The organism is Paraburkholderia sp. J63 (genome assembly GCF_905220245.1).
Lineage (GTDB): Bacteria > Pseudomonadota > Gammaproteobacteria > Burkholderiales > Burkholderiaceae > Paraburkholderia.
Genome location: NZ_CAJMZF010000048.1, coordinates 1 through 57,671 on the forward strand (window position 1 = coordinate 1; position 57,671 = coordinate 57,671).

A 57,671-nucleotide genomic window follows, 5' to 3' on the forward strand; every position below is an offset into this window, starting at 1 on the left:
GCCGGGGTTCTGGCGTTTACGCATGCGGAAAAGCGGACGAAATCACAACAAAAAACCAACGCCCGCAACAGAAACCAAAAAGCCGCCCTGGAAGCAACACAGGACGGCTTTTTCGCTGAAGCAGCGAGAAATCTACTTCTGGGCCAGGAATTTGGTTGCGAGGTGCACCCAGTACGAAGCACCGACGGGCAACAACTGATCGTTGAAGTCGTAGCTGGCGTTGTGCAGCATGCACGGACCCGCGCCGTGACCCGCCTCGCGGTGTCCTCCCTCTCCGTTGCCGAGGAACGCATAGCAGCCCGGTTTTTCCAGCAGCATGAACGAGAAGTCCTCGGCGCCCATGGTCGGCTCGACGCTATCGTCGACACGATCGGCGCCCACGACTTCCTTCATCACCTCAGCCGCGAACTGGGCCTCCGCGCTGCTGTTCACCGTCGGTGGATAGTTGCGATGGAAGGTCACGTCGACGGAGCACTCGTACGCATCCGCCGTGCTCTCGGCGATCTTGCGCAGACGCGTCTCGATCAAATCGAGCGTTTCGGTTGTGAAGGTACGCACCGTCCCCGCAATCCAGGCCGTATTCGGCACCACATTCACGGCATCGCCGGCATGGATCTGCGTAATCGACAGCACAGCCGTATCGAGCGGCTTCTTGTTGCGCGTGATGATGCTTTGCAGCCCATTGGCGATCTGTACCGCGGTAAAAACGGGATCGCGCCCGTTGTGCGGCAGCGCGGCATGCGAGCCTACGCCCTTGATCTCGATGCGAAATTCGTTGCTCGACGCCATGATCGGTCCTTCGGTCACGCCGAAGTATCCCGCCGGCATGCCGGGCCAGTTGTGAATGCCGAACACGGCGTCCACGGGAAAACGCGTGAACAGCCCGTCGTCGATCATGGCTTTCGCGCCCGCGCCGCCTTCCTCCGCGGGCTGGAAGATGAATACGATGGTGCCGTCGAACTGACCATGCCGCGCGAGATGCTGCGCCGCGCCGAGCAGCATCGCCGTATGGCCGTCGTGGCCGCACGCATGCATCTTCCCGTCGTTGTGCGAGCGATGATCGAACGTGTTCAGCTCCTGAATGGGCAGCGCATCCATATCGGCGCGCAGCCCCACCATTCGTGTGCCGTTGCCGCGTTTGAGCATGCCGACAACGCCCGTTTTTCCCAGCCCCCGATGCACTTCGAGACCCCATTCCGCGAGCTTCGCTGCAACCAGCTCGGCCGTTTGGGTCTCTTCGTAGCGCAGTTCCGGGTGGGCGTGGATCGTTCGTCGTAGGCCCTGAATTTCGCCTTGGGCGGCCTGGATTTCCGGGATCAGTTTCATGGCGGACAGTGCTCGGGAAGTGGGCGCCCGCGTTGTTTCAAGGCGGGCCTGGACGAACCATTCTACGCCGAACCTTTTTTTTCGCGGCAACCCCGCTGGCGCGCCCCGGCGGCGGCCGCCGGACATAATAAAATTACGATCTCGATATCACCTTCCTCCGACGGATTCCTCATGAATGCCCGAGCCGAATTTGCCCGTGCAGTCTGTCCCCACGACTGCCCCGACACCTGCGCGATGCGCGTAACCGTCGAGAACGGCCGGGCCATCAAGGTGAGCGGCGACCCCGATCATCCGCCGACGCAAGGCGTGCTCTGCACGAAGGTGACCCGTTACGCCGAGCGTGTGCACCATCCGAAGCGCCTCACGCAGCCGATGAAGCGCGTCGGCCGCAAGGGGGAAGGGCGCTTCGAGCCGATCAACTGGGACGAGGCCTGCGCGATGGCGGCCGCGCGCCTGGGCGAGATCGCGCAGCGCGCGCCCGAAGCGATCCTGCCGTATAGCTATGCCGGCACGATGGGCCTCGTGCAAGGCGACAGCATCGCGCAGCGCTTTTTCCACAAGCTCGGCGCGTCGCGGCTCGACCGCGCGATCTGCGCAGCGGCGGGCGCAGCGGGCCTGCGCTACACCTATGGATCGAGCCTCGGCATGCTCACCGAGTATTTCGCCGAAAGCGAAGTGATCCTGATCTGGGGCGCGAATCCGATCGCCTCGAATCTGCACTTCTGGACGCGTGCGCAAGAGGCCAAGCGCAACGGCGCGAAGCTGATTGCGATCGACCCATATCGCTCGCTCACGGCGGAGAAGTGCCACCAGCACATCGCGCTGAAGCCGGGCACCGACGGCGCGCTCGCGCTCGGCATGATGCACGTGCTGATCGCCGAAGACCGCCTCGATCACGCGTACATCGCGGCCCACACGCATGGCTTCGAGCCTCTGAAGGCGCGCGCGCTCACCTATACGCCCGCGCGCGTCGCACAGATTTGCGGCATCGAGGAGCAAACCATCGTCGATCTCGCGCGCCTCTACGGCTCCACGCGCAAGGTGTCGATTCGCATGAACTACGGCTTGCAGCGCGTGCGCGGCGGCGGCAATGCGGTGCGCGCCATCGCGTGCCTGCCGGCGCTGACGGGCGCCTGGCGCGAGCGTGCCGGCGGCGTGCTGCTTTCGTCGTCGGGCTGGGCGCCGGTCGACGGCAACGCGCTCCAGCGTCCCGACCTGATCCCTGGCTGGCCGAAGCATCAGCCGCGCATCGTCAACATGAATCAGGTCGGCGACGCGCTCACGCACGCGGGCGACGCCACGTTCGGTCCGAAGATCGAGGCGATCGTCGTGTACAACTCGAATCCGGTGGCCGTTGCGCCGGAGTCGGCGAAGGTCGCGGCGGGCTTCGCGCGCGAGGATCTCTTCACGATCGTTTTGGAGCAGTTCCAGACCGATACCGCCGATTACGCCGATCTGCTGCTGCCCGCCACGACCCAGCTCGAGCACCTCGACGTGCACAAGTCCTATGGCCATACGCACGTGATGGCCAATCTGCCGGCCATCGCGCCGGTGGGAGAGGCGCGTCCGAACACCGAGATCTTCCGCTCGATCGCGCGCGCGATGGGCCTCACCGAGCCGGCGCTCTTCGAGAGCGACGAGGAAGTGGCCGCGCGCGCGTTCGACTGGAGCGATCCCGCATTCGCCGGCGCCGATTGGGCGAAGCTCAAGCAGGACGGCTGGCTCAAGCTCAATATCGCCGACGCGCCATTCGCCAACGGCGGTTTTCGCACGCCCACGGGCAAGTGCGAGTTCTACAGCGAAGCGCTCGCGAAGGCCGGCCTCGAACCGCTGCCAGACTATCTGCCGCCGTACGAATCGGCCGATGGCGCGCCCGAGCTGGCCGCGCGCTATCCGCTCGCGATGATTTCGCCGCCCGCGCGCAATTTCCTGAACAGTACCTTCGTGAATGTCGAGAGCCTGCGGGCAACCGAAGGCGAGCCGCATCTCGACCTCCATCCCGCCGATGCCGCGCGTCGAGCCATCGCCGATGGCGATCAGGTGCGCATCTTCAACGACCGCGGATCGATGCAAGCGCGGGCACGTGTCTCCGACCGGGCGCGCGAAGGCCTCGTGGTGGGTCTGTCGATCTGGTGGAAGAAGCTCGCGCCGGACGGCCGCAACGCGAACGAAGTGACGAGCCAGGCGCTCACCGATCTGGGCGGCTCGGCGACGTTTTACGACTGCCTCGTCGAAGTCGAGCGCGCGTAAACCCCTAAAAACACGACCTGAAACGCGCGCTCTGCAGTTCGAGTGCCCTTTCTAACTCGCTGATTCGCGGAAGAAAAACGCTGATCGCATGCTACGATCGTCGTTTTAGCACGACCATTCGAAAATATTCAGGAGGAGACGCCGCATGGATAAAGTCTGGCTGAAATCGTACCCACCCGGCGTTCCCGCGGAAATCGACGTGAGCCAATATGCGTCCATCACGGCGCTGCTCGCGGAGAGCTTCGACGCGAATCGCTCGAAGCCCGCGTTTGCGTGCATGGGCAAGTCCATCACGTACGGACAGCTCGACGAACTCTCGAAGCGGCTGGCCGCCTGGTTCCAGTCGCGCGGCATCGCGCCCGGCGCGCGCATCGCGATCATGATGCCGAACGTGCTGCAGTACCCGGTCGCGCTCGCCGCGATCCTGCGCGCGGGCTATGTCGTCGTGAACGTGAATCCGCTTTACACGCCGCGCGAGCTCGAACATCAGCTCAAGGACAGCGGCGCCGAAGCCATCGTCATCCTCGAGAATTTTGCGGCCACGCTGCAGGCGGTCGTCGCGCAGACGCGCGTGAAGCACATCGTGGTGGCGTCGATGGGCGACCTGCTCGGCGCCGCGAAGGGCTTCATCGTGAATTACGTCGTGCGCCGCGTGAAGAAGATGGTGCCCGCGTGGAGCCTGCCGGGCCACGTCGGCTTCAACGACGTGCTTTCGGCCGGTGCGCGCCTGAGCTTCAAGCCCGTCGAGCAGAAGCCCGAAGACGTCGCGTCCCTCCAGTACACGGGCGGCACGACCGGCGTGTCGAAAGGCGCGACGCTCCTGCATCGCAACCTCGTCGCGAACGTGCTGCAGTCGTCTGCCTGGACCCAGCCCGCGATCGCGCGCCTGCCCGCCGGCACCCAGCCGGTGACGGTCGCGGCGCTGCCGCTCTATCACGTGTTCGCGCTCACGGTCTGCGGCCTGCTCACGATGCGCACGGGCGGCCTCGCCATCCTGATCCCGAACCCGCGCGACATTGCCGGCATGATCAAGGAGCTGCGCGGCTATTCGATCACGACCTTCCCCGCGGTCAACACGCTCTACAACGCGATCCTCAATCACGCCGATTTCGACAAGCTCGACTTCTCGCATCTGCTGGTGGCGAACGGCGGCGGCATGGCCGTGCAGGAAGCCGTGGCCAAGCGCTGGTACGAACGCACGCATACGCCGATCGTCGAGGGCTACGGTCTTTCGGAGACCTCACCATGCGTGACCTGCAATCCGACCAACGCGACCGAGTACACGGGCACGATCGGGCTGCCGCTGCCGTCGACGGAAATCTCGATTCGCGATGACGACGGCAACGAGCTCGGCATCGGCGAAGCGGGCGAGATCTGCATTCGCGGTCCGCAGGTGATGGCGGGCTACTGGCAGCGTCCCGAAGAAACGGCGAAGGTCATGACCGCGGACGGCTTCTTCAAGTCCGGCGACGTGGGCGTGATGAACGAGCGCGGCTACGTGAAGCTCGTCGATCGCAAGAAGGACATGATTCTCGTCTCGGGCTTCAACGTCTATCCGAACGAGATCGAAGATGTGGTCGCGAAGCTGCCGGGGGTGTTCGAAGTGGCGGCCGTGGGCGTGCCCGATCCGCATTCGGGCGAGGCGGTGAAGCTCTATATCGTGAAGAAGGATCCGGCGCTCACCGACAAGGACGTGTTCGAATACTGCAAGACGCAACTGACCGGTTATAAACGGCCAAAGGTCATCGAGTTCCGCAACGACTTGCCCAAGAGCAACGTCGGCAAGATCCTGCGCCGCGAGCTGCGCGACGCGCGCGCAGCGTAATTCCCCGCGATCCTTCCGGTTGTCCCGCACGTAACGAAGGCCCGCCCGCAAGGGTGGGCCTTTCGTTTTGGCGCGTGGAGCAAGTCGCGGGGCGCGCGCCAAAGAAAAAAGGCGCCCGCAGGCGCCTTCGAGATTGAAACGGCTGTTCTTCTTAGAACTTGTGACGGATACCGATGCGTGCCGTGAACTGGTTGTCGTTGCTCGACGGCGTGAGGCCGTTGATTGCCGCAACGGCTTGCTGGCCGGTCGAATCCGTACCCGAAGCGTGCTGAAACACGCCGATGATGTAGACGTCCGTGCGCTTGGACAGGAAGTAGTCCGCGCCCAGCGAGTATTGGTAGTACTTCGCGCCATCCTTGTCGGCACCGTTCGCGAGCGTGACGCTGTTGCCGTCCGTGTAGTCGAACGCGAGACCAGCCAGCAGAGCCGGCGTGAACTGGTACTTGAAGTTCACTTCGGCGTTGTTGAACGAGGCGTTTGCGCCGCGCTGGTAGAGCGTCACGCCGTTTGCGCCGAGGTTGCGGAAGCTGATGTTCGAATACGTCAGGCCGATCGTTGCTGCGCCGAACGTGTACGCGCCGCCCGCACCGATGACCTGGTACGTGTTCGCGTTCGTGAAGTCCGAGTAGACCGGCGTCGTAACGGCCGAAGCGGTCGACGTTGCGGTGTTGTTGCCGAACAGGCCGCCCGCGTTCGACGGCGTGCGTGCGTTCAGGTAGCCGACACCGAGAACGAGCGGGCCGTTGTTGTAGCCTGCGCCCAACGACCAGATCTGGTTCTGCGAGAAGTTGCCCGCGACGCCGCCGAAGCTGTACGTGCCGCCGAACGTCAGGCCAGCGTAGTTGGCGCTCGTGAACTTGATGGTGTTGTTGGTGCGGTACGCGTTGTTGAAGTTGTCGAGGTCGCCCGGGTGAGCGGCGATGTAGCCACCCCACTGGTCGCCTGCTTCGAGCGGACCGACGTAGTCGACGACGGAGTCGTACTGGCGGCCCAGCGTGACCGTGCCGAATTGCGCGCTGGAGAGGCCGACATAAGCCTGGCGGCCGAACATCAGGCCACCCTGGCCGAGCTTGCCGCTGTTCACGTCGAAGCCGTTTTCGAGCACGAAGACCGCTTTCAGGCCACCGCCCAGGTCTTCAGCACCGCGCAGACCGAAGCGGCTGCCCTGCAACACACCGCTCGAGAGGTTGTACAGGTGCTTGCCGCCCGAGTTCGTGTTGATGTTGAAACCTTCATCGATGATGCCGTACAGCGTGACGCTGCTCTGGGCGTGAGCAACGCCCGCAAACGCGCCCAGCGCAGCGAGCGCGAGAAGCGACTTCTTCATTGAATGATCTCCAGTGTTTTGCGACTTTTATGCGTCTTGTAGCGAGGCCGATTTATTGTCTGGCGATGGCCTGGCTGTCCAACTTCGCGAGAAGTTGCCCGTAATGTAACAAACCGTTTATGTGCGACAAAGGAAAAGCCGGGCGGCACGTAAGTACCTGTTTCGTTTACACAACATGGTCTAAAATATGCGCCTGAAATCGGCGCAGCCCCGGATTGACGGCACGATGCGAGTTCCTGTAGTGATTTAGAACGGCCGGTCGGTCGGGTTTTGCGCGGTCTGTTTTGCAGTCGGTATGGAGGGAGGTTGGATGACGTTTGACGATTTGATTACCGAGTTCGATCGGGGCCTGCGTTCGATGACCGGGGTGTCGCGCATGTCGCGGCCCATGCCGCAGCCTTCTGCCACTTCCGACACTTCTGTCGCCGCTGCGGATCTTTCGGCTGCTGCCGGGGATGAGGCTGCGTCGCCCGAATCGTTCGCGGCGCCTGACACCGCGGTCCCCGCGCAGCAGGCTGGCGAATTGACGCCTGCCGAGCGTGCGCACGCGGCCGGTCTCATGCGCGTGAATCACGTGGGCGAGGTGTGTGCCCAGGCGCTTTATCAGGCGCAAAAGCTGTCGGCGCGATCGCCCACGCTCAAGGCGGCGTTCGAGCAGGCCGCGCGCGAAGAAGAGGACCACCTCGCGTGGACAGCGCGCCGCCTCGAAGCGCTCGACTCGCGCCCGAGCCTGCTCAATCCGCTCTGGTATGCGGGGGCGCTCGCCATTGGCCTCGCCGCGGGGCGTCTTGGCGACAAGATCAGCCTCGGCTTCATGGCCGAGACCGAGCGCCAGGTCGAGCATCATCTGGACAGCCATCTCGATGCGCTGCCGCCCGCCGACATCGAGTCGCGCGCGATCGTCGAGCAGATGCGCACCGACGAAATCGCCCATGCGAAATCGGCTACCGAGCTGGGCGGCGTTGAATTGCCGCTGCCGGTGCGCTCGCTGATGCGCGCCGCCTCGAAAATCATGACCCGCACCGCGTACTACATTTGATTTACCGTCGCGGACCGGCGCATTTAACCGGTCCGCGCGAGTCTTATCTTTCACAGCTTTCAACCGCCCCAATTAATTCCCGCCAAGTCCCCGCAACACCTTGGTTTTACCCGCGCATTTCACGTATCACCTTCACAACCTCCGTTAGTTCTTTCATTCATAACGGTTTTTGGTTTTCTCGCGACTTGAACAAGTGCCGCTAAGTCCTTGTTCTAGCGGATAAATTTCGTCAAAAAACGTACGGGCTACCTTGACCCTCGTGGGGCGTTCCTCTAAAGTGGGAGACAGTGTGAGAAAGTGTATTTTTGTGTGATTTCAGGCGGGTATTCGGGTAAATTTTCTGAGATTTAGACGGGCGGCCACGGGCGCCGCGCGAGGGGGAGCAAATTGTTCCAGGGGGCGTCGGCGCTCACACTCGATGCGAAAGGGCGGATGTCGATTCCGTCACGCTATCGGGACGCGCTGCAACAACAGGCAGAAGGCCGGGTGACGATCACCAAGCACCCGGACGGCTGCCTGTTGCTATTTCCGCGCCCCGAATGGGAAGTGTTCCGCGCGAAAGTCGCGGCATTGCCGATGGACGCGCACTGGTGGCGCCGCATTTTTCTCGGCAACGCCTCCGATGTCGATCTCGATAGCGCGGGCCGTGTGCTCGTCTCGCCTGAATTACGTCTGGCAGCAGGAATGGAAAAGGAAGTCATGCTGCTTGGCATGGGTAGTCATTTTGAGTTGTGGGATGCGCAGACCTACGCCGCCAAGGAACAGGCGGCGATGGCGCAGGGCATGCCCGACGCTTTGAAGAATTTCACGTTCTGATCGCGGTTTAAAACCTATGGCATCTGCGATGGGACAGGGATTGCAGCATCGCACGGTGCTGCTCGATGAGGCGGTCAACGCGCTGGTCACGCGCGCGGATGGCATTTATGTGGATGGCACGTTCGGGCGCGGCGGGCACAGTCGCGCGATCCTCGGCCGGCTTTCCGAAGCCGGGCGTCTGATCGCGTTCGACAAGGATCCGCTTGCGATCGCCACCGCTGAACAGGTGGGCGACGCGCGGTTTTCGATCGTGCACGAGAGTTTTGCTTCACTGCGCGACGCCATGGCGGCGCGCGGGGTAGGGCGTGTGTCGGGTGTGTTGCTGGACCTCGGCGTGTCGTCGCCGCAAATCGACGACCCGGAGCGCGGTTTCAGCTTTCGCGCCAATGGTCCGCTCGACATGCGGATGGACCCGACGCGCGGCGAGTCCGCTGCCGACTGGCTCGCGCGGGCCACGTTGCAGGAACTGACGGAGGTGATTCGAGATTATGGGGAAGAACGGTTTGCTTTTCAGATTGCAAAGGCGCTTGTTGCTCGCCGGGCAGAGTCCGACCGTCTCGGGCCTCTCGACAGCACGGGCGAGCTTGCCCAAATCGTGGCTAACGCCGTCAAAACCCGTGAGAAGGGTAAGGACCCGGCAACCCGCACCTTTCAGGCTATACGGATTCACGTCAATCAAGAGCTTGCGGAGCTGCAAGTCGTACTAGAAGCAGCATTGTCGTTGCTGGAGCAGGGGGGCCGGCTCGTGGTCATCAGCTTTCATTCGCTGGAAGACCGGATCGTGAAGCGGTTCATGCAGGCGAATTCAACCGCGCCCGCGGTCGACCGTCGTCTGCCGATCCGCGCCGTCGACCTGCCCAGCCCGCCCTTGAAGCTGCTCGGGCGCGTGTTCGCGAGCGACGAGGAAGTCGCCGCCAATCCGCGCGCCCGCTCCGCCGTGATGCGCATTGCGGAGCGCGTCACGCCATGAACCGTCTGAATATTTTCCTGCTGATCGTCGTCATGGGGTGCGCGCTGTCGGTCGTCAACGCCACCAATCAGCAGCGTCAGATGTTTTTCCAGTTGCAACGCGCGCAGTCGCAGGAGCGCCAGCTTCAGCAGGACTACGCACAGCTTCAATATCAGCAGAGCGCGCTGTCGCGGACGTCGCGCGTCGAACAGATCGCTACCGATTCGCTCAAGATGCAGGCCGTGACGACCGGACGCACGCAATACCTGACTCTCGCGCCGGGCGCCACCAGCGCCGCCGATGCGCCCGTGCCCACGTCCGCGCCGGCTCAGGGCGCGGCCGCCGCTGCTGCTGCGAAAAGCCGCCGTGGGGGTACGCGATGAAAAAAGGCAATAACCGCAAGAGCGTCGCCTTTACGCCGAATCCCATTCTCTCGGTGCGCTTGCCGATGTGGCGCTCGAAGTTCGTCGTCTTCATGCTGTTCATGGCGTTCGTCGCGCTCGCCGCGCGGGCATTCTGGATTCAGGGGCCGGGCAACGCGTTCTATCAGAAGCAGGGCGAGAGCCGCTATCAGCGCACGCTCGAGCTGCCCGCCACGCGCGGCAAGATTCTCGACCGCAACGGCCTCGTGCTCGCGACGAGCCTGCCCGTGCGCGCGATCTGGGCGATTCCCGAAGACGTGCCCGACGATCTCGGCGCCGACAAGCTCACGCAGCTCGGCACGCTGCTGGACATGTCCACCAAGGAACTGCGCACCAAGCTCTCCGAAGACAAGACCTTCGTCTACGTGAAGCGCCAGGTGCCGCTCGACGTCGCGCAAAAAGTCGCGGCGCTCGACATTCCCGGGATCTATCAGCGCAACGAATACAAGCGCTTCTATCCCGAAGGGCAGGTCACCGCTCACCTGATCGGCTTTACCAATGTGGAAGACGAGGGTCAGGAAGGCGTGGAGCTCTCCGACCAGAAGATCCTCGCGGGCGTGCCCGGGATTCGCCACGTCATCAAGGACCGCATGGGCCACATCGTCGAGGACGTCGACGAAACGGTCGTGCCGCACAACGGACAGGACGTCGAACTGTCGATCGACAGCCAGATCCAGTACATCGCCTATTCGAACCTGAAGGCCGCGGTGGAGAAGTTCAAGGCCAAGGCAGGAGCTGCGATGGTGGTGGACGTGCGCACGGGCGAAGTGCTCGCGCTCGTGAACTATCCGACCTACAACCCGAACGACCGCTCGCACCTCACGGGCGAGCAGCTGCGCAACCGTATCCTGACCGACGTGTTCGAGCCGGGCTCGATCATGAAGCCGTTCACGATCTCGCTGGCGCTCGATTTGCATCGCGTCTCGCCGACTACACTGGTGGATACGGGCGGGGGCCACTTTACGCTCGACGGCGCGACCATCACCGACGACGCTGCGTTCGGGGTGCTCACCGTGGGCGGCGTGATCCAGAAGTCGAGCAACATCGGCGCGACCAAGATCGCCATGACGCTCAAGCCCGAAGAAATGTGGAACATGTATACCAGCATCGGTCTCGGGCAGGCGCCGAAGGTCGGGTTCCCCGGCGCGGCGGCGGGCCGTCTGCGTCCGTGGAAAAGCTGGCGCCGCATCGAGCAGGCGACCATGTCGTATGGCTATGGCCTCTCGGTCTCGCTGTTCCAGCTCGCGCGCGCCTACACGGCCATCGCGCACGACGGCCAGATCCTGCCGGTCACGATCTTCCGCCACCCCGGCGACAACCAGCCCGTGGTCGGTACGCAGGTCTTTTCGCCCACCACGGCGCGCGAAGTGCGCACGATGCTCGAAAGCGTGGTGTCGAAGGACGGCACCTCGCCCGACGCGGCGGTGCCGGGCTACCGCGTGGGCGGCAAGTCGGGGACGGCGTACAAGCACGGCCCGCACGGCTATGACCACTCGAAGTACCGCGCGTCGTTTGTCGGCATGGCGCCGATGCCGAATCCGCGCATCGTGGTCGCGGTGACGGTCGACGAGCCAACGGCCGGCAGCCACTTCGGCGGCGCGGTGTCGGGTCCGGTGTTCTCGGGCATCGTCGGCGACACGCTGCGCACGCTCAACGTGCCGCCCGACATGCCGGTCAAGCAGCTCGTCGTCTCGGACGACAGCGCTTCGGCGGCGGCCGCCGCCAACGCGCCGGCCGCGCCTGCTGCGCCCTCCACTGCGGCGAAGCGTCTCGCGGGACCCGTGGGCAAGAGCCCCGTCGCCGCGCGTCACATGACCGTCGCCGACAACGCGAAAAACCGTCCCGGAGTCGTCCGATGAGCGCCACGCGCACCCAGCATCCCGCGCACCGGCAGATCGCGGACGCGCTCGCGTGGCTGCGCGCGCGCGTCGCGCCCGAAGCCGATCTGCACGCCGACACGCGCTCGCTCAAAGCGGGCGATGTTTTTCTCGCCTACGCCGTGGAAGGCGCCGATAACCGCTCGCATATCGAAAGCGCGCTCGCGCGCGGCGCGGCGGCGGTCGTGTATCAGCCGGAAGGCTATGCGGGCCCGTTCGACGTGGCGCAGGCCCAAAACGCGCAGAACGTGCTGGCCGTGCCGCAGCTCGACGTGCTCGCCGGTGAAATCGCGAGCGGCTGGTACGGCAACCCGAGCGATGCGATGCTCGTGGTCGGCGTGACCGGCACGAACGGCAAGACCTCGTGCAGCCAGTGGGTCGCCTCGGCGCTCACGGCGATCGGCCAGAAGTGCGCGATCGTCGGCACGCTCGGCAGCGGTTTTCCGGGCCAGCTCGTGCATACCGGTTTCACGACGCCGGACGCGCCGCAGCTCCAGCGCTCGCTCGCCCAGCTGCGCCGGGAGGGCGCGCAGGCCGTGGCGATGGAAGTGTCGTCGCACGCGCTGCACCAGGGGCGCGTGAACGGGACTTCGTTCAATATCGCGGTCTTCACGAATCTCACGCAGGACCACCTCGACTACCACCGCACCTTCGAAGCCTACGAGGCCGCGAAGGCGCGGCTGTTCGCGTGGCCGGGCCTGCACGCGGCGGTGATCAACGCCGACGACGCAGCGGGCCGGCGCCTCCTGGCCGCCACGCGCGGCAAGCTGCGCACGATCGCCTATGGCGTAGCGACGCCCGCCGCCGACCTGCCCGCCGCCGATGCGTGGCTGCGCGCGAACGACGTGCGCGCGACTGCCACGGGCACGGCGTTCCATCTGGAAACGTCGGACTGGGGCGAGGCCAACGTCGAAGTGCAGACGCTCGGTCTGTTCAACGTGAGCAACCTGCTGGGCGTGCTCGGCGCGTTGCTGGCGGCGAACGTGCCGCTCGTCGCGGCGCTTAACGAACTCGCGAAGCTGCAGCCCGTGAACGGCCGCATGGAGCGCCTGGGCGGCCGCACCGATCACGACGAGCCGCTCGTCGTGATCGACTACGCGCACACGCCCGATGCGCTCGAAAAGACCCTCGACGCGCTGCGCCCGATCGCAGCGGCGCGCGGCGGCCAGCTCGTCTGCATGTTCGGCTGCGGCGGCGACCGCGATGCCACCAAGCGTCCGCTGATGGGCGCGATCGCCGAGCGCCTAGCCGACCAGGTCGTCGTCACGAGCGACAACCCGCGCGGCGAATCGCCCGCGGCGATCATCGACCAGATCGCGGGCGGCATGCGCGAGCCCGCGAAGGCGCGCCGCATCGAGGACCGCGCGAGCGCGATCCTGCAGGCGGTGCGCGGCGCGGCAAAGGAAGACGTCGTCGTGCTGGCCGGCAAGGGGCACGAGGCCACTCAGGAAATCATGGGCAAGAAGCGCGCGTTCTCGGATCAGGACCACGCGCGGCTTGCTCTCGCAGCCCGGCCGACCTCGGATCGGCATGGGCGCGGAGGCGGTGAATGACCATGCTTACCCTGCGCGAAGCAGCGGCGCTGATTCCCGGCGCGAGCGTGCTCGGCGACGAGAACGCCTCCTTCGAGCGCATCGCAACCGACAGCCGTACGGCCGGTCCCGGCGATCTTTTTGTCGCGCTCAAGGGCGACCGTTTCGACGCGCACGACTTCCTCTCCGAAGTGGCGGGGCGCCACGTGAGCGCGGCGCTCGTGTCGCGCAGCCCCGGCGACTGGCGCATGCCGGCGCTGCGCGTGGACGACACGCGCACGGCGCTCGGCGCGCTCGCGCTCGGCTGGCGCCGCCGCTTCACGATGCCGCTCGTCGCGGTCACGGGCAGCAACGGCAAGACCACGGTCAAGGAGATGATCGCGTCGATCTTCGCGGCGGCCGTGGGCGAAGACGCGCGGCTCGCGACGGCGGGCAACCTGAACAACGACATCGGCGTGCCGCTCACGCTGCTGCGCCTTGGCGCCGCGCACAAGCTGGCCGTGGTCGAGCTCGGCATGAATCATCCGGGCGAGACGGAATTGCTCGCGAAGTTCGCGGAACCCACCGTCGCGGTGGTGAACAACGCGCAGCGCGAGCATCAGGAATTCATGGCGACGGTGGAAGCCGTCGCGCTCGAGCATGCGAGCGCGATTCACGCGCTCGAGCCCGAAGGCACCGCGGTGTTTCCCGCCGATGACGCCTACGCGGGTATCTGGCGCGTCGCGGCGACGGGCTCGCGGGTGCTCGATTTCGCGCTGCATACCGACGAGCGCGCGGTGGAAGCGGCGGTGACGGGCAAGCAGGTGCCCAGCGCGGGCAAGGACGCCGGCGCCAATCGCCTCGCGATCGCCACGCCCGAAGGCCATCTCGAAGTCGAGCTCCAGGTGCTCGGCGCACACAACGCGCACAACGCGCTCGCGGCCACGGCGGCGGCGCTCGCGGCCGGCGTTTCGCTCGACGCGATCCGCCGCGGCCTCGAAGCGTTCCAGCCGGTCAAGGGCCGCTTGCAGGTCAAACGCGCGGCGCTTGGGGAACTTGCGGGCGCGCTCGTGATCGATGACACCTACAACGCGAATCCCGATTCCGTGCGCGCGGCCGTGGACGTGCTGGCCTCGCACGCATCGCCGCGCGTGCTGGTGCTCGGCGACATGGGCGAAGTCGGCGAAGACGGTCCCGCGTTCCACCGCGAAGTGGGCGCCTACGCGAAGGAGCGCGGCATCGACGCGCTCTACACCCTCGGCGACGCCGCGCGCGACACCGCGGCGGCATTCGGCGCAGGTGCATTGCACGCCGCCGATGCGAGCGAGCTGGTTCGCGCGCTCGCCAGCGCCGGTTACGGCGCAACGGCAACGATCCTCGTGAAAGGCTCGCGCTTCATGCAGATGGAGCGCGTGGTGGCCGCTCTCACGAACCCGCAACCTTGCGCACCGGACACGGCGTCCGGCGAGCACTGAAATACTAAGGAATACAAGGCATGCTACTGGCGCTGGCGCAATGGCTGCAGAATGACGCAAGCTTCTTGCGCGTGTTCAGTTATCTGACGTTCCGCGCGGTGATGGCGACCATCACCGCGATGGGAATCGGGCTGTTTTTCGGCCCGTGGGTGATCCGTAAGCTCACCGAAATGAAAGTCGGCCAGGCCGTGCGCACGGATGGCCCGCAGACGCACCTCGTGAAGTCGGGCACGCCCACCATGGGCGGCGTGCTGATCCTGATGGGCATCGCCATTTCCACGCTGCTGTGGGGCGATCTCACGAACCGCTTCATCTGGATCGTGATGCTCGTGACCTTCGGCTTCGGCGCGATCGGCTGGGTCGACGACTATCGCAAGGTCGTCTACAAGGACCCGCGCGGCATGTCCTCGCGCGAGAAGTATTTCTGGCAGTCGGTGATCGGCCTCTTTGCAGCGGTGTATCTCGCGTTCAGCGTCTCCGAGGCGAGCAACGTGCGCGTGTTCGATCTCTTCATGGCGTGGGTGAGGAGCGGCCTCTCGATGGGCCTGCCCGCGAAAGCGGACCTCTTGCTGCCGTTCCTCAAGTCGATCAGCTACCCGCTCGGCGTCTGGGGCTTTATCGCGCTCACCTATTTCGTGATCGTCGGCGCGAGCAACGCCGTGAATCTCACCGATGGTCTCGACGGCCTCGTGATCATGCCGGTCGTGCTCGTGGGCGCGTCGCTCGGCGTGTTCGCCTACGTGATGGGCAGCTCGGTCTACTCGAAATATCTGCTGTTCCCGCACATTCCCGGCGCGGGCGAGCTGCTGATTTTCTGCTCGGCGATGGGTGGGGCAGGCCTGGCGTTCCTCTGGTTCAACACGTATCCGGCGCAGGTGTTCATGGGCGACGTGGGCGCGCTCGCGCTCGGCGGCGCGCTCGGCACCATCGCCGTGATCGTGCGCCAGGAAATCGTGCTCTTCATCATGGGCGGCATTTTCGTGGCCGAAACGCTTTCCGTGATGCTGCAGGTCACGTGGTTCAAGTACACGAAAAAGCGTTACGGCGAAGGGCGCCGCATCTTCAAGATGGCGCCGCTGCATCACCATTTCGAGCTGTCCGGCTGGAAAGAAACGCAGGTGGTCGTGCGCTTCTGGGTCATCACGCTGATGCTGTGCCTGATCGGCTTGTCGACCCTGAAGCTGCGTTGATCGCGTTGATCGGCGCGACGTAATCCTCCTGGCTCACTTAGGAAAGCAAGCGATGTTTGGCGAGAAGTTTCGGGATCGGCAAAAGCCGATGGTGCTCGTGCTGGGACTCGGCGAATCGGGGCTCGCGATGGCGCGCTGGTGCGCGCGCCATGGCTGCCGTCTGCGCGTCGCCGATACGCGCGAAGCGCCGGCAAACTTGCCCGAGCTCGCCGCGCGCGGTATCGACGCGGACTTCATCGGCGGCCCGTTCTCCACGGCGCTGCTCGAAGGCGTCGAGCTCGTCGCCATCAGCCCGGGCCTCTCGCCGTTAGCCGTTGACCTGGTGCCGCTGATCGCCGCCGCGCGCGAGGCCGGCATCGAAGTCTGGGGCGAGCTCGAACTCTTCGCGCAGGCGCTGCGCCATCTCGGCGAGAGCGGCTACGCGCCGAAGGTCCTCGCGATCACGGGCACGAACGGCAAGACCACCACCACGAGCCTGACGGGCATGCTCTGCGAGCGTGCGGGCAAGCGCGTGGCCGTGGCCGGCAACATCAGCCCGGCGATGCTCGACAAGCTCGCCGAGGCCATCGACAACACCGCGCTGCCCGACGTCTGGGTGCTCGAGCTTTCGAGCTTCCAGCTGGAGACGGCGCACAGCTTCGCGCCCGACGCGGCGGCGATCCTCAATATCACGCAAGACCATCTCGACTGGCACGGCGGGCTCGACGCCTATGCGGCCGCGAAGGGCCGCATCTTCGGCGCGCGGACCACGCGCGTGCTCAACCGCGACGACGCGCGCGTGATGTCGCTCGCGAGCGTGCAAGCGAGCGGCGAGGCGAAGGTCGTGACGTTCGGCGTGAACGAGCCGCAGCGCGAAGGCGATTACGGCATCTCGCGCGACAACGGCATGCTGTGGCTCGTGCAGGCGCACGACCGCGACGCGAGCGACGAACCGGTTTCGCCGCGCCGGCGCAAGCAGCTCGACGCCGCGCCCGTGAATCTCGCGATGAAGCGTCTGATGCCGGCCGACGCGCTGCGCATCCGCGGCCTGCACAACGCGGCGAACGCGCTCGCGGCCTTCGCGCTCGCGCGCGCGATCGATCTGGCGCCCGCGGCGCTGCTGCACGGCCTGCGCGAATATCGCGGCGAGCCGCATCGCGTGGAGCTGATCGCGTCGATCGAAGGCATCGATTATGTGGACGACAGCAAGGGCACCAACGTCGGCGCGACGGTGGCGGCGCTCGACGGCCTCGCGCAGCGCGCGGTGCTGATCGCGGGCGGCGACGGCAAGGGCCAGGACTTCGAGCCGCTCGCGGCGCCCGTGGCGCGCTGGTGCCGCGCGGTGATGCTGATCGGCCGCGACGCGCCCAAGATTCGCGCGGCGCTCGAAAGCACGGGCATCGCGCTCACCGACCACGCCACGCTCGAAGATGCCACGCGCGCGGCCACGACGCTCGCCGAGCCGGGCGACGTCGTGCTGCTCTCGCCGGCGTGCGCGAGCTTCGACATGTTCAAGGGTTACGCCCATCGCGCGGCCGTGTTCCGCGACACGGTGGAAGAAATCGCCGCAGAACGGGGGACGATGATATGAGCTGGTCCGAACGGTTCGGCGCGCGACTCTCGCGCGACGCGAGCGGCGGCGCCCAGAGTCAGGCGGGCGCAGCGGGCGGCGGCGCGCGCTCGGGCGGCATTTCGAGCGCCGTGAGCGGCGTGCGTCCCGCGCGCTCGCGCATGCTCGACTACGACTACTCGCTGCTGTGGGCCGTGATCGCGTTGCTGGGTCTCGGCGTGGTGATGGTCTACTCGGCCTCGATCGCGATGCCCGATTCGCCGAAGTACGCCTCGTACCACGACTACGCGTTTCTCGTGCGCCATATCGTGTCGCTCGTGATCGGCACGGTTGCGGCGATCGTGGCATTCCGCATCCCCATTTCGACGTGGGACCGCTACGCGCCCAAGCTTTTTCTCGTCGCACTGGCGATGCTCGTGATCGTGCTGATTCCGCACATCGGCAAGGGCGTGAACGGCGCGCGGCGCTGGATTCCGCTCGGCGTCTCGAACATGCAGCCCTCGGAAATCATGAAGCTCGCAGTGACGATCTACGCCGCGAACTACACGGTGCGCAAGCAGGAATACATGCACAGCTTCGCCAAGGGCTTCTTGCCGATGGCGTTCGCCGTGGGCGTCGTGGGCGCGCTGCTGCTGCTCGAGCCCGACATGGGCGCGTTCATGGTGATCGCCGCGATCGCAATGGGCGTGCTGTTCCTCGGCGGCGTGAACGGCAAGCTGTTCGGCGGCCTCGTGGCCACGGCGATCGGCACTTTCACGCTGCTCGTATGGGCGTCGCCGTGGCGTCGCGAGCGGATCTTCGCGTACCTCGATCCGTGGGACGACCGCTACGCGCAGGGCAAGGCCTATCAGCTCACGCACTCGCTGATCGCGTTCGGGCGCGGCGAGTGGTTCGGCGTGGGTCTCGGCGGCAGCGTCGAGAAGCTCAACTATCTGCCCGAAGCGCATACCGACTTCATTCTCGCCGTGATCGGCGAGGAACTCGGCTTCGTGGGCGTGCTCATCGTGATCCTGCTGTTTTACTGGATCGTGCGCCGCTCGTTCGAGATTGGCCGCCAGGCGCTCGCGCTCGACCGCACCTTCGCGGGGCTCATCGCGAAGGGCCTCGGCGTATGGTTCGGCGCGCAGGCGTTCATCAACATGGGCGTGAACCTCGGTCTCCTGCCGACCAAGGGTCTTACGCTGCCGTTCGTGAGCTACGGCGGCTCGGGCATTTTGCTGAACTGCGTTGCCATCGCGTTGCTGCTTCGCGTGGATTACGAGAATCGGGTGCTGATGCGCGGAGGCAAGGTATGACCGCTGCGACGCGCACGCTCATGGTGATGGCCGGCGGCACCGGGGGACACGTGTTCCCGGGGCTCGCCGTCGCGCATCGCATGGAGCAGTGGGGCTGGCGCGTGGTGTGGCTCGGCAATCCCGCGGGCATGGAAGCGACGCTCGTGCCCAGGCACGGCATCGCCATGGAATACGTGCGTTTTGGCGGCGTGCGCGGCAAGGGGATCAAGACCAAGCTGATGCTGCCGTTAAACCTGCTGCGCGCGTGTACGCAGAGCCTCGCGGCGCTGCGCCGCGTGAAGCCCGACGTCGTGCTCGGCATGGGCGGCTACATCACGTTCCCGGCGGGCGTGATGAGCGCGCTCTCGGGGCGTCCGCTCGTGCTGCATGAGCAGAATTCGATCGCGGGTCTCGCGAACAAGGTGCTCGCAAAGCTCGCAAAGCGCGTGCTGGTGGCGTTTCCGGGCGCCTTGCCGCACGCCGAGTGGACCGGCAACCCGATCCGCGAGGAGCTCGAGCACGTGGTGCAGCCGCAGGCGCGCTACGCCGCGCGCAGCGGTCCGCTGCGCGTGCTGGTGGTGGGCGGCAGCCTCGGCGCCGCGGCGCTTAACGAAGTCGTGCCGCGCGCGCTGGCGCAGCTCGCGCCGGCCGAGCGTCCGCACGTGGTGCATCAGGCGGGCGCGAAGCATATCGACGCATTGCGTCAGAACTATATCGACGCCGGAATCGAACCTGGTGACACGGTGCAGCTCGTGCCGTTCATCGACGACATGGCAAGCGCTTACGAAAACGCGGATCTCGTGATCTGCCGCTCGGGCGCGATGACGGTGGCCGAGATCGCGGCCGTGGGCGTGGCGGCGCTGTTCGTGCCGTTCCCCTACGCGGTCGACGACCACCAGACCACCAACGCGGCGTTCCTCGCGCAAGAGGGCGCGGCGCGCGTGGTGCAGCAACGCGAGCTTTCTGCAGAGGCGCTCGCGGACTGGCTCAAGCAGCAAACCCGAGCATCGCTCGCAGACATGGCAGAGCGCGCCCGCGCGCTCGCAAAACCCGACGCCGCCGATCAGGTCGCGCGCATCTGCGCCGCCGTGGCGGGCGCCAGTCCGGGAGGAAAGCAATGAAACACATCGTCAAACATATTCATTTCGTCGGCATCGGCGGCGCGGGCATGAGCGGCATCGCCGAAGTGCTCGTCAATCTCGGCTATCACGTGAGCGGCTCGGACCTCACGAAGAACGCGGTCACCGACCGTCTCGCCGCGCTCGGCGCGCGCATCGCGATCGGCCATGCCGAAGAGAACATCGAAGGCGCGAACGCCGTGGTCGTCTCCACCGCGGTGCGCAGCGACAATCCCGAAGTGCTCGCGGCGCGCCATCGGCGCATTCCGATCGTGCCGCGCGCGGTCATGCTCGCGGAGCTCATGCGCCTGAAGCAGGGCATCGCGATCGCGGGCACGCACGGCAAGACCACCACCACGTCGCTGGTCGCGAGCGTGCTGGCGGCGGGTGGGCTCGATCCGACCTTCGTGATCGGCGGCCGCCTCATCAGCGCGGGCGCGAACGCGCGTCTGGGCACGGGCGATTTCATCGTGGCGGAAGCCGACGAATCGGACGCCTCGTTCCTCAACCTCTTCCCGGTGATCGAAGTCATCACGAACATCGACGCCGATCATATGGACACCTACGGGCACGACTTCGCGCGCCTGAAGCAGGCGTTCATCGAGTTCACGCACCGTCTGCCGTTCTATGGCATCGCGGTGCTCTGCGTCGACGATCCGAACGTGAAGGAGATCTTGCCGTTCGTCTCGAAGCCGATCATCCGCTACGGTTTCGCGCCCGACGCCCAGGTGCGCGCGGTCAACGTGGTGGCGCGCGACGGCAAGATGTACTTCACGGCGATGCGCGAAGACGCGCCTTCGATCGACATCGTGCTGAACCTGCCGGGTACGCACAATGTCCAGAACGCGCTGGCCGCGATCGCGATCGCCACCGAGCTCGAAGTGAAGGATGCGGACATCCAGCGCGCGCTCGCGGAGTTCAACGGCGTGGGCCGGCGCTTCCAGCGCTACGGCGAGATTCCCGTCAACGGCGGCGGCGCCTGCACGTTGATCGACGACTACGGCCACCACCCCGTGGAAATGGCCGCGACGATCGCCGCGGCGCGCGGCGCGTTCCCCGGGCGCCGTCTCGTGCTGGCGTTCCAGCCGCACCGCTATACGCGCACGCGCGACTGCTTCGAAGACTTCGTGCGCGTGCTCTCGACCGTCGATGCGCTCGTGCTGACCGACGTCTACGCAGCAGGCGAAGCGCCGATCGTGGCCGCCGACGGCCGCGCGCTCGCACGCGCGATTCGCGTGGCGGGCAAGGTCGAGCCGGTGTTCGTGGAGACCGTGGATGAAGTGCCGGACGCGCTGGCCGCAGTGGTCCGCGACGGCGACGTGGTGATTACGATGGGCGCGGGTTCGATCGGCGGCGTGCCGGGCCGGATCGCGCAACAGGAACAAAAGGCGTGAGTGACATGAGCAGTATCGATCCCAAATTCGATCCGAAGCAGTTCGGCAAGGTGGCCGTGTTGTTCGGCGGCGTGTCCGCCGAGCGCGAGGTCTCGCTCAAATCGGGCACGCTCGTGCTGCAGGCGCTGCAGAGCGCCGGCATCGACGCGCATCCGTTCGACCCGTCCGAGCGGCCGCTTTCGGCGCTCAAGGACGAAGGCTTCGTGCGCGCGTTCAACGCGCTGCATGGCGGCTATGGCGAGAACGGCCAGATCCAGGGCGCGCTCGACTTCTACGGCATCCGCTATACGGGCACGGGCGTGCTCGGCTCGGCGCTCGGGCTCGACAAGTTCCGCAGCAAGCTCGTGTGGCAGCAACTGGGTATTCCCACGCCGCCGTTCGTCGCGGTGCTGCGCGGCGACGACTACGCCGCGCGCGCGGGCGAGATCGTCGCGAAGCTCGGCCTGCCGCTTTTCGTGAAGCCCGCGAGCGAAGGTTCGAGCGTCGCGGTCATCAAGGTGAAGAAGGCCGAGGAGCTCGTGCCGGCGCTCGAAGAAGCCGCGAAGCACGACAAGATCGTGCTGGCGGAGAAGAGCATCGAAGGCGGCGGCGAGTACACCGCGTGCGTCGCGGGCGACCTCGATCTGCCGATCATCAAGATCGTGCCGGCGGGCGAGTTCTACGACTACGACGCGAAGTACATCCTCGACACCACGCAGTACCTGATTCCCTGCGGCGTCGCGCCGGAGAAGGAAGCCGAACTGAAGAAGCTCGCGCGCCAGGCGTTCGACGTGCTCGGCTGCACCGACTGGGGCCGCGCCGATTTCATGATGGACGGCGCGGGCAATCCGTACTTCCTCGAAGTGAACACGGCGCCGGGCATGACCGACCACTCGCTGCCGCCGAAGGCCGCGCGCGCGGTGGGCATCGAGTATCGCGACCTCGTGGTGCGGGTGCTCGCGCTCACGCTCAAGGATTGAACCGCTAAACGAACGCTAACCGACGAATTGCAGACCGCGCATTGAACCGACAATCTCGACATGTGGAATAACGTACGCCAGCTCAATCTCGCCGCCAACGCGTTGCACGCGCTGCTCGTGCTCGCGCTCCTGGCGGCTGGCGGCTACTGGCTCGTGCAGCGTCCGAATTTCGCGCTGCGCGAGATCCGCATCGAGGGTGATACCGAGCACATCAACGAACCGACGGTGCGTGCGAGCGTGGTCGGGCGACTGAAGGGCAACTTCTTCACGGTCAACCTCGACACCGCGCGCGCCGCGTTCGAGCAGATGCCGTGGGTGCGCCATGCGAGCGTGCGCCGTGTGTGGCCGAACGCGCTCGCGGTGAACCTCGAAGAGTACAAGCCGCTCGGCACGTGGGGCAGCGATCAGCTCGTGAGCACCGACGGCGAGCTCTTCACCGCGAACCAGGGCGAGCTCGACGGCGACCTGCCCGCGTTCGACGGCCCCGATGGCTCCGCGCCCGAGGTGGTCGCGCGCTATCACGATTTCCAGAAATGGTTCGCGCCGATCGGTCTCGAACCCGAAGAAGTGACGCTCACGCCGCGCTACGCGTGGACGGTGAAGCTCTCGAACGGCATGGAGGTGGAGCTCGGACGCGAGCGCAACGCCGACACGCTCGCCGAGCGCACGCACCGGCTCATCGTGGCATGGACGCCGCTCACGCAACGTTGGGGGAAAGACATCGAATATGCGGACTTGCGCTATCCGAACGGTTTCGCCATTCGGGCGGCGGGCATGCGCTTCATCAGCGACACGCCCGGCCCGGGCAAGAAGTAACAGCACATCACACGCAACGAGCACGATATGAGTAAAGACTATAAGGATCTGCTGGTCAGCCTCGACATCGGGACGTCGAAGGTGGTGGCCGTCGTCGCCGAAATGAAGAGCGATGGGCACTACGAAGTGATCGGCCTCGGCCAGAGCGAATCGAAGGGTCTCAAGAAGGGCGTGGTGGTGAACATCGAGGCCACGGTGCAGTCTATCCAGCGTGCGCTCGAAGAAGCGGAACTCATGGCCGACTGCAAGATCACTAATGTGTTCACGGGCATCGCAGGCAGCCATATCCGCAGCTTCAACTCGAGCGGCATGGTCGCCATCAAGGAGAAGGAAGTCACGCAGACGGACGTCGCGCGCGTGATCGAAACGGCGAAGGCGATCAACATCCCGACCGACCAGCAGGTGCTGCATATCCTCACGCAGGAATTCATCATCGACGGCCAGGAAGATGTGCGCGAGCCGATCGGCATGAGCGGCATCCGCCTCGAAGTGAAGGTGCACATCGTCACGGGCGCCGTGAGCGCGGCGCAGAACATCGTGAAGTGCGTGCGCCGCTGCGGGCTCGAAGTGAACGATCTGGTGTTGCAGCCGCTCGCCTCGTCGCTGGCGGTGCTCACCGACGACGAGAAGGAACTCGGCGTGGTGCTCGTGGACGTGGGCGGCGGCACCACCGACATCGCGATCTTCAGCGAAGGCGCGATCCGCCATACGGCGGTGATCCCGATCGCGGGCGACCAGGTGACGAGCGACATCGCGATGGCGCTGCGCACGCCCACGCCGGACGCGGAAGACATCAAGGTGAGCTACGGCATCGCCAAGCAGGCGCTCGCCGATCCGGACGAAATGATCGAAGTGCCGGGCTTGGGCGAGCGCGGTCCGCGCACGCTCTCGCGTCAGGCGCTGGCGGCCGTGATCGAGCCGCGCGTGGAAGAGCTGTTCTCGCTCGTGCAGCAGGTGGTGCGCGAGTCGGGCTACGAAGAGTTGCTGAGTTCGGGCGTCGTGCTCACGGGCGGCGCCGCGATGATGCCGGGCATGGTCGAGCTCGGCGAAGACATCTTCCTGAAGCCGGTGCGCATTGGCGTGCCGGAGTACGCGGGCGGTCTCGCCGACGTCGTGCGCAATCCGCGCTATTCGACGGCGATGGGCCTGCTGGTCGAGGGCCGCGCGCAACGGATGCGCGGTCGCAAGGTTGCTGTGCAGTCGGGGTCGATGGGCCAGGTCTTTTCACGCATGAAGGACTGGTTCCTCGGCAACTTCTGAGGCGGTGGCAAACGCGGTGAATAAGGCAGTAGATAAAGCAGTTCGCATGTGCGAAGGGTAAGAGCAGAGACCGAATTAGCGCTGGTGCCGGCGGCTGGCGCGAGAGGAGCGGGTTGCCCGACTCGCTCCTGAATAACGGCCGAGGTGCGGATATCTTTTTCTTGACGGAGGCAACATGGAATTCCAGATGCTGGAAACGGAAACCAACGGCACCATCATCAAGGTGGTGGGCGTCGGTGGCGCTGGCGGCAATGCCGTGCAGCACATGATCAACCGCGGCGTGCAAGGCGTCGACTTCATCGTGATGAACACGGACGCCCAGGCGCTCTCGCGTTCGCGCGCGCCGGCCGTGATCCAGCTTGGCAACACGGGGCTGGGCGCCGGTGCGAAGCCGGAGATGGGCCGCGCGGCGGCAGAAGAAGCGCGCGAGCGCATCGCCGACGCGCTGCGCGGCGCGCACATGGTGTTCATCACGGCAGGCATGGGCGGCGGCACGGGCACGGGCGCAGCGCCCGTGGTCGCGCAAATCGCCAAGGAAATGGGCATTCTCACGGTTGGCGTCGTGAGCAAGCCGTTCGAGTTCGAAGGCGGCAAGCGCATGCGCGTGGCGGAAGCCGGCTCGCAGCAACTGGAGGATCACGTCGACTCGCTGATCGTCGTCCTGAACGACAAGCTGTTCGACGTGATGGGCGATGACGCCGAGATGGACAAGTGCTTCCAGTGCGCGGACGACGTTCTGAACAACGCAGTCGCAGGCATCGCCGAAATCATCAACGTCGATGGCCTTGTGAACGTCGACTTCGAAGACGTGAAGACGGTGATGGGCGAGCAGGGCAAGGCGATGATGGGCACGGCCACGGTGGCTGGCGTCGATCGCGCGCGCCTCGCGGCGGAACAGGCCGTGGCGAGCCCGCTGCTCGAAGGCGTCGATCTGTCGGGCGCGCGCGGCGTGCTGGTCAACATCACGTCGAGCCGTTCGCTGCGCCTCTCGGAAACGCGTGAAGTGATGAACACCATCAAGAGCTACGCGGCCGACGACGCCACGGTGATCTTCGGTGCCGTCTACGACGACGCGATGGGCGACGCGCTGCGCGTGACGGTGGTGGCCACGGGCCTCGGCCGTGCGGCGAACAAGCAACAGGCCGCGCCGATGACGCTGCTGCGCACCGGTACGGACAATCATCCGGTTGCCGCTGCTCAGCACACCTACGCGCCGCAGCAAGGTCACACCGCCGATTACGGCGCGCTCGATACGCCGGCCGTCTGGCGCACGTCGCGCGACACCGCGGCGTCGCACGTTCAGGCGCTGCAGGAAAAGGGCGTCGACACGTACGACATCCCGGCGTTCCTGCGCAAGCAGGCCGACTGAGGCGGACTGCGAGCGACATCCCGCTGCGGCGCGGCGTATCCGTACGCCCGCCCGCAGACGGCATGGCCGGCATGAAGTGGCAATGAAGGTGAGAAGCGCCTCGACGCCGCATCCGCGAGGATGCCTGGCAGGGCGGCCTGTCCGCTGCGTTTTGACGCGCGGCAAAAAGGTGCAGGCGGTCCGTGTCAGTAGCACAATGGCGGGGTCTTCGGCGCGCGATTGCGACATGAGTCGCAACCTGCGTTGTCAACCGGATTGCCAGCGTGCCGGGACGCTTTGCGCATCGATGTGAAGGACGAGTCATGATCAAAGTGGGTGATACGCTGCCCGACGCAACGCTCTTCGAATTCATCGAAGACGAGCGTGCGGGCTGCACGCTGGGGCCGAACAGCTTCGGCGTGCGCGAGCAGACGGCGGGCAAGCGCGTGGTGATCTTCGGATTGCCGGGCGCCTTTACGCCGACTTGCTCGGCAAAACACGTGCCGGGTTATGTCGAGCAGTACGAAGCGCTAAGCGCGGCGGGCGTCGACGAAATTTGGTGCGTGTCCGTCAACGACGCGTTCGTGATGGGCGCGTGGGGGCGCGATCTGCGGACCTCGGGCAAGGTACGCATGATGGCCGACGGCAGCGCGGCGTTCACCCGTGCGCTCGGTCTGGAGCAGGATTTGTCGGCGCGCGGCATGGGGATTCGTTCCCAGCGCTACGCCATGGTGATCGACGACGGCGTGGTCAAGACGCTGAACCTCGAGGCACCCGGCAAGTTCGAAGTCAGCGATGCTGCGAGCCTGCTTGCTGCGCTGAGCCCGACATGAGCGCATTTGCCGCGCATGCGTTGCCTCAGTGCAACGGGCCGGCCGCGTAAATGTGACGGGCTATTACCACAAGCCGTGCGGGCCGCTGGCCGGGAACGCCTCCGTTCCGGTCATCGGCCCGTCTTCCATCCGGTTTGCGTAACAACGGGAAACAGATTGTCACGCCCCGGGCGACGACGGATTCGGCAGACTTGGAGTATAATTCGCGCTATGAATTAAAAAGTCCCGATTGGGATTTTCAATGAGCAGAAAATCATGTTGAAGCAGCGAACCATCAAATCGATCGTGAAGACGGTCGGCATCGGCCTGCACTCGGGCCGCAAGGTCGATCTGACGCTACGCCCGGCGGCGCCGGACACGGGCATCGTGTTTTCGCGCGTGGATTTGCCGACACCGGTGGACATTCCCGCGTCGGCGATGTCGATTGGCGATACGCGTCTCGCTTCTGTGCTGCAAAAGGACGGCGCACGCGTTTCGACGGTCGAGCACCTGATGTCCGCGTGTGCGGGTCTTGGCATCGACAATCTCTATATCGACGTCACGGCGGAAGAAATTCCGATCATGGACGGCAGCGCATCGTCGTTCGTGTTCCTGATCCAGTCGGCCGGCATCGAAGAGCAGAACGCGCCCAAGAAGTTCATCAAGGTCACGAAGCCCGTGGAAGTGCGCGACGGCGACAAGTTTGCCCGCCTCGACCCGTATTTCGGCTTCAAGCTCAAGTTCACCATCGACTTCCGCCATCCGGCCGTGGACAAGACCGGTCAGGCGCTCGAAGTCGATTTCGCGAATACCTCGTACGTGCGTGAGATCGCGCGCGCGCGCACCTTCGGCTTCGCACACGAAGTCGAGATGATGCGCGAGCTGGGCCTCGCGCGCGGCGGCAGCATGGACAACGCGATCGTGCTGGACGAGTACCGCATCCTCAACAACGACGGCCTGCGCTACGACGACGAGTTCGTGAAGCACAAGATGCTCGACGCGATCGGCGACCTCTACGTGGTCGGCCATCCGCTGCTGGCTTCGTACGACGCGTACAAGTCGGGCCACGGCCTGAACAACGCGCTGTTGCGCGAGCTGCTCGCGCATGAGGACGCGTACGAGATCGTCACGTTCGGCGACGCGCAGAAGGCGCCGCGCGGCTTTGGCTACGAGGCGCAAACGGCTTTTGCTTGATCCTTGCGCCGGGCGCTTGCCCCGGTTGCAAAACGAAAAAGGGTGGCTCGATGCCACCCTTTTTTACTTTTTGTCCGATTATTTCGGCCTGCTCAACGCCGTTTTAAATGGCGTGCGGCCATCTTCGCGAGCGCTTCCTGCAGCGGCGAAGGCGGCAGGTTCTCGCTGAGCGCGGCGAGCGCCGCAGCGCCTGCGGGTGTCATGCGCGCCTGCTTCGGCAATGGCGGCTCCTTCACCGCCTGCGGGCGCACGCGGATGCGTACGCCGTCGAGCGGCCAGCCGCGCGCCTGCAGGTCGGCCACGAGGCGGGGCTCGAGATGGCGCAGCCGCGCCGCGAGCGCGTTGTGCGCCGCGAAGAGCGCCAGCTTGCCGTCCTTGATGAAGCCGGGCTCCACGCTCGCGGCCAGGTAGTCGGGCAGCAGCGCGTCGAGGTCGCGCTGGATCGCCGCGATCTGCTCGACGCCGGCGCGCAGGGGCGCGAACGCGTCGGTGCGGCTCAGAACTTCGGTGAGCGGCTGCGGCGCGCGCGGCGGGCCAAATTTGCGCGATTTGCCTGGTCTAGCCGCCGTGCCCGATGAACCCGGGGCGCCCGATGGACGTAAAGCAGCAGCGGCTGCGGCATCCGGCCTTGAAAACGGCGAGAAACGGCTCATGTGACAGGAAGAGAAGCGCGCGGGCTGCGCGGCATTGCCGTCATTGTAGCCTGCGTACTTTGCCTTAACGCGCGTCGCAGCCGTTCGGCCAGGACCGCCCGGCTGCAAGCCGGCGAGCATAGCCGGAGCGCCGCACGAGTACACCGGACCGCCCGCGCGCCACGCGGTTGCGGCCGGCGGCTTCGACGGCTTGCGAGGCGCGTCAGCGCGGGCGTTGCGCACGAGATCCTTCAAGCGGCTGACACGGGCGGCGACCAGGGTGCGTGCTAAAATGCTCGATTCGAATCCACCAATTTGGGCTTAAGCCGCCGAGGTCCTTCCGATCCGGGTGCGTGGCGCGAGTATCGTTTGCAAACCTGGTCCAATCCGGGTGCTCAAGAGCCGCAAGCGAACTGCGCAGGAATCCCGGCCGAAGCCGCGACGCAGACACCGATCCGATGACCACCGGTTTCTTACAGAAAATCTTTGGCAGCCGCAATCAGCGCCTGATCAAGCAATATCAGAAGAAGGTCGTGGCGATCAATGCGCTCGAACCGACCATCGAGCAATACACCGATCAGCAACTGAGCGCGAAAACGGCCGAGTTCCGCGAGCGCGTGGCCAATGGCACGTCGCTCGACGAGCTGCTGCCCGAGGCGTTCGCCGTGTGCCGCGAGGCCAGCAAGCGCGTGCTGAAGATGCGCCACTTCGACGTGCAGCTGATCGGCGGCATGGTGCTGCATTACGGCAAGATCGCTGAAATGCGCACGGGCGAGGGCAAGACGCTCGTCGCCACATTGCCCGTGTACCTGAATGCGCTCTCGGGGCGTGGCGTGCACGTGGTCACGGTGAACGACTACCTCGCGCAGCGCGACGCCGAGTGGATGGCGCGTCTGTACAACTTCCTGGGCCTGTCCGTCGGCATCAATCTGTCGCAGATGGACCACGGCATGAAGCAGGAAGCCTACGCCTCGGACATCACCTACGGCACGAACAACGAGTTCGGCTTCGACTATCTGCGCGACAACATGGTCTACGAGACCGAGGCGCGCGTGCAGCGCGCGCTGAACTTCGCCGTGGTCGACGAAGTGGACTCGATCCTGATCGACGAAGCGCGTACGCCGCTCATCATCTCGGGCCAGGCCGAAGACCACACCGAGCTCTACGTGCGCATGAACGCGCTGCCGCCGCTGCTCGAGCGCCAGATCGGCGAAGAGAAGGCCGACGGCACGGGCGTCGAAAAGCCGGGCGACTACACGCTCGACGAAAAGGCGCGCCAGGTGTTCCTCACGGAATCGGGCCACGAGAAGGCCGAGCGCATGCTCGCCGAGTGGGGCCTGATCGGCCAGGGCGAGAGCCTCTACGCCGCGCAGAACATCACGCTGATGCACCACGTGTACGCCGCGCTGCGCGCGCACACGCTGTTCTTCAAGGACCAGCACTACGTGGTGCAGAACGGCGAAGTCACCATCGTCGACGAATTCACGGGCCGCCTGATGGCCGGCCGCCGCTGGTCGGACGGCCTGCACCAGGCCGTGGAAGCGAAGGAGCACGTGAAGATCCAGAGCGAGAACCAGACGCTCGCGTCGATCACGTTCCAGAACTACTTCCGCATGTACGCGAAGCTGTCGGGCATGACCGGCACGGCCGACACCGAAGCGTACGAATTCAACGAGATCTACGGGCTCGAAACGGTCGTGATTCCGACCAACCGCGTGCCCAAGCGCCTCGACAAGCAGGACCAGATCTACAAGACGGCCAAGGAGCGTTATGACGCGGTGATCCGCGACATTCACGAATGCTACGGGCGCGGTCAGCCGGTGCTGGTCGGCACGACGTCGATCGAGAACTCGGAGCTGCTCTCGAACCTGCTGACCAAGGCCGGTCTGCCGCACGAGGTGCTCAACGCGAAGCAGCACGCGCGGGAAGCGGCGATCGTCGCCGAGGCGGGCCGTCCGCAGCGCGTCACGATCGCCACCAACATGGCCGGTCGCGGGACCGACATCGTGCTCGGCGGCAACGTCGAGAAGCAGGCTGCGTTCATCGAAGCCGACGATGCCATTCCCGCCGACGAAAAGGTGCGCCGCATCCAGCAGCTCAACGACGAATGGCAGACGCTGCACGATCGGGTGAAGGCCGCGGGCGGCCTGCACATCATCGGCACCGAGCGCCACGAGTCGCGCCGTATCGACAACCAGCTGCGCGGCCGTGCGGGCCGCCAGGGCGACCCGGGCTCGTCGCGCTTCTATCTGTCGCTCGAAGACCCGCTGCTGCGCATCTTCGCCGGCGACCGCGTGCGCGCGATCATGGACCGTCTCAAGATGCCGGAAGGCGAGGCGATCGAGGCCGGCATCGTCACGCGCTCGATCGAGTCGGCGCAGCGCAAGGTCGAAGCGCGCAACTTCGACATCCGCAAGCAGCTGCTCGAATACGACGACGTCTCGAACGACCAGCGCAAGGTGATCTACCAGCAGCGCAACGAACTGCTCGAAGCGCACGACATCACCGAAACCATCGGCGCGATGCGTCATGGCGTGATCACGGACATCGTGCGTCAGTACGTGCCGCACGGCAGCATCGAAGAGCAGTGGGACGTGCCCGAGCTCGAAGAAGTGCTGCGCAACGAGTGGCAGCTCGACCTCGCGATTCAGGAGATGATCAACGAGTCGTCATCGATCGACGCCGATGAGATTCTCGAAGCCGTGCTCGCCGCCGCCGACGAAGCCTATGAGCAGAAGGTCGCGCTCGTGGGCCGCGAATCGTTCAGTGCGTTCGAGCGCTCGGTCATGCTGCAGACGCTCGACCGCAGCTGGCGTGAGCACCTCGCGGCGCTCGACCACCTGCGCCAGGGCATCCATCTGCGCGGCTATGCGCAGAAGAATCCGAAGCAGGAGTACAAGCGCGAGGCGTTCGAGCTTTTCGCCGCGATGCTCGATTCCGTGAAGACGGAAGTCACGCGCATCGTCATGAACGTGCAGATCCAGTCGCCGCAGCAACTCGAAGAAGCCGCCGACCAGCTGGACGAGCAGGGCAGCCATCTGGAGAACGTCGAGTTCCGTCACGCCGAATTCGCCGAAGCCGAGGCAAGTGCCGATGGCGCGCCGACAGCGGCGGCACCCGCCGCGGACGCCGCAGCAGCCATGGTGGGCGCGGCGATGACGCACGCGCACGCTGCCACGCCGGACGGCCAGGGTGTGCCGAAGGTCGGCCGCAACGATCCGTGCCCGTGCGGCAGCGGCAAGAAGTACAAGCAGTGCCACGGCAAGATCTCGTGATGGGCGCGGCGGCGCGTGCCCGGCGCTTCGCTGCGCACGGCTCGCACCGCTTGCCGCATGACGCGGCTTGACCGTTGATTCCGGTGGCCCGCATCGCGTACGCGGGCCTTACGTTTTGAATGTCCCAATGCCGGCCCGGCTGACAGATGCCGCGGCCGGCATTGCCTTTTCGACAGGTCGCCACCATGGCTGTCAATTTCCCCTCGATCGATCCCGCACAACTTCATCCGGTCGCCGGCGTGACGCTCGGCTGGGCCGAAGCCAACATCCGCAAGCCCAACCGCAAGGACGTCCTGGTGATCTCCGTCGATGAAGGCGCGAGCGTCGCGGGCGTGTTCACGCTGAACCGTTTCTGCGCCGCGCCGGTGACGGTGTGCCGCGAGCATCTCGCGAAGGTGCGCGCGGGCGGCAAGGGAATTCGTGCGCTCGTCATCAACACCGGCAACGCGAATGCGGGCACCGGCGAGCCGGGCCTCGTGAACGCGCGCGAAACCTGCGACGAGCTCGCGCGCCTCGCGGGCATCGAGCCTGAGCAAGTGCTGCCGTTCTCGACCGGCGTGATCCTGGAGCCGCTGCCGATCGAGCGCCTGAAGGCGGGCCTGCCCGCCGCGCTCGCGAACCGCAAGGCCGCGAACTGGTATGACGCCGCCCAGGCAATCATGACGACCGACACGCTGCCGAAGGCCGCGTCGCGCCAGGTTACGATCGACGGCCACACGGTCACGCTCACGGGCATCAGCAAGGGCGCGGGCATGATCAAGCCCAACATGGCGACCATGCTCGGCTTCCTCGCGTTCGACGCGAACGTCGCGCAACCGGTGCTCGACGAACTCGTGAAGTACGTGGCCGACCGCTCGTTCAACTGCATCACGATCGACGGCGACACCTCGACCAACGACTCGTTCATCCTGATCGCCTCGGGAAAGTCGAGCCTGCCGGCGATCACCTCGACCGATTCGCCCGCCTATGCCGCACTGCGCGACGCCGTGACCGAAGTCGCGCAAACGCTCTCGCAACTGATCGTGCGCGACGGCGAAGGCGCGACCAAGTTCATGATCGTGCAGGTCGAAGGCGGCAAGGACGTGGCCGAGTGCCGCCAGATCGCTTACGCGATCGGCCACTCGCCGCTCGTGAAGACGGCGTTCTACGCGTCCGATCCCAACCTGGGCCGCATTCTGGCCGCCATCGGCTATGCGGGCGTGACGGATCTGGACGTCGAAAAGATCGACCTCTATCTCGACGACGTGCTCGTCGCCAAGGCCGGTGGGCGTAACCCCGACTACCGCGAGGAAGACGGCCAGCGCGTGATGAAGAAGAGTGAGATCCTGATTCGCGTGCTGCTCGGCCGCGGCGATGCGCAGGCTACCGTCTGGACCTGCGATCTTTCGCACGACTATGTGAGCATCAACGCCGATTACCGCTCCTGAACGCTCCCGACCATGAACCCGATCGCGGTTCTCGACCGCGATTCCTGATTTCAAGCTCGATTTCCATGGACAAGCTCGAACAGTTTCTGACCCGCGCCGAAGCGCTGCTCAGCCGCCTTGAAGCCGTGCTGCCGCCGGCTGCGCCCGAAGTCGACTGGAGTGCGGCAGTCGCGTTTCGCTGGCGCAAGCGCCAGGGGCGCGGCTTTCTGCAGCCGGTGCCGGCCATCTCGACGATTTCGCTCGACGACCTGCAGAACATCGACCGCCAGAAGGACCTCATCGACCGCAACACGCGCCAGTTCGTGCAGAGCAAGCCCGCGAACAACGTGCTGCTGACGGGCGCGCGCGGCACCGGCAAGTCGTCGCTGATCAAGGCCTGCCTGAACGCCTACGCGAAAGACGGCCTGCGTCTGATCGAAGTCGACAAGGACGATCTGCACGATCTCGGCGATATCGTCGACCTCATTTCGACGCGCCCCGAGCGCTTCATCGTGTTCTGCGACGACCTTTCGTTCGAAGAGGGCGAGTCGGGCTACAAGGCGCTGAAGGTGGCGCTGGACGGCTCCGTAGCCGCGCAGGGCGACAACGTGCTGATCTACGCGACCTCGAACCGCCGCCATCTGCTGCCCGAGTACATGAGCGACAACGAGTCGTACAAGCACATGCCCGACGGCGAGATTCATCCGGGCGAAGTGGTGGAAGAGAAGATTTCGCTTTCGGAGCGCTTCGGCCTCTGGGTGAGCTTCTATCCGTTCAAGCAGGACGACTATCTGACGATCGTCGGCCACTGGCTGCGCCACTTCGGCTGCGACGACGCCGAAGTCGAATCGGCGCGCGGCGACGCGCTCGTCTGGGCGCTGGAGCGCGGCTCGCGCTCGGGCCGCGTGGCGTGGCAATTCGCGCGCGACTGGTCGGGCAAGAAGGCGCAGGAGGCGGGAACGGCATGAGTGGCATGAACGGCACGAGCGATCAGGCGAAGGACCCGGCTGCGCCGGCACGCCCGGTGACGGAAGTGGCCGTGGGCGTGCTCGTGCAGCCCGACGGCCGCTATCTGCTGGCCCAGCGTCCCGAAGGCAAGCCTTACGCGGGCTACTGGGAATTCCCGGGTGGCAAGCTGGAAAAGGGCGAATCGGTCGAGGCCGCACTCGCGCGCGAACTCCACGAGGAGCTCGGTATCGACGTGAAAGCGTGCCATCTGTGGCACACGCTCGAACACGACTACCCGCATGCCTACGTGCGGCTCTACTTCTGCAAGGTGACGGAATGGAACGGCGAGCCGCATGGCCGCGAGGGCCAGGCGTTCGTCTGGCAGTCGTTGCCCGCGAGCGTCGAGCCGCTCTTGCCCGCAACCATTCCTGTGCTGGAGTGGCTGGCGGCGGAGTGAGCCTTGCCTCGATAGAAAGTCAAAAGCCGCTGCGCGAGAAAACGTGCAGCGGCTTTTTTTTCGTCTCGCGTGAATGGGCGAGTGGCGGCAGACGCGCTTACTGGCGCGTATCCGTGGGGGGCGCTTCGTCGTCCGGCGGTGTGTCTTCCTCGTTGCCGCCGATCCGATACTTTTCGGCGGCCCAGGCGCCGAGATCGATCTGTTTGCAGCGTTCGGAGCAGAACGGGCGGAAGCGGTTTTCCGGCACCCAGCGGACATCCTTGCCGCAGGTCGGACATTTGACAACGGAGATCATTCGGTCGAACGGTTGGTGACTGGGCGCCGCCGCGCATGGCGACGCCGAGATTGGCAAAAAACGCAGCGCTTCAGCAGGCGCGCAATTCGCGTGCCTTGGCAGGCTGTACTACAGGCTGCAGAGCGTGAGCTGAAACGGCACGTCCTGATCGACGGCGCGCGGACGCAGATCGCCGTCCTGCACGGTGAAGCGCACCCAGAGCATGTACTTGTTGGCGCTCGCTTCGGGAATGACGTGCAATTCCGGTGCCACACGCACCTGCATGAGCTGATACGTGCGGCCCGAGAGCATTTGCTGATAACTTCCCTGCATGGCCATCACCTTCGATGCCTGACCGGACTCGCGCGCGAGACGCAGCACGATGCTCGCTGCGTCGCGCAGCGGCAGGAGCGGCGTGACCCACTTGGCGATATCCTGGCGGCGCTGGTCGGGATGCAACTGCTGCCATGCGTAATACGAAGGCAAGTCGAACTTGCAGGTGCCGCCCGGAATGATCGCGCGGCTACGGATGCTGGTGAGCCATTCGTTGTCCGCAAGATGCTGGCCGGTTTTGCCCTGCATCTGCGTGAGACCCGCGAGCGTCTGCTCGATTTCGCCAAGGACGGCTTCGAGCGCGTTCTGCTCGATGCCGGGATTGCCGCGGAACGGTGCGAGCGTCTGACGTTGCCTTTCGAGTTCCTTCATGAGGTCCGACTTGAGGTCGGCGCGGCCAGCAACTTCCGCAATTTCGAAGAGCGTCGTGAGCGCGACGTGATGTTCCCTCGGATCCTCCTGGGTCAGGAAAAACGTGAAGCGCTCGAAAAGATCTTCGAGGCGCAGCAGCGTCCGGATTCGCTCGTTGAAGGGATACTCGTAAAGAATCAAGCGCGCTCGCCTCGGACGTGGTCGATAAAGGATTTGCAGGACATTCTAATGCCGCGAGTCTGCGGTCGCAATCGCGCACCACGCGCACTTTGCCCGCGTACGTGCCCGATTCAGGGCTTTTTTCCCGATGAATGCCGCGGCCCTGCGCCGCGAAACGGTGAACCCCGTTGCCGCGCGCGCGGCATGCGGTTTGACCAGCGCTTTTACCCTTCGTTACGCGCGTGACAGTGCGAGGTAGCGCGCGTGCAGCATTTCGACGTCCTGCACGAGTGCTTCGAGCGTGGCGCCATCGTTGACAATCACGTCGTCGGCGGCCGCGAGGCGGGCTTCGCGCGTGGCCTGGCGCGCGATGATCGCGAGCACCTGCTCGCGCGTAAAGCCGTTGCGACGCATCACGCGCGCGATTTGCGTTTCCACGCTGCAATCCACGACGAGCACGCGATCGACGCGCGTTTTCCAGCTGCCGGATTCGACGAGCAGCGGCACCACCACGATCACATAGGGCCCGTTGGCCTCGCGCGTCTCGCGTTCGGTTTCTGCGCGGATCAGCGGATGCGTGATGGCTTCGAGCCGCTTGCGCGCCGCTTCATCGCCGAACACGAGCGCGCGCATGCGGGCGCGGTCCATGGAGCCATCGGCGGCGACGAATTCAGGGCCGAATTGCGAAGCGATCGTGGCCATGGCAATGCCGTTCGGCGCGGTGATGCGGTGCGCGATCACGTCCGTGTCGACGAGCGGCACGCCGCGCGCCGCGAACAGATCCGCGACGGTGGACTTGCCACTGCCGATACCGCCAGTCAATCCGACCGCAATCATCGATCAATTCCCCCCTGCAAAAACGGCATAAATCGGTGTGCCCGCAAACAACGTGACGAGTGCGCCGGCCGCGAGATACGGCCCGAAGGGTAGCGGTTCTTCGAAGCGCATGCGTCCGCTCAAGGTGGCGGCGAGGCCCACCACGGCGCCCGTGACGGCGGCGATCACGACGATCTGCGGCAGCGCGGCCCAGCCGAGCCAGGCGCCGAGCGCGGCGAGTAGTTTGAAGTCGCCATGTCCCATGCCTTCGACGCCGCGCAGCAGCCTGAACAGCCAGTAGACAGACCAGAGCGCGAGATAGCCTGCCACGGCGCCGATCACGGCGGCGTGCAGATCGGTGAAGGTCTCCGCAAAATTCACGAGCAGGCCGGCCCAGATCAGTGGCAGCGTGATCGCATCGGGCAGCAGTTGATGTTCGAGGTCGATGGCGCTCGTCGCGATGAGTGTCGCGCACAGCGCGAACGCAGCAAGCGCCTTGCCCGTAGGGCCAAACGCGAGCAACGCGCTGGCGGCGCACGCCGCGCCGGCAAGTTCGATCAGCGGATAGCGCACGCTCACGCGCGTGCCGCACTGCGAGCAGCGGCCGCGCAGCATGAGCCAGCTCGCGACGGGAATGTTCTCCCATGCGCGTAGCACATGACCGCAATGCGGGCAGGCGCTGCGCGGCAGCCACAGGTTGTAGCGGGCTGGGAGGCCGTCGTGCGCGTTGCTGTTCTCATTGACGTTTGCGATGTCGTCAGTGAATCGCTCGTCGCTCGTGGGCGCGTGGCCGAATGCCTCGGCGGCGTCGGCACGCCACGCGCGCTCGAGCATGATCGGCAGTCGATGCACGACCACATTCAGGAAGCTGCCGACGACAAGACCGATCACGATCGCGAAGCCCATCAGCATTGTGGGCGGCAGCGCGCCCAGTGCGGCAGCGAAGGAGGCGGCCGTGTCGATGGACGCCACCGATGCAAACGATGCCGCGGAGACGGTCGAATCCATCATGGAAGATGCGGGCGCAGCAACGGACGAAAGGAGGGCGGACATGAGTGGAGAACCGTAATCTGGCAGCGATGCTACACCACGTTGCCGAGTTGAATGATGGGAAGATACATGGCGACGACGAGGCCTCCGACCAGCGCGCCGAGCACCACGATCACGAGCGGCTCGCACAGGCTCGCGACGAGCGCGATCTTTTCGTCCACCTGACGGTCGGCGAGCGCGGCCACGTCGAGCAGCATGGCGTCGAGCGCGCCCGATTCCTCGGCGACCGCAACTGGCTGGACCACGTCCGCGGGAAAGCAGCCGGCCGAGCGCATGGCCGAGGCGAGCCGCTCGCCGTGCCGCAGCCGCGCGCTGATATCCGCGCTCGCGCGATCGAAGAAGGCGTTGCCGCTGGCGTGCGTGAGCGAGTCGAAGGCATCGGCCAGTGGCGTGCCGGCGGCGAGCAGCGTGCCGAGCGCGCGGCTCCAGCGCGCGGCGCACAGCGTCGTGAGCAGCGCGCCCGCGAGCGGCAGCGCGAGCACGATGCGCCCGCACGTGAGGCGCGCCGCTTCGGAGCGTCGCAACAGCGCGTGCAGGGCGAACGTGGCGCTGGCGGCACAGCCGGCGGCGGGTACGCTCCAGCGCGCGGCGGCGGCCGAGAGCCTCAGCACGAACCGCGTGGGGGCGGGCAGGGCCGCGCCGAAACCGTCGAAGATCTGCTTGAAAGTGGGCACGACCCAGACCAGCAGCGCTGCCGTGATGCCGACTGCGAGCAGCAGCACCGCGACCGGGTAGGTGAGTGCCGCGCGCACCTTGGCGCGTTGCGCGGCGCCGCGCTCGCGATCGTCGGCGATGCGTGCGAGCACGGCAGCGAGCGCGCCCGACGCCTCGCCGACCGCGACGAGCTGGCAGTACAGCGGCCCGAATCGCGAAGGATGCTGCGCGAGCGAATCGGAAAAGCGCATGCCTGCCGTGATCTCGCGCGCGAGCGCGGCGGCGATGCGGGGCAGGCCACGCGGTCCCGGTGCCTGGGCGAGCAATTCGAGCGCGCTCGCGAGCGGCAGGCCGGCGCGCAGCAGACTGGCGAGCTGGCGTGTGAAGCGCGTGATATCCGCCTGGCTCGTGCGCGGCCGCGGAGCCGGGCCGCGCCGCTCGAGTACCGTGGCGGTGATGCGCTCGCGCCGGAGCACGCCGCGCGCTGCCGCCGCATCGAACGCGATCAGCGTGCCCCTTCTCGCAACGCCCGCAGCGTCGAGCCCGCGCCAGACGAAGCGCCAGTCCGATGACGGCTGCGCGGGCCTCATGCTGGCGCGTCCGTCGTACTCAGTGCTTCGGCGAGGCTCGTCGTGCCGTCGCGCACGCGTGCGAGCGCCGCGTCGCGCAGCGTGGCCACGCCTTCCGCGCGGGCCTGGCGCGCAATCTCGTGCGCGCTGCGTTGCGCGACGATCAGGTCGCGCATGACGGCGCTGACCGGCATCACCTCATGAATGCCGATGCGCCCTCGGTAGCCGATGCCGTGGCACACCTCGCAGCCGCGCGCAACAAAGGGCTGCGAGGCCTCGTGTGTTTCGTCCTGCTCATAATCGAGACCGGCCGCGCTGAGCGTTGCCGCCGATTCGTCGGCGCTCACGCGGCACTGCGGACACAGGCGTCGCACGAGCCGCTGCGCCGTGACGAGCCGCAACGCCGCGGCGAGGTTATACGGCTCCACGCCGATGTCGATGAGCCGGGCGACCGCAGCGGGCGCGTCGTTCGTATGCAGGGTCGAGAGCACGAGGTGGCCGGTCTGCGCGGCCTTGACCGCCACGCTGGCGGTTTCTTCGTCGCGGATCTCGCCGATCATGATGACGTCCGGGTCCTGGCGCAGCAGCGCGCGCAGCGCGAGCGCGAAGGTGAGCCCGGCCTTTTCGCGCACGTTGACCTGATTGATGCCGGCGAGCTGAATTTCCGCGGGGTCCTCGACGGAGCACAAATTGCGCGATGCGTTGTTGAGCATCTGCAGGAAGCAATAGAGCGACAGCGTCTTGCCGCTGCCGGTCGGGCCCGTGACCAGCACGAGCCCGTGCGGCGCGCCGATCGCCGCATCGAGCGTTTGCTGCTGCGCTTCGTCGAGGCCGAGCGCGGCGAGCGAGAGATCGGATGGCAACGCTTCGAGCCGGCGCAGCACGAGCTTTTCGCCGTGCAGCGTGGGCAGCGAGTTCACGCGGTAATCTTCGTGCGCCTGGGTTTCGCCGCGCGGCGCGAGCCGCAGGCGCCCGTCCTGGGGAATGCGGCGCTCGGCAATGTCCATGCGCGCGAGCACCTTGATGCGCGTGACGAACGCGTCGCGCAGATGCGCGGGTGGCCGCGCGCTTTCGTGCAGCACGCCGTCGATACGCAGGCGGATGCGCCAGCCATGTTCGAGCGGCTCGACGTGCAGATCGGAGGCGTTGCGCCGCGCGGCTTCGCGCAGCGTTTCGGCGAGCAGGCGCACGGCTGGCGCGTCGTCGTGCGCAACGGATGCGGGCGGAGCGAGGCTTGCGCGAGAGCCGCCGTCGGCGGAAGCCGCGCCATCGGTTACGCGCGCGGCGATGGCGGGCACGGCGCGCATGCCGTGTGCGCTAAAACGATCAGGAATGGAAAACATCGGTTGCCGGCCCGAAGCCGCCGTGAGCGAGAGACGGCTTCATCATCGGCTGGCGCAAGTGTGTGCGCCATTCAGCCGAATGGCTAACGTCCCGGCAACAGCTTCTTCGCCTTGTTCAGCGCACTGGCACCCTTATTCGGCTTCGTGCCTGGTTTGAAGATCTTGACCGTGCGCACGGCCTGATCGTCGCTGCGCAGCACTTCGAGCTTCACGTCGCCGATCTGCACACACACATCGCCTTCGGGAATTTCTTCGAGCACTTCGAGGATGAGGCCATTGAGCGTTTTCGGGCCGTCCGTCGGCAGCTTGATATGTAGCCAGCGATTGAGCTCGCGCAAGGGCATGCTGCCCGGCACGATGCACTCGCCCTGATCGTTCCAGCCGCCGCGCCCGGTGCCGCTGCGCGGCATGGTGGTCGTGAATTCGCCGATGAGCTCTTCGATGATGTCCTCGGGCGTAACGAGCCCTTCGAGCTCGCCATATTCGTTCACGACAAGCGCGATGCGATGGCGGCTTTCCTGGAAATACTGAAGCTGCTGGAACACAGGCGTGCCGGTGGGCACGAAATACGGCTCGGCAAGCAGCTCGCGCAGCGTCTCGCGCTCGAAGTCCTGGTTGTGCAGGCCGGCCAGCGTCTTGCGCACGTGCAGCACGCCCAACACACGATCGATGTCGCCGTGATAGACGACGAGCTTGTTGTGATAGCAAGTTTCGAGCTGATGGAGGATGTCTTCGAGCGGCGCGTCGTAGTCGAGCGCCTCGATGCGTCGGCGCGGGATCATTACGTCGTCGACGGTGATGTTTTCCAGATCGAACAGGTTCAGCAGGATGCTGCGGTGCTTGGTGGGCATGAAGCTGCCCGACTCCAGCACGATGGTGCGCAGCTCCTCGGTCGAGAGCCGCTGCTCGTGCGCCTTGCTCGTGTTGATGTGCAGCACGCGCAGAATGGCGTTCGCGAACATGTTCACGAACCAGATAAGCGGCTTGGTCACGCGCATGAGCGGCGCGATCAGGAGGCTCGCCGGCAGCGCGATCTTCTCGGGGAAGGTGGCGCCGACGATCTTCGGCGTGATCTCCGCGAACACGATGATGAGGAACGCGACGATGCCGGTCGCGACCGAGAGCACGAGGTTGTTGTGGCCGAATGTGCGCAGCGCGATCGAGGTGGTCAGGACCGGGATGATGGTGTTGAAGAGGTTATTGCCGATCAGGATGACCGAAAGCAACAGGTCGGTGCGCGCGAGCAGGTTCTGCGTGGTCTTCGCGCCGAGCGTGCCGTGGTTCGCGAGGTATTTCAGCCGATGGCGGTTGAGCGCCATCATCGCCGTTTCGGAGATGGAGAAGAAGCTGGAGCAGATGAGCAGGACGAAGACGGCGCAAATCTGCGCCCATAAGGGAAGATGGTCCACGCGTCGAGACAGTGAGGGGAAAGGGATGCGGAAACTATAGCAGAGGGGTGTCGCGGCGCTGGCGTGCCTCGCACGCGCGTTAGCCATGCGGATAAGGCGCCGGCCTGCGGACTTTATCGCCATTCCGGCAGGCGAAGAAAACCAATGGACGAAAAAAAAGACCGTGCAACTCGTGCACGGTCTTTTTTCTGAAATCTGGTCGGGGTGAGAGGATTCGAACCTCCGGCCTCTACGTCCCGAACGTAGCGCTCTACCAGGCTAAGCTACACCCCGTTTCAACTCACTCTTCTGACTTGCTTCGTCTTCTTCAAGACTGGCGCGTCGTCGAGTAAGAACATAATTCTAGCAGGCTCTCTTTATAAATGGAAGAGGGGAATGACGAAATTGCGGCCGCCGCGGCCATGGCCTCGGCCTTCGCGCATTGCAGCGTATGGTCGAGCGCGCCCGAGCGCGTGATGGCCGCGAAGATTTCGTCGAAGCGCGTGGTGCCGCCTTGCTCGATCGCCTCGCGCGCGAGCGCCGCCTCCGCGGGCGTGCCATGCTCGATCAGCCAGATGAGCGGCAGCGTGGGCTTGCCTTCGCGCAGGTCGTCGCCGGCGTTCTTGCCCATCGACTCCGGCGTGCCGGTGTAGTCGAGCCAGTCGTCCATGATCTGGAATGCCGTGCCGATGCGCCGGCCATACTCGGCCGCGGCTTCCTCCGTGCGTGCATCCGCCCCCGAAAGCACCGCGCCCAGTTGCGCCGCCGCCTCGAAGAGCTTGGCCGTCTTGTAGCGGATCACCTGCATGTAGCGGCCGGTGTCGACGTCGGCGTCGTGCATGTTCAGGAGCTGGAGCACTTCGCCTTCGGAGATGATCGTCGTGGCCGCCGAGAGGATCTCCATCACACGCATCTTGCCCACGCCCACCATCATCTCGAACGAACGCGAATACAGATAGTCGCCCACCAGCACGCTCGCGGCGTTGCCGAACAGGGCGTTGGCCGTCTGGCGGCCGCGCCGCAGGTCGGATTCGTCGACGACATCGTCGTGCAGCAGCGTAGCCGTATGGATGAACTCGACGACAGCCGCGAGCACATGCCGATGCGCGCCCCGGTCGCCGAGCGCGCCGGCCACGAGCAGCAGCAGCGCCGGGCGCAGCCGCTTGCCGCCCGCACCGATGATGTACTCGGAAATCTGGTTGATCAGCATCACCTCGGACGCCAGACTCTGCCGGATGACACGGTTGACCTGCTCCATGTCACTGGCGATGGGCGCGAGCAGGGTGGCTGCGCTGGGGGAATGGGTGGCGGTGGACGACATGATGGCAAATAGAGGTAGTGCCGCGGATTATAAGTCGAATCGGCGGTGCGCCGGCCGCTGCCCCGCCGTTTGGCCAGGGTTTCCTCGATGCTTCCCTCTATTCGGCGCGCATTGCGCTTTCTAATGAGATAGCGCTGATGTCCCCGCAGCCGGGCTTCGCGCCGGGCCAGCCGCGAGGGGGCGCCGCCCGGCCGGCGTTGTCAATACCTTTTGACCGTGCAGCTAACTCTATGTATAATCGACAGTTTCTGGGCGCGCAGTGCGTCCGGGATTTTGAAAGAGTGAGGTTCTCAATGTACGCGGTCATAAAAACCGGCGGCAAGCAGTACAAGGTTGCTGTTGGCGAAAAACTTAAAGTAGAACAGATACCGGCTGACATTGACGCAGAAATCACGCTCGACCAGGTTCTCGCAGTGGGCGAAGGCGAATCGATTAAGTTCGGTACGCCGCTGGTCAGTGGGGCTTCCGTCAAGGCCACCGTTGTGTCGCACGGTCGTCACGCCAAAGTGACCATCTTCAAGATGCGTCGCCGCAAGCACTACCAGAAGCACGCTGGCCACCGCCAGAACTACACCGAACTGCGCATCGACGCGATCAACGCGTAAGCGCACGAAGGTAAAGGAGCAAACACATGGCACACAAAAAGGCAGGCGGGTCGTCACGTAACGGCCGCGATTCCGAGTCGAAACGACTTGGCGTTAAGGTGTTCGGCGGCCAGGCAATCCTCGCCGGCGGCATCATCGTTCGCCAGCGCGGCACGCGCATGCACCCGGGCCTGAACGTTGGCATCGGCAAGGACCATACGCTCTTCGCGCTGGTCGACGGCCACGTCTCGTTCACGACCAAGGGCGCGCTGAACAAGCACACGGTCAACGTCGTCCCGGCAGCGGCCTGAGTTTTATAGTCCGCTCGCGAGCGGGCTAAAAAGCGACGCAAGGAAAGCCCCGCGTAGTTTGCGGGGCTTTTTGTTTCTGCGCTTGCCCGGCAGCTTGCTTGATCCGATGGTTTGAATCGCTACTCTGGCCGTTCGGCCAGGTTGGCCGGCAACGCTGCTGCGGGCAAAATAACGACATCCACGGGACGGAGTAACTCATGAAGTTCATTGACGAAGCGAAGATCGAAGTCATCGCCGGCGATGGGGGCGATGGCAGCGCGTCGATGCGGCGCGAGAAGTTCGTTCCGTTCGGCGGCCCGGACGGCGGTGACGGCGGGCGAGGCGGCAGTGTCTACGCCGTCGCGGACCGCAATATCAACACGCTCATCGACTACCGCTATACGAAAAAGCATCTGGCACGCAACGGCGAAAACGGCCGCGGCTCGGACTGCTATGGCAAGGGCGGCGACGACATCACGTTGCGCATGCCCGTTGGCACGGCCATCTCGGACCTCGACACGGGTGAGCTGATCGCCGACCTGACCGAGCACGACCAGCGCGTGATCGTCGCGAAGGGCGGCGCGGGCGGCCTCGGCAACCTGCATTTCAAGTCGTCCACGAACCGCGCGCCGCGCCAGAAAACCGACGGCAAGCCCGGCGAGCGCCGCATGCTCAAGCTCGAGCTCAAGGTGCTGGCCGACGTCGGCCTGCTCGGCATGCCCAATGCGGGCAAGTCCACGTTCATCTCCTCGGTGTCCAACGCCAGGCCGAAGATCGCCGACTATCCGTTCACGACGCTCGCGCCGAACCTGGGCGTGGTGCGCGTGGGCCCGAGCAAGAGCTTCGTGATCGCCGACATTCCGGGCCTGATCGAAGGCGCCGCCGAAGGCGCGGGCCTTGGCCACCAGTTCCTGCGCCATCTGCAGCGCACCAACCTGCTGCTGCATCTGGTGGATCTCGCCCCGTTCGACGAAAGCGTCGACCCCGTCGCGGAGGCCAAGGCGATCGTCCAGGAGCTGCGCAAGTACGACGAAACGCTCTACGAGAAGCCGCGCTGGCTCGTGCTGAACAAGCTCGACATGGTGCCCGAGGCAGAGCGTGCGGCGCGTATCGCCGACTTCGTGAAGCGCTTTGAGTGGGACGGCCCCGTTTTCGAGATCTCGGCGCTCACCGGGCAGGGCTGTGAGAACCTTTGCTATGCGGTGTACGACTATATCTCCGAGCATTCGGATGCGCGCCGCGCGGCCGACGCCGAAGACCTTGCCTCCGACGTGCGCTTCCGTGAAGGCAGCGGCCAACAAGGCCAAGGCCAGGACGATCAGGGCACCGCGCAGCCGCAGGAATAAATCGTCGTATATGCCGGCGTGCGGGCCGCGCCGGCAGCTTCAACGAAACCTCACGCGTCATCAGTCATTGGGAGACAGCGCAGCATGCGTTCCGTCATCGCCGATTCCCGGCGTCTGGTAGTGAAAGTCGGTTCGAGCCTCGTCACGAACGATGGTCGTGGGCTCGATCACACGGCCATCGGCCGTTGGGCCGCGCAGATCGCGGCGCTGCGCGCACAAGGCAAGGAAGTGGTGCTCGTGAGTTCGGGCGCCATCGCCGAAGGCATGCAGCGTCTTGGCTGGACCAGGCGCCCGCGCGAGATCGACGAGCTCCAGGCCGCCGCCGCGGTCGGCCAGATGGGGCTCGCGCAGGTCTATGAGAGCCGCTTTGCGGAACACGACATTCGCACCGCGCAGATCCTGCTCACGCACGCCGACCTTGCGGACCGCGAGCGCTATCTGAATGCGCGTTCCACGCTGCTCACGCTGCTGCGCCTCGGCGTGGTGCCGATCATCAACGAGAACGACACCGTGGTCACCGACGAAATCAAGTTCGGCGACAACGACACGCTCGGCGCGCTGGTCGCGAACCTGATCGAAGGCGACGCGCTCGTCATCCTCACCGACCAGAGCGGCCTCTATACCGCCGACCCGCGCAAGGACCCGTCCGCCACGCTCGTGCAGGAAGCCGACGCAGGCAAGCCGGAGCTCGAGGCGATGGCAGGCGGCGCGGGCTCGAGCATCGGCCGTGGCGGCATGCTCACGAAGATTCTCGCGGCCAAGCGCGCGGCGCATAGCGGCGCGAACACCGTGATCGCGAGCGGCCGCGAGGCCGACGTGCTGGTGCGGCTTGCCACGGGCGAGGCCATCGGCACGCAGCTCATCGCGCGCACCGCGCGTATGGCTGCGCGCAAGCAGTGGATGGCCGATCACCTGCAGGTGCGCGGGCACGTCGTGATCGACGATGGCGCCGTGCAGAAGCTCAGGGCCGACGGCAAGAGCCTGCTGCCCATCGGCGTGGTCGGCGTGCAGGGCGCCTTCGCGCGCGGCGAAGTGATTGCGTGCCTGAACGGCGAGGGCCGGGAGGTCGCACGCGGTCTCACCAACTACAGCAGTGCCGAAACGAAGCTCATACAGCGGCATCCGAGCGGCGAGATCGAGAGCATTCTCGGCTACATGCTGGAGCCCGAGCTCATTCACCGCGACAACCTCGTGCTGATTTGAGGTATGGCCGGGGGCGTCCCCGAGATGACAAAAAGCCGCAGTGGTCGATTGACTGCTGCGGCTTTTTTCGCTTGAACTGGCGGGCCCGTGTGAGAGCCCGTCGTCCAGATATCAACGCACGAGCGACGACTGCGTGCGCCCGTAGCGGAGGTTCTCGACGATCGTCGACGCCTTCGCGACCGGCATCTTGTTCGCGCAGAAGTAGTCCTGATAAAGCGCCGAGTGATAGGCGTTGAGCGTGCCGTTCTCGATGCGCGACCAGTCGTTCGCCACGGTCTGGTCCCAGCCGTTGTGGTCGGCGTCCAGGCTCGCGTAGAGGCGCCACTCGTAGGTGTCGCAGCGGATCCCTTCGTAATTGACGTTGCGCGCGCCGCTGGGGCTCGTGATGACGATCGTGTAGCGCACGACGCCGTCGGTGCCCACGCTGAGCGAAGCCGGATCGATCGCGAACTTCAGTGGCGTGTTGTTCGAAACATCGAAACCGAGCAACTGCGTATTGGCCTGCGGCAGCGCCGGCAGCCCTTCGAGCTTGTTTTCCTGCCAGTTGCCTTTGCGGTCGAGCAGATACGTGAACGCGCTGTCGTCCTTGTTGGTGGGGCCAGAACTGCCGCAACCGGCCAGCAGGATGCTACTTGCGGCCGCGGCGCACACCGCAGCAAGAGCCAATCGTTTCAAATTGATATTCCTTCGATGCACCGGCGCTGCGCGCAGGAATGCGCGGCGCCGCGGATGCGAACCGCCGCGCGCGGCGTCGCGCATCGATGTGCGTGGCGCCGGCGTGGCCGGTCCGGGCGTTCAGTGCGGCCTGGCGAGCCTTGCCTGTATTACCTCGGCTCGCCCGGCGCAGGCTCGATCATACTCCCCGTCGCGCCGCAATCGCTTTCGAGCGCGGCCGGGTCCGAGGCATCGTCGAGCGATGACTCGAACTGCACCTGAACCTGCACTTCCACCTGCACCGCCTCGGCATGCGCCGACGTGACGAGGCGCGGATAGCGCACCTCATGACCGTGCGCGCCGCCACTGCGTGCGGTGCGCGGCATGGCGGGGCGCCGCAGGAAGCGCGACAGCTCAGTCAGCGCGAGCTGATAGACGTCGCGCTTGAACTCGATGACCGCTTCGAGCGGCACCCAGTATTCGTTCCAGCGCCACGCATCGAACTCGGGATGCTCCGTCGCCCGCAGGCAGATATCGCAGTCGCGCCCGACCATGCGCAGCAGAAACCAGATCTGTTTCTGACCGCGATAATGGCCGCGCACTTCGCGCTTGATGAACTTGTCCGGCACCTCATAACGCAACCAGTCGCGTGTGCGACCGATGATCTTGACATGCTCCGGATGCAGACCGGTTTCTTCGTGCAACTCCCGATACATTGCCTGCATGGGGGTCTCACCATATTTGATGCCCCCTTGCGGAAACTGCCAGGAATGTTCGCGAACCCGTTTGCCCCAAAACACCTCGTTTCGCGCGTTCAAGAGGATGATGCCGACGTTCGGGCGAAACCCCTCACGATCCAGCATACAACCACCTTCGAATCCTTTAAAATTGCTTTGATTATAAACAGATAACGGCCCTTCCGCACCCGAGCGCCGGAACATTGGACCGATTTGCCGGGCGCGCGCAAACCGCGCTGGCCGCAAGGCCGTCCGGTGTCCCGCCTGGTGTCATCCGCGCGGCGCTCGGGGCGTTGTCATAATGTCGGGTCTGTGAACTCCACCGTTGGACTCTTTCGGGCGGCCTCTCACCGGGCCGCCGCCTTTGGAAAACTCTGAATGAAAGCCTCCCGTTTCTTTATCGGCACCCTGAAGGAAGCGCCGGCCGACGCCGAAATCGTCAGCCACAAGTTGATGGTCCGCGCTGGCATGATCCGCCGCGTTGCGGGCGGCATCTACAACTATCTGCCGGTCGGCCTGCGCTCGATCCGCAAGGTCGAGCAGATCGTGCGCGAGGAAATGAACCGCGCCGGTGCGCTCGAACTCCTGATGCCGGCCGTGCAGCCGGCCGAACTTTGGCAGGAATCGGGGCGCTGGGAGCAATACGGGCCGGAACTGCTGCGCTTCAAGGACCGCAAGCAGAGCGACTTCGTCATGGGGCCGACGCACGAGGAGGTCGTCACCGACATCGCGCGCGGCCAGATCAAGAGCTACCGTCAGTTGCCGGTGAACTTCTATCAGGTCCAGACCAAGTTTCGCGACGAAATCCGTCCCCGTTTCGGCGTGATGCGCGGCCGCGAGTTCATCATGAAGGATGCGTATTCGTTCGATAAGGACGTCGACGGTCTGAAGCTCTCGTACCAGAAGATGTACGACGCCTACGTGCGCATCTTCACGCGCCTCGGCCTGCATTTCCGCGCGGTCGCGGCCGACAACGGCTCGATCGGCGGCAGCGGCTCGCACGAATTCCACGTGATCGCGGAAACCGGCGAAGACGACATCGCCTATTGCCCGACCTCGGAGTTTGCGGCCAACGTGGAAGCGGCCGAAGCGCTGCCGCTCATCGCCACGCGCGCCGTGGCCGCCGAGCCGCTCACGAAGACCCCGACGCCGGGCGCCGCGAAGTGCGAGGCGGTGGCGCAAATGCTCGACATTCCGCTCGAAAAGACCATCAAGTCGATCATTCTGGCGACCGAGAACGAGGGCGCCGAGCCCACGATCTGGTTGCTGATGCTGCGCGGCGACCACGATCTGAACGAGATCAAGGCGGCCAAGCTCGAAGGCCTCGCGGGCTTTCGCATGGCGACCGAAGCCGAAATCGTCGAGTGGTTCGGCACGCCGCCGGGTTACCTCGGACCGCTCAACACGAAGAAGCCGGTCAAGGTGATCGCGGACCGCACGGTCGCGAACATGAGCGACTTCGTGGTGGGTTCGAACGAAGTCGACTTCCACACCACGGGCGTGAACTGGGGCCGCGATCTGCCGGAGCCCGTCGTCGCCGACATCCGCAACGTGAAGAAGGGCGACCCCTCGCCGGACGGCAAGGGCGTGCTCGACATCTGCCGCGGCATCGAAGTGGGCCACGTGTTCCAGCTCGGCACCAAGTACTCCGACGCCATGGGCGCGACCTTCCTCGCCGAGAACGGCAAGCCCGCGCCGATGCAGATGGGCTGCTACGGCATCGGCATCACGCGTATTCTCGGCGCGGCGATCGAGCAGAACTTCGACGAGAAGGGCATCATCTGGCCGGAATCGATCGCGCCGTTCCAGGTCGTCGTTTGTCCGATGGGCATGGACCGCAGCGAGCTCGTGCGCGAGCACGCCGAGCGTGTCTACGACGAACTGCTCAAGGCCGGCGTGGACGTGATCCTCGACGACCGCGGCGAGCGTCCGGGCGTGATGTTCGCCGACTGGGAGCTGATCGGCGTGCCGCATCGTCTCGTGATCGGCGAGCGTGGCTTGAAGGAAGGCAAGATCGAGTACCAGGGCCGCCGCGACGCCGAGGCCACGCTGCTGCCGGCCGACGAAGCCGCGCAGTCCGTGGTGCAGAAAATCCAGGCCGCCCTCGCGGTCTGATCGAGACCCACCGAATCGCGATCGCGATGACCGAACCAGCTTAAAGGAGCGCTGCGAACGTGGAATACAGCTTCCTGTCCGCGACGGTCCTGCTGGTGCTCATCACCGATCCGCTCGGCAACATCCCGCTGTTCATCGGGTGTCTGCATCATGTGGCGCGGGAGCGCCGGGCGGTCGTGATCCTGCGCGAAGTGGCGATCGCGTTCGTGATCCTGCTCATTTTCATGGTGGCCGGCAACGCCTTCCTGAGGATGATGGGGCTCACGGACACGTCGCTGCGCATCGGCGGCGGCATCGTGCTGTTCCTGATCGCGCTGCGCATGATTTTTCCGCATCCGGGCGGGCCGTTCGGCGGTAGCGACAAGGGCGGCGAGCCGCTCATCGTGCCGCTCGCGATTCCCGCGCTCGCGGGGCCGTCGGCGCTCGCCACGGTCATGCTGCTCACCTCGCAGGCGCCGGGCAAGCTGTTCGAGTGGATCGGCGCGCTCGTGGTGACGATGGCGATCTGCGCGATCGTGCTGGTGCTCGCGGAGCGCATCCAGCAATGGCTCGGCGAGCGCGTGGTGACGGCCTTCGAGCGATTGATGGGCCTCGTGCTCGTGGCGATTTCGGTGGAGATGATCCTCGCGGGGATCAGCACCTTCGTGCATCACCTCTGAGGTCTTTCCTGGCCGTCACGGAAACAAAAAAGCAGCCCGAGGGCTGCTTTTTTCATGGTGAGTCCTTATTGGCGACGCCGCGTCCGGAGTATCGGCATCAAGCGCCTTCGGTTAGCGCCCGGATAGTCGGCAGATTGCGCCAGTAGCCCTTCGCGTCCATGCCGCAGCCGAACACGTAGCGATCCGGCACCGAAAATCCGCAGTAGTCGGGATGGAGCGGCTTGGCCTTCGGGATGATCTTTTCGCAGAGCACCGCCGAGAGGAAGCGCTTCGCGCCCATGTCCATGATGCGGTCGCGGATCGCGGCCATGGTCTCGCCTTCGTCGAGGATGTCGTCGAGCACGAGCACGACGCGGTCCTTCACCGACTCGCGCGGCGCCACGCGCCACTGCATCTCCGCGCTGCCCTTGATGGCGTTGCGATAGCGCGTGAGATGGATGTAGTCGAACTCGAGCGGGAAGTCGAGATGCGGCAGCAGCATGCCGGTGAACACGGCGGCGCCGCCCATCACCGACAGCACGAGCGGAAACTCCTCGCTGACCTCGGCGCGGATGGCGTCGGCCATCCGGCCGATCGACGCATTGACGTCGCCCTCCGAAACGATTTCTTCGGAGTGGCGGAAAATGTGGAGGGCTTCTTCGCGATTCATGACAGTGGTGAGGCTGTGGTTGTAGCTGTTTTCTCTCAGCGCATGCCGGGCATCATGCCCTTCATGCCGCGCATCATCTTCTGCAGATTACCGCCCTTGAGCTTCTTCATCATGGTGCGCATCTGGTCGTACTGGTTCAGCAGGCGATTGACCTCCTGGACCTGCACGCCCGCACCCGCCGCGATGCGGCGCTTGCGCGTGGCCTTGATGAGATCGGGCTTGGCGCGCTCCTGCGCAGTCATCGAGTTGATGATGCCTTCCATGCGGCGCATCTGCTTTTCGGCCTGGCCCATGTCGGCGCCCGAGGCGGCCTGCTGGAACTGCGCGGGCAGCTTGTCCATGAGCGAGGAGAGGCCGCCCATCTTCTTCATCTGCGAGAGCTGCGCGCGGAAATCGTTGAGGTCGAAGTCGCCGCCTTTCTTGACCTTGTCGGCGAGCTTTTGCGCGGCTTGCACGTCCACGCCGCGCTGCGCCTCCTCGACGAGCGCGAGAATATCGCCCATGCCGAGGATCCGGTTCGCCATGCGCTCCGGGTAGAACACTTCGAGGCCGTCGAGCTTTTCCGCGACGCCGACGAACTTGATCGGCTTGCCCGTGATGTGGCGCACGGAAAGCGCCGCACCGCCGCGCGAGTCGCCGTCGAGCTTGGTGAGCACGACGCCGGTGAGGGGCAGGGCGTCGTTGAACGCCTTGGCTGTGTTGACCGCGTCCTGGCCCAGCATCGCGTCGACGACGAAGAGCGTCTCCGCGGGCTTGAGCGACGCGTGCAGCGCGGCGATCTCGTTCATCATCGCCTCGTCGATGCCGAGGCGGCCGGCCGTGTCGACGAGCAGCACGTCGTGATAGTGGCGCTTCGCCCAGTCGACGGCCGCATTGGCGATGTCGACGGGCTTCTGGTCGGGCTGCGAGGGGAAGAAGTCGGCGCCGACCTGTTCCGTCACCGTCTTCAACTGCGCGATGGCGGCGGGGCGGTAGACGTCGCAGGAAACGGTGAGCACCTTCTTCTTGTACTTCTCGCGCAGCAATTTCGCGAGCTTGCCGACCGTGGTGGTCTTGCCGGCGCCCTGCAGGCCCGCCATCAGGATGACCGCGGGCGGCGTGACGGCGAGATCGAGCTCGGCGGCCTTGCCTTCGTAGTCTCCGCCGATCACGGCGGTCAGCTCGCGCTGCACCACGCCGACGAGCGCCTGGCCCGGCGAGAGGCTGGCGATCACTTCTTCGCCGAGCGCCTTTTCCTTCACCTTGGCGATGAACTCGCGCACGACGGGCAGCGCCACGTCCGCTTCCAGCAGGGCGAGGCGCACTTCGCGCAGCATTTCCTGCGTATTGGCCTCGGTCAGCCGGGCCTCGCCGCGCAGCGTCTTGACGACGCGCGCCATCCGTTGAGTGAGATTGTCGAGCATGGGGAGCGGTGAGCAGTGCGGCCCGGCACGCACGCGCGAAAACGGGAATCGAGGGCGATTCGTCGCGATCCGTCGCGGAGAGGGGGCCTATAGTAAACTTCGAACATGGATATTGTACTGTATGCCCTCACCGTGCTCCTGTACGGCGGTTTGTGCGCCGCCGACTGGCGGGCACTGCGCCGCGCGAGCGTTGCGCCGCTCTTCGGCAGCGTGCCGTCGGTTCCGGTGACGGTGGCCGCGGGTGCGCGGGGTGCTTCGGGCGCCTCGCCCGGCGGTTTGTCCGGCGGTTCCTCCGATGACGCGCCGCGCGCGCGCAACTTCGGCCCGCTTTCTCGCACGCTGCTCTTCGTCGCGCTCGCGGCGCATGGCGTGCTGCTGCACATGACGATCTTTCCCGCCCACGAAATGGTGTTCGGCTTCGCGTTCGCGTTGTCGGCCATGTTCTGGCTCGGCGCGGTGATCTACTGGATCGAGAGCTTTTTCTTCGCGCTCGACGGGCTGCGCTTGCTGCTGCTGCCGCTGGCCGCGGTGGCGTCGATCCTGCCGCTCGTGTTCGGCGGCGTGCGCGTGCTGCCGTATGCGGCCGCGCCCATGTTCAAGCTGCATTTCGTCATCGCCAACGTCGCCTACGGGCTCTTCGCGATCGCCGCGCTGCACGCGGTGCTGATGCTCGCGGTCGAGCGCCGTCTACATGCGCTCAAGGGCGTCGGTTTCCAGCGCAACGGCATCGGTCGTGGCAACGGCGCCGGCAGTGGCGGCGGTCATCTCGGCGGCGGCTGGCTGTCGAACTGGATCGAGACGCTGCCGCCGCTCCTCACGATGGAGAAGCTGCTGTTCCGCCTGATCGGCGCGGGCTTCGTGCTGCTCACGGCCACGCTGGTCTCGGGCATCGTGTTCAGCGAGCAACTGATCGACCGCCCGCTCTCTCTCGATCACAAGACGGTGTTCGCGATCCTCTCGTGGCTCATGTTCGGCTCGCTGCTCACCGCGCGCAAGATTTCCGGCTGGCGCGGCCGTGCCGCGCTGCGCTGGGTGATCGCGTCGTTCGTGGCGCTCCTGCTCGCGTACGTGGGCAGCCGCTTCGTGTTCGAGGTGCTGCTGCACCGTCCCGTCGTCTGACGCGAGGCGCTTGCCATCCCCGGTAGCGCACAGATTCACACGCTGATTCCATGAGACAGATTCTTCTCCTGATCCTGCTGTTCGTCGTCGGACAGTGGTTCTTCAAGTCGCTGCGCGGCTCGCAGCATTCGCGTCCCGGTGCCGATCCGAGGCAGGGCGGCCCTGGCGCATGGCGCGCGGGCAGCGGTCCTGGCACGGCGGGCGGTCCTTTCGGTGCGAATGGCGCAGGCGCTTCGGGCGGTCACCCGGCGGGCAATTCTGCTGGTAGTGGCGCGTTGCCCGAGCCGATGGTCCGCTGCGCCGAGTGCGGCGTTCACGCGCCGCGCAGCGAGTCGGTGAGCGTGGGCGCGCAAAGCTTCTGCTGCGCGGAGCACGCGCGCGTGTACGACGCGCGCAAGACCACCCAGGACCGTCCCGCGCGATGAGTGCGGCAGCGTCATCCGGGGCGCCCGCGTTCGAAGTCGATGCACAGGGCTGGGTGGCCGGCGCACGCCGCCTGCCGACGCCCAACTTCGAGGCGCGTCCCGGCGGCGCGGTGCCGACGCTCATCGTCGTGCACAACATCAGTCTGCCGCCCGACACCTTCGGCGGCCCCGAGATCGCTGACCTGTTCCTCAATCGCCTCGACTGCGACGCGCATCCGTATTTCGATGCGCATCTGCGCGGCGTGCGCGTCTCGGCGCATTTCGTGATCCATCGCGACGGCACGCTCGAGCAGTTCGTCTCGTGCGACGAGCGCGCGTGGCATGCGGGCCTTTCGAGCTTCTTCGGGCGCGAGCGCTGCAACGACTTCTCGATCGGCATCGAGCTCGAGGGCAGCGACACGACACCCTTCGAGCCCGCGCAATACGCGACACTCGCGCCGCTCGTGCGGGCGTTGTGCGCGCACTATCCGATCGACGCGCTCGCAGGCCATGCGGATATCGCGCCGGGCCGCAAGACCGATCCGGGCCCGCATTTCGAGTGGGCACGTCTGCAAAGCGAGACGCAGCTTGCCGACGCTTTCTTTCCCTACCTCCACCCGCGCCCATAGCGAACGACGAGCCGGACGAACGCGACGCGTCGGCGTGACGCAGACGAAGCGCAACGAAAAGCGCAACGAAAAGTGCAACTGAGGAGCGCCTGACAACGCGCTAACCGTAGCGTGGCACATGGACTTTCGAGCACACGAAAATTGACGTTTCGCTCGAATGCCCGTGCCGTCTGGGCTTCGCGCCGGAGCCCGCGTTGTCAAGGCTCCTGGAAGGAAATTTAGCCGTTGACCGTCTCGCAACTTCCACTATACTTCGTACCCGAAGCACGGCCTTACACCATATGTTGTGTTGTTCTGCGGCGCCCCGCTCTGACGAGCATGGCGCCGCACGCATTAGCGGCATAAGAAAAACTTGTGCGGTGCAGCTGGCCGATAAGCCGGCGCACCGGCTGTAATCGAGAGAAAAGGTACAGCCAATGATCGCGGCATCCACGATGAAAACTGAAGCGTTCCGTGGTTCATCTGCCTTGCCGCATCCGGCAGCCTCGCCAGGCTGGCTTTTCCTCTCCGCCCAATCGTCCGCGCACACGGGGGCGCGGTGTCCGTTTTAACTCGCGAAATTCATTCGCACATTTCCAGGACCAGGAGCTTTGCATATGCAAACGACCGATAACGTCTCGACCCAGTACGAAGGCGCGCCTGCCGCGCGCACGCTGGGCGGCCAGCCGCAGGACGGCCAGGCCAGCGCGACGCAGTTCGCCGACCACAAGGTGATCCGCCGTAACGGCAGCGTCGTGGGCTTCGAGCCGTCGAAGATCGCCCTCGCGATGACCAAGGCATTCCTGGCCGTCAATGGCGGGCAGGGCGCTGCGTCGGCGCGCGTTCGCGAGCTCGTCGAGCAGCTCACGCAGAACGTCGTGCGCGCACTCGTGCGCAGCCGTCCGAACGGCGGCACGTTCCACATCGAAGACATCCAGGATCAGGTCGAGCTCGCGCTCATGCGCGGCGGCGAGCACAACGTCGCGCGCGCCTACGTGCTGTATCGCGAGAAGCGCAGCCAGGAACGCACGCATGCGCCCGAAGCGGCGGCAGCGCCCGGCATCAACGTGACCGACAACGGCGTGACGCGTCCGCTCGACATGCAGGCACTGCGCGCGCTGATCGTCTCGGCGTGCGACGGTCTCGGCGATGCGGTGAACCCGGACCCGATCGTCGCGGAAACGGTGAAGAACCTCTACGACGGCGTGCCGATGTCGCAGGTCTACGACTCGGCGATCCTCGCGGCGCGCACGATGATCGAAAAGGACCCGGCGTATAGCCAGGTCACCTCGCGCATCCTGCTGCACACGATCCGTCGCGAAATTCTCGAAGAAGAAGTCACGCAAGCCGATATGGGCTGGCGCTACGCGGAGTACTTCCCGCAGTTCATCAAGCGCGGCGTGGAAGCGGGCCTGCTCGACGACAAGCTCCAGCAGTTCGATCTGAAGCGTCTCGGCAACGCGCTCGACGCGAGCCGCGACCTGCAGTTCGGCTACCTCGGCCTGCAAACGCTCTATGACCGCTACTTCCTGCACGTGCACGGCACGCGCATCGAGATGCCGCAGGCGTTCTTCATGCGTGTCGCGATGGGCCTCTCGCTCAACGAGATCGACCGTGAAGCGCGCGCGATCGAGTTCTACAACGTGCTCTCGTCGTTCGACTTCATGTCGTCGACGCCCACGCTGTTCAACTCGGGCACGCACCGCTCGCAGCTCTCGTCGTGCTACCTCACGACCGTCGCCGACGACCTCGACGGCATCTACGAAGCGCTCAAGGACAACGCGCTGCTCTCGAAGTTTGCCGGCGGTCTCGGTAACGACTGGACGCGCGTGCGCGCGCTCGGCTCGCACATCAAGGGCACCAACGGCAAGTCGCAAGGCGTCGTGCCGTTCCTGAAGGTGGTCAACGACACGGCCGTGGCCGTGAACCAGGGCGGCAAGCGCAAGGGCGCGGTGTGCGCGTACCTGGAATCGTGGCACCTCGACATCGAAGAATTCCTCGAGCTGCGCAAGAACACCGGCGACGACCGCCGCCGCACCCACGACATGAACACGGCGAACTGGATTCCCGACCTGTTCATGAAGCGCGTGATGGAAGGCGGCGACTGGACGCTGTTCTCGCCCTCGACCTGCCCCGATCTGCACGACAAGTTCGGCGCCGAGTTCGAGCAGGCTTACACGGCTTACGAAGACAAGGTCGCGCGCGGCGAGATCAAGCTGTTCAAGAAGCTGCCGGCCGCGCAACTGTGGCGCAAGATGCTCGGCATGCTGTTCGAAACAGGCCATCCGTGGATCACGTTCAAGGATCCGTGCAACATCCGTTCGCCGCAGCAGCACGTGGGCGTCGTCCACTCGTCGAACCTGTGCACGGAAATCACGCTGAACACCAGCGACAGCGAAATCGCCGTCTGTAACCTGGGCTCGGTGAACCTCGTCGCGCACATGGTCGAACAGGCCGACGGCACGTTCGCGCTCGACCACGAGAAGCTCAAGCGCACCATCAGCGTGGCGATGCGCATGCTCGACAACGTCATCGACATCAACTACTACGCGGTGTCGAAGGCGCGCAACTCGAACCTGAAGCACCGTCCGGTGGGCATGGGCATCATGGGCTTCCAGGACTGCCTGCACGTGCTGCGCACGCCGTTTGCTTCGCAAGAGGCCGTGGAGTTCGCCGACCGCTCGATGGAAGCCGTCTGCTACTACGCGTACTGGGCGTCGACGGAGCTGGCAGCCGAGCGCGGCCGCTACTCGACCTACCGCGGCTCGCTGTGGGATCGCGGCATCCTCCCGCAGGACACGCTCAAGCTGCTCGCCGAGCAGCGCGGCGGCTACGTCGAAGTCGACTCGAGCGAGTCGATGGACTGGACCTCGCTGCGCGAGCGCATCGCCACGCACGGCATGCGCAACTCGAACTGCATCGCGATCGCGCCGACCGCGACCATCTCGAACATCATCGGCGTCTCGCCGTGCATCGAGCCGACGTTCCAGAATCTCTACGTGAAGTCGAACCTCTCGGGCGAATTCACGGTGGTCAACGACTACCTCGTGCGTGACCTGAAGTCGCGCGGCCTGTGGGACGAAGTCATGGTCGCCGACTTGAAGTACTTCGACGGCATGCTCTCGCGCATCGACCGCGTGCCGGCCGATCTACGCGCTGTGTATGCAACGGC

The 57,671-nt window shown here is 65.4% G+C and carries 49 protein-coding genes and 1 tRNA gene (1 of these 50 running past the window's edge); 34 read left to right on the forward strand and 16 right to left on the reverse strand.

Going from position 1 to position 57,671, the window contains the following annotated elements:
* Positions 1–132: 132 nt before the first annotated feature.
* Entirely contained in the window at positions 133–1,326 is a 1,194-nt protein-coding gene (locus tag U5775_RS32910) for a M20 aminoacylase family protein (protein ID WP_322062312.1), read from the reverse strand.
* 171 nt (positions 1,327–1,497) lie between these two features.
* Between U5775_RS32910 and U5775_RS32915 the strand changes: the two genes are divergently transcribed.
* The gene (locus U5775_RS32915) at positions 1,498–3,576 is read left to right on the forward strand and encodes a molybdopterin oxidoreductase family protein (protein WP_322062313.1); all 2,079 of its coding nucleotides are present in this window, start codon (positions 1,498–1,500) and stop codon (positions 3,574–3,576) included.
* A 145-nt stretch (positions 3,577–3,721) separates the two neighbouring features.
* Positions 3,722–5,401, forward strand: coding sequence for a long-chain fatty acid--CoA ligase (locus tag U5775_RS32920; RefSeq protein ID WP_322062314.1), 1,680 nt, complete (start codon positions 3,722–3,724; stop codon positions 5,399–5,401).
* Positions 5,402–5,552: 151 nt separating this feature from the next.
* Here U5775_RS32920 and U5775_RS32925 read toward each other — a convergent pair whose 3' ends face one another.
* Complete coding sequence (locus tag U5775_RS32925; protein WP_322062315.1) at positions 5,553–6,728, reverse strand: porin; 1,176 nt, start codon at positions 6,726–6,728, stop codon at positions 5,553–5,555.
* A gap of 310 nt (positions 6,729–7,038) precedes the next feature.
* Between U5775_RS32925 and coq7 the strand changes: the two genes are divergently transcribed.
* The 18 genes from coq7 to lpxC all read left to right on the forward strand — a co-directional run bounded on the left by coq7 (position 7,039) and on the right by lpxC (position 27,731).
* Positions 7,039–7,767, forward strand: a complete 729-nt coding sequence (gene coq7, locus U5775_RS32930; protein ID WP_322062316.1) for a 2-polyprenyl-3-methyl-6-methoxy-1,4-benzoquinone monooxygenase — start codon at positions 7,039–7,041, stop codon at positions 7,765–7,767.
* A gap of 387 nt (positions 7,768–8,154) precedes the next feature.
* A complete protein-coding gene (gene mraZ / locus U5775_RS32935) occupies positions 8,155–8,583 on the forward strand; it encodes a division/cell wall cluster transcriptional repressor MraZ (protein ID WP_027818006.1) in 429 nt (142 codons plus the stop codon).
* A 28-nt stretch (positions 8,584–8,611) separates the two neighbouring features.
* On the forward strand, positions 8,612–9,553 hold the full coding sequence (rsmH, locus tag U5775_RS32940; protein ID WP_322062317.1) for a 16S rRNA (cytosine(1402)-N(4))-methyltransferase RsmH: 942 nt from the start codon (positions 8,612–8,614) through the stop codon (positions 9,551–9,553).
* Positions 9,550–9,915 carry a cell division protein FtsL gene (ftsL, locus tag U5775_RS32945; RefSeq protein ID WP_322062318.1) on the forward strand — a complete coding sequence of 122 codons (366 nt, stop codon included), beginning with the start codon at positions 9,550–9,552 and terminating at the stop codon, positions 9,913–9,915. Before rsmH ends, ftsL begins: the two co-directional genes overlap by 4 nt.
* On the forward strand, positions 9,912–11,813 hold the full coding sequence (locus tag U5775_RS32950; RefSeq protein WP_322062319.1) for a penicillin-binding protein 2: 1,902 nt from the start codon (positions 9,912–9,914) through the stop codon (positions 11,811–11,813). The genes ftsL and U5775_RS32950 overlap by 4 nt, the downstream gene beginning before the upstream one ends.
* Positions 11,810–13,384 (forward strand): UDP-N-acetylmuramoyl-L-alanyl-D-glutamate--2,6-diaminopimelate ligase, encoded by a 1,575-nt coding sequence (locus U5775_RS32955; protein WP_322062320.1) that lies wholly within the window; start codon positions 11,810–11,812, stop codon positions 13,382–13,384. Before U5775_RS32950 ends, U5775_RS32955 begins: the two co-directional genes overlap by 4 nt.
* Positions 13,381–14,817 (forward strand): UDP-N-acetylmuramoyl-tripeptide--D-alanyl-D-alanine ligase, encoded by a 1,437-nt coding sequence (locus tag U5775_RS32960; protein ID WP_322062321.1) that lies wholly within the window; start codon positions 13,381–13,383, stop codon positions 14,815–14,817. Before U5775_RS32955 ends, U5775_RS32960 begins: the two co-directional genes overlap by 4 nt.
* Before the next feature lie 20 nt (positions 14,818–14,837).
* Positions 14,838–16,007: a phospho-N-acetylmuramoyl-pentapeptide-transferase gene (gene mraY, locus U5775_RS32965; protein ID WP_322062322.1), complete on the forward strand. Its 1,170-nt coding sequence runs from the start codon at positions 14,838–14,840 to the stop codon at positions 16,005–16,007.
* Between the two features lie 52 nt (positions 16,008–16,059).
* Entirely contained in the window at positions 16,060–17,577 is a 1,518-nt protein-coding gene (gene murD, locus U5775_RS32970) for a UDP-N-acetylmuramoyl-L-alanine--D-glutamate ligase (protein ID WP_322062323.1), read from the forward strand.
* Entirely contained in the window at positions 17,574–18,851 is a 1,278-nt protein-coding gene (ftsW, locus tag U5775_RS32975) for a putative lipid II flippase FtsW (protein ID WP_322062324.1), read from the forward strand. Before murD ends, ftsW begins: the two co-directional genes overlap by 4 nt.
* Positions 18,848–19,951, forward strand: coding sequence for an undecaprenyldiphospho-muramoylpentapeptide beta-N-acetylglucosaminyltransferase (gene murG / locus U5775_RS32980; RefSeq protein ID WP_322062325.1), 1,104 nt, complete (start codon positions 18,848–18,850; stop codon positions 19,949–19,951). The genes ftsW and murG overlap by 4 nt, the downstream gene beginning before the upstream one ends.
* The gene (murC, locus tag U5775_RS32985) at positions 19,948–21,342 is read left to right on the forward strand and encodes a UDP-N-acetylmuramate--L-alanine ligase (protein WP_322062326.1); all 1,395 of its coding nucleotides are present in this window, start codon (positions 19,948–19,950) and stop codon (positions 21,340–21,342) included. The genes murG and murC overlap by 4 nt, the downstream gene beginning before the upstream one ends.
* Positions 21,343–21,347: 5 nt before the next feature.
* Positions 21,348–22,301: a D-alanine--D-alanine ligase gene (locus tag U5775_RS32990; RefSeq protein WP_322062327.1), complete on the forward strand. Its 954-nt coding sequence runs from the start codon at positions 21,348–21,350 to the stop codon at positions 22,299–22,301.
* A 60-nt stretch (positions 22,302–22,361) separates the two neighbouring features.
* Entirely contained in the window at positions 22,362–23,117 is a 756-nt protein-coding gene (locus U5775_RS32995) for a cell division protein FtsQ/DivIB (protein ID WP_322062328.1), read from the forward strand.
* Positions 23,118–23,144: 27 nt separating this feature from the next.
* Complete coding sequence (gene ftsA, locus U5775_RS33000; RefSeq protein WP_322062329.1) at positions 23,145–24,377, forward strand: cell division protein FtsA; 1,233 nt, start codon at positions 23,145–23,147, stop codon at positions 24,375–24,377.
* A gap of 175 nt (positions 24,378–24,552) precedes the next feature.
* The gene (gene ftsZ / locus U5775_RS33005) at positions 24,553–25,746 is read left to right on the forward strand and encodes a cell division protein FtsZ (protein ID WP_322062330.1); all 1,194 of its coding nucleotides are present in this window, start codon (positions 24,553–24,555) and stop codon (positions 25,744–25,746) included.
* A 302-nt stretch (positions 25,747–26,048) separates the two neighbouring features.
* Positions 26,049–26,558 carry a peroxiredoxin gene (locus U5775_RS33010; RefSeq protein WP_322062331.1) on the forward strand — a complete coding sequence of 170 codons (510 nt, stop codon included), beginning with the start codon at positions 26,049–26,051 and terminating at the stop codon, positions 26,556–26,558.
* Between the two features lie 255 nt (positions 26,559–26,813).
* Complete coding sequence (lpxC, locus tag U5775_RS33015) at positions 26,814–27,731, forward strand: UDP-3-O-acyl-N-acetylglucosamine deacetylase (protein ID WP_322062332.1); 918 nt, start codon at positions 26,814–26,816, stop codon at positions 27,729–27,731.
* A gap of 92 nt (positions 27,732–27,823) precedes the next feature.
* Here lpxC and U5775_RS33020 read toward each other — a convergent pair whose 3' ends face one another.
* The gene (locus tag U5775_RS33020; RefSeq protein ID WP_322062333.1) at positions 27,824–28,384 is read right to left on the reverse strand and encodes a DUF721 domain-containing protein; all 561 of its coding nucleotides are present in this window, start codon (positions 28,382–28,384) and stop codon (positions 27,824–27,826) included.
* A gap of 437 nt (positions 28,385–28,821) precedes the next feature.
* Between U5775_RS33020 and secA the strand changes: the two genes are divergently transcribed.
* The 4 genes from secA (at position 28,822) to mutT (ending at position 34,449) form a co-directional block, all read left to right on the forward strand.
* Entirely contained in the window at positions 28,822–31,638 is a 2,817-nt protein-coding gene (gene secA / locus U5775_RS33025) for a preprotein translocase subunit SecA (RefSeq protein ID WP_322062334.1), read from the forward strand.
* Between the two features lie 185 nt (positions 31,639–31,823).
* Positions 31,824–33,065 carry a bifunctional glutamate N-acetyltransferase/amino-acid acetyltransferase ArgJ gene (gene argJ / locus U5775_RS33030; protein ID WP_322062335.1) on the forward strand — a complete coding sequence of 414 codons (1,242 nt, stop codon included), beginning with the start codon at positions 31,824–31,826 and terminating at the stop codon, positions 33,063–33,065.
* A gap of 65 nt (positions 33,066–33,130) precedes the next feature.
* Entirely contained in the window at positions 33,131–34,012 is an 882-nt protein-coding gene (locus tag U5775_RS33035; protein ID WP_322062336.1) for an ATP-binding protein, read from the forward strand.
* The gene (gene mutT, locus U5775_RS33040) at positions 34,009–34,449 is read left to right on the forward strand and encodes an 8-oxo-dGTP diphosphatase MutT (protein WP_322062337.1); all 441 of its coding nucleotides are present in this window, start codon (positions 34,009–34,011) and stop codon (positions 34,447–34,449) included. The genes U5775_RS33035 and mutT overlap by 4 nt, the downstream gene beginning before the upstream one ends.
* A gap of 97 nt (positions 34,450–34,546) precedes the next feature.
* Here mutT and U5775_RS33045 read toward each other — a convergent pair whose 3' ends face one another.
* The 9 genes from U5775_RS33045 to U5775_RS33085 form a co-directional block, all read right to left on the reverse strand.
* Complete coding sequence (locus U5775_RS33045; RefSeq protein WP_322062338.1) at positions 34,547–34,744, reverse strand: DNA gyrase inhibitor YacG; 198 nt, start codon at positions 34,742–34,744, stop codon at positions 34,547–34,549.
* Between the two features lie 108 nt (positions 34,745–34,852).
* Entirely contained in the window at positions 34,853–35,608 is a 756-nt protein-coding gene (gene zapD, locus U5775_RS33050; RefSeq protein ID WP_322062339.1) for a cell division protein ZapD, read from the reverse strand.
* 213 nt (positions 35,609–35,821) lie between these two features.
* Positions 35,822–36,424, reverse strand: coding sequence for a dephospho-CoA kinase (coaE, locus tag U5775_RS33055; protein WP_322062340.1), 603 nt, complete (start codon positions 36,422–36,424; stop codon positions 35,822–35,824).
* 3 nt (positions 36,425–36,427) lie between these two features.
* Positions 36,428–37,414 carry a prepilin peptidase gene (locus tag U5775_RS33060; protein WP_415913710.1) on the reverse strand — a complete coding sequence of 329 codons (987 nt, stop codon included), beginning with the start codon at positions 37,412–37,414 and terminating at the stop codon, positions 36,428–36,430.
* A gap of 71 nt (positions 37,415–37,485) precedes the next feature.
* Positions 37,486–38,697, reverse strand: a complete 1,212-nt coding sequence (locus U5775_RS33065) for a type II secretion system F family protein (RefSeq protein ID WP_322062341.1) — start codon at positions 38,695–38,697, stop codon at positions 37,486–37,488.
* Positions 38,694–39,983: a GspE/PulE family protein gene (locus tag U5775_RS33070; RefSeq protein ID WP_322062360.1), complete on the reverse strand. Its 1,290-nt coding sequence runs from the start codon at positions 39,981–39,983 to the stop codon at positions 38,694–38,696. The genes U5775_RS33065 and U5775_RS33070 overlap by 4 nt, the downstream gene beginning before the upstream one ends.
* A gap of 119 nt (positions 39,984–40,102) precedes the next feature.
* The gene (locus tag U5775_RS33075) at positions 40,103–41,428 is read right to left on the reverse strand and encodes an HlyC/CorC family transporter (RefSeq protein ID WP_322062342.1); all 1,326 of its coding nucleotides are present in this window, start codon (positions 41,426–41,428) and stop codon (positions 40,103–40,105) included.
* A 196-nt stretch (positions 41,429–41,624) separates the two neighbouring features.
* A tRNA-Pro gene (locus U5775_RS33080) sits at positions 41,625–41,701 on the reverse strand.
* Positions 41,702–41,735: 34 nt separating this feature from the next.
* Entirely contained in the window at positions 41,736–42,728 is a 993-nt protein-coding gene (locus U5775_RS33085; protein WP_322062343.1) for a polyprenyl synthetase family protein, read from the reverse strand.
* A 293-nt stretch (positions 42,729–43,021) separates the two neighbouring features.
* Here U5775_RS33085 and rplU point away from each other — a divergent pair, with 293 nt between their 5' ends.
* From rplU to proB, 4 genes are all read left to right on the forward strand, one after another.
* Positions 43,022–43,333 (forward strand): 50S ribosomal protein L21, encoded by a 312-nt coding sequence (gene rplU, locus U5775_RS33090; RefSeq protein WP_111484783.1) that lies wholly within the window; start codon positions 43,022–43,024, stop codon positions 43,331–43,333.
* 26 nt (positions 43,334–43,359) lie between these two features.
* Complete coding sequence (rpmA, locus tag U5775_RS33095) at positions 43,360–43,623, forward strand: 50S ribosomal protein L27 (protein WP_322062344.1); 264 nt, start codon at positions 43,360–43,362, stop codon at positions 43,621–43,623.
* Between the two features lie 197 nt (positions 43,624–43,820).
* Positions 43,821–44,948, forward strand: coding sequence for an Obg family GTPase CgtA (cgtA, locus tag U5775_RS33100; RefSeq protein ID WP_322062345.1), 1,128 nt, complete (start codon positions 43,821–43,823; stop codon positions 44,946–44,948).
* A gap of 84 nt (positions 44,949–45,032) precedes the next feature.
* On the forward strand, positions 45,033–46,151 hold the full coding sequence (gene proB, locus U5775_RS33105; protein ID WP_322062346.1) for a glutamate 5-kinase: 1,119 nt from the start codon (positions 45,033–45,035) through the stop codon (positions 46,149–46,151).
* A gap of 111 nt (positions 46,152–46,262) precedes the next feature.
* Here proB and U5775_RS33110 read toward each other — a convergent pair whose 3' ends face one another.
* Both U5775_RS33110 and U5775_RS33115 read right to left on the reverse strand, forming a co-directional pair.
* Positions 46,263–46,826, reverse strand: a complete 564-nt coding sequence (locus U5775_RS33110; RefSeq protein WP_322062347.1) for a CNP1-like family protein — start codon at positions 46,824–46,826, stop codon at positions 46,263–46,265.
* 149 nt (positions 46,827–46,975) lie between these two features.
* Positions 46,976–47,668 (reverse strand): RNA pyrophosphohydrolase, encoded by a 693-nt coding sequence (locus U5775_RS33115; RefSeq protein WP_322062348.1) that lies wholly within the window; start codon positions 47,666–47,668, stop codon positions 46,976–46,978.
* A gap of 252 nt (positions 47,669–47,920) precedes the next feature.
* Here U5775_RS33115 and U5775_RS33120 point away from each other — a divergent pair, with 252 nt between their 5' ends.
* Both U5775_RS33120 and U5775_RS33125 read left to right on the forward strand, forming a co-directional pair.
* Positions 47,921–49,657, forward strand: a complete 1,737-nt coding sequence (locus U5775_RS33120) for a proline--tRNA ligase (RefSeq protein WP_322062349.1) — start codon at positions 47,921–47,923, stop codon at positions 49,655–49,657.
* A 59-nt stretch (positions 49,658–49,716) separates the two neighbouring features.
* Entirely contained in the window at positions 49,717–50,316 is a 600-nt protein-coding gene (locus tag U5775_RS33125; protein WP_322062350.1) for a MarC family protein, read from the forward strand.
* A gap of 97 nt (positions 50,317–50,413) precedes the next feature.
* On the opposite strand, the gene U5775_RS33130 is transcribed toward U5775_RS33125, so the two are convergent.
* Positions 50,414–50,965, reverse strand: coding sequence for a hypoxanthine-guanine phosphoribosyltransferase (locus U5775_RS33130; protein ID WP_322062351.1), 552 nt, complete (start codon positions 50,963–50,965; stop codon positions 50,414–50,416).
* Between the two features lie 35 nt (positions 50,966–51,000).
* Entirely contained in the window at positions 51,001–52,368 is a 1,368-nt protein-coding gene (gene ffh, locus U5775_RS33135; RefSeq protein ID WP_322062352.1) for a signal recognition particle protein, read from the reverse strand.
* A gap of 105 nt (positions 52,369–52,473) precedes the next feature.
* On the opposite strand from ffh, the gene U5775_RS33140 reads away from it, so the two are divergent.
* From U5775_RS33140 to U5775_RS33155, 4 genes are all read left to right on the forward strand, one after another.
* Positions 52,474–53,487 (forward strand): inner membrane protein YpjD, encoded by a 1,014-nt coding sequence (locus tag U5775_RS33140; protein ID WP_322062353.1) that lies wholly within the window; start codon positions 52,474–52,476, stop codon positions 53,485–53,487.
* A 50-nt stretch (positions 53,488–53,537) separates the two neighbouring features.
* Positions 53,538–53,912: a PP0621 family protein gene (locus tag U5775_RS33145; RefSeq protein WP_322062354.1), complete on the forward strand. Its 375-nt coding sequence runs from the start codon at positions 53,538–53,540 to the stop codon at positions 53,910–53,912.
* Positions 53,909–54,520, forward strand: coding sequence for a 1,6-anhydro-N-acetylmuramyl-L-alanine amidase AmpD (gene ampD / locus U5775_RS33150; protein ID WP_322062355.1), 612 nt, complete (start codon positions 53,909–53,911; stop codon positions 54,518–54,520). The genes U5775_RS33145 and ampD overlap by 4 nt, the downstream gene beginning before the upstream one ends.
* Before the next feature lie 596 nt (positions 54,521–55,116).
* A protein-coding gene (locus U5775_RS33155) for a ribonucleoside-diphosphate reductase subunit alpha (RefSeq protein ID WP_322062356.1) crosses the window boundary here: on the forward strand, positions 55,117–57,671 show its 5' portion. The gene runs 430 nt beyond the window's last position; the window shows 2,555 of its 2,985 coding nt (coding positions 1–2,555); the start codon lies at positions 55,117–55,119; its stop codon lies beyond the right edge, outside the window.

Bases quoted from the DNA above. Each gene is read 5' to 3' on its own strand.
- ampD (WP_322062355.1), top strand. From the start codon at position 53,909: ATGAGTGCGGCAGCGTCATCCGGGGCGCCCGCGTTCGAAGTCGATGCA.
- U5775_RS33140 (WP_322062353.1), top strand. From the start codon at position 52,474: ATGGATATTGTACTGTATGCCCTCACCGTGCTCCTGTACGGCGGTTTG.
- U5775_RS32950 (WP_322062319.1), top strand. From the start codon at position 9,912: ATGAAAAAAGGCAATAACCGCAAGAGCGTCGCCTTTACGCCGAATCCC.
- murC (WP_322062326.1), top strand. From the start codon at position 19,948: ATGAAACACATCGTCAAACATATTCATTTCGTCGGCATCGGCGGCGCG.
- U5775_RS32910 (WP_322062312.1), bottom strand. From the start codon at position 1,326: ATGAAACTGATCCCGGAAATCCAGGCCGCCCAAGGCGAAATTCAGGGC.
- U5775_RS33035 (WP_322062336.1), top strand. From the start codon at position 33,131: ATGGACAAGCTCGAACAGTTTCTGACCCGCGCCGAAGCGCTGCTCAGC.
- U5775_RS32960 (WP_322062321.1), top strand. From the start codon at position 13,381: ATGACCATGCTTACCCTGCGCGAAGCAGCGGCGCTGATTCCCGGCGCG.
- U5775_RS33115 (WP_322062348.1), bottom strand. From the start codon at position 47,668: ATGCTGGATCGTGAGGGGTTTCGCCCGAACGTCGGCATCATCCTCTTG.
- U5775_RS33020 (WP_322062333.1), bottom strand. From the start codon at position 28,384: ATGAGCCGTTTCTCGCCGTTTTCAAGGCCGGATGCCGCAGCCGCTGCT.
- coq7 (WP_322062316.1), top strand. From the start codon at position 7,039: ATGACGTTTGACGATTTGATTACCGAGTTCGATCGGGGCCTGCGTTCG.
- murG (WP_322062325.1), top strand. From the start codon at position 18,848: ATGACCGCTGCGACGCGCACGCTCATGGTGATGGCCGGCGGCACCGGG.
- U5775_RS33085 (WP_322062343.1), bottom strand. From the start codon at position 42,728: ATGTCGTCCACCGCCACCCATTCCCCCAGCGCAGCCACCCTGCTCGCG.
- argJ (WP_322062335.1), top strand. From the start codon at position 31,824: ATGGCTGTCAATTTCCCCTCGATCGATCCCGCACAACTTCATCCGGTC.
- U5775_RS33065 (WP_322062341.1), bottom strand. From the start codon at position 38,697: ATGAGGCCCGCGCAGCCGTCATCGGACTGGCGCTTCGTCTGGCGCGGG.
- rplU (WP_111484783.1), top strand. From the start codon at position 43,022: ATGTACGCGGTCATAAAAACCGGCGGCAAGCAGTACAAGGTTGCTGTT.
- proB (WP_322062346.1), top strand. From the start codon at position 45,033: ATGCGTTCCGTCATCGCCGATTCCCGGCGTCTGGTAGTGAAAGTCGGT.
- lpxC (WP_322062332.1), top strand. From the start codon at position 26,814: ATGTTGAAGCAGCGAACCATCAAATCGATCGTGAAGACGGTCGGCATC.
- secA (WP_322062334.1), top strand. From the start codon at position 28,822: ATGACCACCGGTTTCTTACAGAAAATCTTTGGCAGCCGCAATCAGCGC.
- U5775_RS33130 (WP_322062351.1), bottom strand. From the start codon at position 50,965: ATGAATCGCGAAGAAGCCCTCCACATTTTCCGCCACTCCGAAGAAATC.
- U5775_RS33010 (WP_322062331.1), top strand. From the start codon at position 26,049: ATGATCAAAGTGGGTGATACGCTGCCCGACGCAACGCTCTTCGAATTC.
- murD (WP_322062323.1), top strand. From the start codon at position 16,060: ATGTTTGGCGAGAAGTTTCGGGATCGGCAAAAGCCGATGGTGCTCGTG.
- U5775_RS32990 (WP_322062327.1), top strand. From the start codon at position 21,348: ATGAGCAGTATCGATCCCAAATTCGATCCGAAGCAGTTCGGCAAGGTG.
- cgtA (WP_322062345.1), top strand. From the start codon at position 43,821: ATGAAGTTCATTGACGAAGCGAAGATCGAAGTCATCGCCGGCGATGGG.
- ftsL (WP_322062318.1), top strand. From the start codon at position 9,550: ATGAACCGTCTGAATATTTTCCTGCTGATCGTCGTCATGGGGTGCGCG.
- U5775_RS32955 (WP_322062320.1), top strand. From the start codon at position 11,810: ATGAGCGCCACGCGCACCCAGCATCCCGCGCACCGGCAGATCGCGGAC.
- ftsW (WP_322062324.1), top strand. From the start codon at position 17,574: ATGAGCTGGTCCGAACGGTTCGGCGCGCGACTCTCGCGCGACGCGAGC.
- U5775_RS33070 (WP_322062360.1), bottom strand. From the start codon at position 39,983: ATGCGCGCCGTGCCCGCCATCGCCGCGCGCGTAACCGATGGCGCGGCT.
- mraY (WP_322062322.1), top strand. From the start codon at position 14,838: ATGCTACTGGCGCTGGCGCAATGGCTGCAGAATGACGCAAGCTTCTTG.
- U5775_RS33060 (WP_415913710.1), bottom strand. From the start codon at position 37,414: ATGATGGATTCGACCGTCTCCGCGGCATCGTTTGCATCGGTGGCGTCC.
- U5775_RS32920 (WP_322062314.1), top strand. From the start codon at position 3,722: ATGGATAAAGTCTGGCTGAAATCGTACCCACCCGGCGTTCCCGCGGAA.
- U5775_RS33145 (WP_322062354.1), top strand. From the start codon at position 53,538: ATGAGACAGATTCTTCTCCTGATCCTGCTGTTCGTCGTCGGACAGTGG.
- ffh (WP_322062352.1), bottom strand. From the start codon at position 52,368: ATGCTCGACAATCTCACTCAACGGATGGCGCGCGTCGTCAAGACGCTG.
- rsmH (WP_322062317.1), top strand. From the start codon at position 8,612: ATGGGACAGGGATTGCAGCATCGCACGGTGCTGCTCGATGAGGCGGTC.
- U5775_RS32995 (WP_322062328.1), top strand. From the start codon at position 22,362: ATGTGGAATAACGTACGCCAGCTCAATCTCGCCGCCAACGCGTTGCAC.
- mutT (WP_322062337.1), top strand. From the start codon at position 34,009: ATGAGTGGCATGAACGGCACGAGCGATCAGGCGAAGGACCCGGCTGCG.
- U5775_RS33045 (WP_322062338.1), bottom strand. From the start codon at position 34,744: ATGATCTCCGTTGTCAAATGTCCGACCTGCGGCAAGGATGTCCGCTGG.
- rpmA (WP_322062344.1), top strand. From the start codon at position 43,360: ATGGCACACAAAAAGGCAGGCGGGTCGTCACGTAACGGCCGCGATTCC.
- U5775_RS32915 (WP_322062313.1), top strand. From the start codon at position 1,498: ATGAATGCCCGAGCCGAATTTGCCCGTGCAGTCTGTCCCCACGACTGC.
- ftsA (WP_322062329.1), top strand. From the start codon at position 23,145: ATGAGTAAAGACTATAAGGATCTGCTGGTCAGCCTCGACATCGGGACG.
- coaE (WP_322062340.1), bottom strand. From the start codon at position 36,424: ATGATTGCGGTCGGATTGACTGGCGGTATCGGCAGTGGCAAGTCCACC.
- ftsZ (WP_322062330.1), top strand. From the start codon at position 24,553: ATGGAATTCCAGATGCTGGAAACGGAAACCAACGGCACCATCATCAAG.
- U5775_RS33120 (WP_322062349.1), top strand. From the start codon at position 47,921: ATGAAAGCCTCCCGTTTCTTTATCGGCACCCTGAAGGAAGCGCCGGCC.
- U5775_RS32925 (WP_322062315.1), bottom strand. From the start codon at position 6,728: ATGAAGAAGTCGCTTCTCGCGCTCGCTGCGCTGGGCGCGTTTGCGGGC.